Annotated in this window: 43 protein-coding genes, 3 tRNA genes and 9 pseudogenes (1 of these 55 cut by a window edge); 27 read left to right on the top strand and 28 right to left on the bottom strand. The window is 59.3% G+C overall.

Features of this window, described 5'->3' with window-relative positions; genetic code table 11:
- Window positions 1–163: 163 nt before the first annotated feature.
- The 6 genes from ACZ1HM_RS10420 to ACZ1HM_RS10395 all read left to right on the top strand — a co-directional run bounded on the left by ACZ1HM_RS10420 (window position 164) and on the right by ACZ1HM_RS10395 (window position 6,090).
- Window positions 164–1,003 (top strand): AAA family ATPase, encoded by an 840-nt coding sequence (locus tag ACZ1HM_RS10420; RefSeq protein ID WP_472742714.1) that lies wholly within the window; start codon window positions 164–166, stop codon window positions 1,001–1,003.
- A 370-nt stretch (window positions 1,004–1,373) separates the two neighbouring features.
- On the top strand, window positions 1,374–2,738 hold the full coding sequence (locus ACZ1HM_RS10415; RefSeq protein WP_472742713.1) for a DUF2927 domain-containing protein: 1,365 nt from the start codon (window positions 1,374–1,376) through the stop codon (window positions 2,736–2,738).
- Window positions 2,739–2,756: 18 nt separating this feature from the next.
- Window positions 2,757–2,936: an apolipoprotein acyltransferase gene (locus ACZ1HM_RS10410; protein WP_472742712.1), complete on the top strand. Its 180-nt coding sequence runs from the start codon at window positions 2,757–2,759 to the stop codon at window positions 2,934–2,936.
- 1 nt (window position 2,937) lies between these two features.
- Window positions 2,938–4,125, top strand: coding sequence for a vWA domain-containing protein (locus tag ACZ1HM_RS10405; protein ID WP_472742711.1), 1,188 nt, complete (start codon window positions 2,938–2,940; stop codon window positions 4,123–4,125).
- Window positions 4,126–4,192: 67 nt separating this feature from the next.
- On the top strand, window positions 4,193–5,347 hold the full coding sequence (locus ACZ1HM_RS10400) for a cytochrome P450 (protein WP_472742710.1): 1,155 nt from the start codon (window positions 4,193–4,195) through the stop codon (window positions 5,345–5,347).
- A gap of 53 nt (window positions 5,348–5,400) precedes the next feature.
- Window positions 5,401–6,090 carry a M48 family metalloprotease gene (locus tag ACZ1HM_RS10395; protein ID WP_472742709.1) on the top strand — a complete coding sequence of 230 codons (690 nt, stop codon included), beginning with the start codon at window positions 5,401–5,403 and terminating at the stop codon, window positions 6,088–6,090.
- A 57-nt stretch (window positions 6,091–6,147) separates the two neighbouring features.
- On the opposite strand, the gene ACZ1HM_RS10390 is transcribed toward ACZ1HM_RS10395, so the two are convergent.
- The 5 genes and pseudogenes from ACZ1HM_RS10390 to ACZ1HM_RS10370 form a co-directional block, all read right to left on the bottom strand.
- Entirely contained in the window at window positions 6,148–6,699 is a 552-nt protein-coding gene (locus ACZ1HM_RS10390; RefSeq protein ID WP_472742708.1) for an RSP_2648 family PIN domain-containing protein, read from the bottom strand.
- Window positions 6,696–7,905, bottom strand: a pseudogene (locus tag ACZ1HM_RS10385) (RSP_2647 family RNA methyltransferase). The gene ACZ1HM_RS10390 and the pseudogene ACZ1HM_RS10385 overlap by 4 nt, the downstream one beginning before the upstream one ends.
- Window positions 7,906–7,963: 58 nt before the next feature.
- On the bottom strand, window positions 7,964–8,620 hold the full coding sequence (locus tag ACZ1HM_RS10380; protein WP_472742707.1) for a DUF6778 family protein: 657 nt from the start codon (window positions 8,618–8,620) through the stop codon (window positions 7,964–7,966).
- A 135-nt stretch (window positions 8,621–8,755) separates the two neighbouring features.
- Window positions 8,756–9,028, bottom strand: a complete 273-nt coding sequence (locus tag ACZ1HM_RS10375) for a hypothetical protein (RefSeq protein WP_472742706.1) — start codon at window positions 9,026–9,028, stop codon at window positions 8,756–8,758.
- Window positions 9,025–11,847: a [protein-PII] uridylyltransferase family protein gene (locus ACZ1HM_RS10370; protein ID WP_472742705.1), complete on the bottom strand. Its 2,823-nt coding sequence runs from the start codon at window positions 11,845–11,847 to the stop codon at window positions 9,025–9,027. The genes ACZ1HM_RS10375 and ACZ1HM_RS10370 overlap by 4 nt, the downstream gene beginning before the upstream one ends.
- On the opposite strand from ACZ1HM_RS10370, the gene ACZ1HM_RS10365 reads away from it, so the two are divergent.
- The 4 genes from ACZ1HM_RS10365 (at window position 11,846) to ACZ1HM_RS10350 (ending at window position 14,311) form a co-directional block, all read left to right on the top strand.
- Entirely contained in the window at window positions 11,846–12,322 is a 477-nt protein-coding gene (locus ACZ1HM_RS10365; protein ID WP_472742704.1) for a YbaK/EbsC family protein, read from the top strand. The genes ACZ1HM_RS10370 and ACZ1HM_RS10365 overlap by 2 nt on opposite strands.
- 137 nt (window positions 12,323–12,459) lie before the next feature.
- Complete coding sequence (locus ACZ1HM_RS10360; RefSeq protein ID WP_472742703.1) at window positions 12,460–12,870, top strand: DUF2852 domain-containing protein; 411 nt, start codon at window positions 12,460–12,462, stop codon at window positions 12,868–12,870.
- A gap of 86 nt (window positions 12,871–12,956) precedes the next feature.
- Window positions 12,957–13,382, top strand: coding sequence for an RDD family protein (locus tag ACZ1HM_RS10355; protein WP_472742702.1), 426 nt, complete (start codon window positions 12,957–12,959; stop codon window positions 13,380–13,382).
- 107 nt (window positions 13,383–13,489) lie between these two features.
- A complete protein-coding gene (locus ACZ1HM_RS10350; RefSeq protein ID WP_472742701.1) occupies window positions 13,490–14,311 on the top strand; it encodes an arginyltransferase in 822 nt (273 codons plus the stop codon).
- A gap of 103 nt (window positions 14,312–14,414) precedes the next feature.
- Here the strand turns inward: ACZ1HM_RS10350 and ACZ1HM_RS10345 are convergent, their stop codons facing one another.
- The 3 genes from ACZ1HM_RS10345 to ACZ1HM_RS10335 all read right to left on the bottom strand — a co-directional run bounded on the left by ACZ1HM_RS10345 (window position 14,415) and on the right by ACZ1HM_RS10335 (window position 18,950).
- Entirely contained in the window at window positions 14,415–16,769 is a 2,355-nt protein-coding gene (locus ACZ1HM_RS10345) for a TRAP transporter large permease (RefSeq protein WP_472742700.1), read from the bottom strand.
- Complete coding sequence (locus ACZ1HM_RS10340; protein WP_472742699.1) at window positions 16,769–17,737, bottom strand: TRAP transporter small permease subunit; 969 nt, start codon at window positions 17,735–17,737, stop codon at window positions 16,769–16,771. The genes ACZ1HM_RS10345 and ACZ1HM_RS10340 overlap by 1 nt, the downstream gene beginning before the upstream one ends.
- A 127-nt stretch (window positions 17,738–17,864) precedes the next feature.
- Window positions 17,865–18,950 (bottom strand): TRAP transporter substrate-binding protein, encoded by a 1,086-nt coding sequence (locus tag ACZ1HM_RS10335; protein WP_472742698.1) that lies wholly within the window; start codon window positions 18,948–18,950, stop codon window positions 17,865–17,867.
- 248 nt (window positions 18,951–19,198) lie between these two features.
- Between ACZ1HM_RS10335 and ACZ1HM_RS10330 the strand changes: the two are divergent.
- The 5 genes and pseudogenes from ACZ1HM_RS10330 to ilvN all read left to right on the top strand — a co-directional run bounded on the left by ACZ1HM_RS10330 (window position 19,199) and on the right by ilvN (window position 24,539).
- A pseudogene (locus ACZ1HM_RS10330) lies at window positions 19,199–20,613 on the top strand (cache domain-containing protein).
- Window positions 20,610–21,263, top strand: coding sequence for a response regulator transcription factor (locus ACZ1HM_RS10325; RefSeq protein WP_472742697.1), 654 nt, complete (start codon window positions 20,610–20,612; stop codon window positions 21,261–21,263). The pseudogene ACZ1HM_RS10330 and the gene ACZ1HM_RS10325 overlap by 4 nt, the downstream one beginning before the upstream one ends.
- Before the next feature lie 348 nt (window positions 21,264–21,611).
- Window positions 21,612–23,366, top strand: a complete 1,755-nt coding sequence (locus ACZ1HM_RS10320) for an acetolactate synthase 3 large subunit (protein WP_472742696.1) — start codon at window positions 21,612–21,614, stop codon at window positions 23,364–23,366.
- A complete protein-coding gene (locus tag ACZ1HM_RS10315) occupies window positions 23,359–23,973 on the top strand; it encodes a hypothetical protein (RefSeq protein ID WP_472742695.1) in 615 nt (204 codons plus the stop codon). Before ACZ1HM_RS10320 ends, ACZ1HM_RS10315 begins: the two co-directional genes overlap by 8 nt.
- A 5-nt stretch (window positions 23,974–23,978) precedes the next feature.
- On the top strand, window positions 23,979–24,539 hold the full coding sequence (gene ilvN / locus ACZ1HM_RS10310) for an acetolactate synthase small subunit (RefSeq protein ID WP_472742694.1): 561 nt from the start codon (window positions 23,979–23,981) through the stop codon (window positions 24,537–24,539).
- 6 nt (window positions 24,540–24,545) lie between these two features.
- On the opposite strand, the gene ACZ1HM_RS10305 is transcribed toward ilvN, so the two are convergent.
- Window positions 24,546–24,908, bottom strand: coding sequence for a hypothetical protein (locus ACZ1HM_RS10305; RefSeq protein WP_472742693.1), 363 nt, complete (start codon window positions 24,906–24,908; stop codon window positions 24,546–24,548).
- A gap of 191 nt (window positions 24,909–25,099) precedes the next feature.
- Between ACZ1HM_RS10305 and ACZ1HM_RS10300 the strand changes: the two genes are divergently transcribed.
- From ACZ1HM_RS10300 to ACZ1HM_RS10290, 3 genes are all read left to right on the top strand, one after another.
- Complete coding sequence (locus ACZ1HM_RS10300; RefSeq protein WP_472742692.1) at window positions 25,100–25,897, top strand: helix-turn-helix domain-containing protein; 798 nt, start codon at window positions 25,100–25,102, stop codon at window positions 25,895–25,897.
- A 105-nt stretch (window positions 25,898–26,002) separates the two neighbouring features.
- On the top strand, window positions 26,003–27,163 hold the full coding sequence (locus ACZ1HM_RS10295) for an aromatic ring-hydroxylating oxygenase subunit alpha (protein ID WP_472742691.1): 1,161 nt from the start codon (window positions 26,003–26,005) through the stop codon (window positions 27,161–27,163).
- The gene (locus tag ACZ1HM_RS10290) at window positions 27,160–27,402 is read left to right on the top strand and encodes a hypothetical protein (RefSeq protein WP_472742690.1); all 243 of its coding nucleotides are present in this window, start codon (window positions 27,160–27,162) and stop codon (window positions 27,400–27,402) included. The genes ACZ1HM_RS10295 and ACZ1HM_RS10290 overlap by 4 nt, the downstream gene beginning before the upstream one ends.
- A gap of 229 nt (window positions 27,403–27,631) precedes the next feature.
- Here the strand turns inward: ACZ1HM_RS10290 and ACZ1HM_RS10285 are convergent.
- From ACZ1HM_RS10285 to ACZ1HM_RS10265, 5 genes and pseudogenes are all read right to left on the bottom strand, one after another.
- Window positions 27,632–29,004: pseudogene (locus ACZ1HM_RS10285) on the bottom strand (amidase).
- 47 nt (window positions 29,005–29,051) lie between these two features.
- Entirely contained in the window at window positions 29,052–30,176 is a 1,125-nt protein-coding gene (gene prfB / locus ACZ1HM_RS10280; RefSeq protein ID WP_472744596.1) for a peptide chain release factor 2, read from the bottom strand.
- Window positions 30,177–30,278: 102 nt separating this feature from the next.
- Window positions 30,279–32,830: pseudogene (locus tag ACZ1HM_RS10275) on the bottom strand (penicillin-binding protein 1A).
- Window positions 32,831–32,953: 123 nt separating this feature from the next.
- Window positions 32,954–34,141 carry an N-acetylmuramoyl-L-alanine amidase gene (locus ACZ1HM_RS10270; protein WP_472744595.1) on the bottom strand — a complete coding sequence of 396 codons (1,188 nt, stop codon included), beginning with the start codon at window positions 34,139–34,141 and terminating at the stop codon, window positions 32,954–32,956.
- 94 nt (window positions 34,142–34,235) lie between these two features.
- Window positions 34,236–35,377 (bottom strand): annotated as a pseudogene (locus ACZ1HM_RS10265) (pyridoxal phosphate-dependent aminotransferase).
- 82 nt (window positions 35,378–35,459) lie between these two features.
- Between ACZ1HM_RS10265 and ACZ1HM_RS10260 the strand changes: the two are divergent.
- On the top strand, window positions 35,460–36,203 hold the full coding sequence (locus tag ACZ1HM_RS10260) for a DsbA family protein (protein ID WP_472742689.1): 744 nt from the start codon (window positions 35,460–35,462) through the stop codon (window positions 36,201–36,203).
- 228 nt (window positions 36,204–36,431) lie between these two features.
- Here the strand turns inward: ACZ1HM_RS10260 and ACZ1HM_RS10255 are convergent, their stop codons facing one another.
- From ACZ1HM_RS10255 to hemA, 5 genes and pseudogenes are all read right to left on the bottom strand, one after another.
- Window positions 36,432–36,872, bottom strand: a complete 441-nt coding sequence (locus ACZ1HM_RS10255) for a GIY-YIG nuclease family protein (protein ID WP_472742688.1) — start codon at window positions 36,870–36,872, stop codon at window positions 36,432–36,434.
- A 96-nt stretch (window positions 36,873–36,968) separates the two neighbouring features.
- Entirely contained in the window at window positions 36,969–38,123 is a 1,155-nt protein-coding gene (locus ACZ1HM_RS10250; RefSeq protein ID WP_472742687.1) for a DNA cytosine methyltransferase, read from the bottom strand.
- Window positions 38,124–38,174: 51 nt separating this feature from the next.
- Window positions 38,175–39,307 (bottom strand): annotated as a pseudogene (gene ispG, locus ACZ1HM_RS10245) (flavodoxin-dependent (E)-4-hydroxy-3-methylbut-2-enyl-diphosphate synthase).
- Window positions 39,308–39,650: 343 nt separating this feature from the next.
- Window positions 39,651–40,928 (bottom strand): annotated as a pseudogene (locus ACZ1HM_RS10240) (helix-turn-helix domain-containing protein).
- A gap of 120 nt (window positions 40,929–41,048) precedes the next feature.
- Complete coding sequence (gene hemA / locus ACZ1HM_RS10235; protein ID WP_472742686.1) at window positions 41,049–42,272, bottom strand: 5-aminolevulinate synthase; 1,224 nt, start codon at window positions 42,270–42,272, stop codon at window positions 41,049–41,051.
- Window positions 42,273–42,630: 358 nt separating this feature from the next.
- On the opposite strand from hemA, the gene ACZ1HM_RS10230 reads away from it, so the two are divergent.
- The 4 genes and pseudogenes from ACZ1HM_RS10230 (at window position 42,631) to ACZ1HM_RS10215 (ending at window position 45,310) form a co-directional block, all read left to right on the top strand.
- Window positions 42,631–43,053 carry a GNAT family N-acetyltransferase gene (locus ACZ1HM_RS10230; RefSeq protein ID WP_472742685.1) on the top strand — a complete coding sequence of 141 codons (423 nt, stop codon included), beginning with the start codon at window positions 42,631–42,633 and terminating at the stop codon, window positions 43,051–43,053.
- Window positions 43,054–43,151: 98 nt separating this feature from the next.
- Window positions 43,152–44,522, top strand: a pseudogene (locus tag ACZ1HM_RS10225) (M20/M25/M40 family metallo-hydrolase).
- Between the two features lie 37 nt (window positions 44,523–44,559).
- The gene (locus ACZ1HM_RS10220; protein ID WP_472744685.1) at window positions 44,560–44,799 is read left to right on the top strand and encodes a hypothetical protein; all 240 of its coding nucleotides are present in this window, start codon (window positions 44,560–44,562) and stop codon (window positions 44,797–44,799) included.
- Window positions 44,709–45,310: pseudogene (locus tag ACZ1HM_RS10215) on the top strand (gamma-glutamylcyclotransferase). The gene ACZ1HM_RS10220 and the pseudogene ACZ1HM_RS10215 overlap by 91 nt, the downstream one beginning before the upstream one ends.
- A 212-nt stretch (window positions 45,311–45,522) precedes the next feature.
- Here ACZ1HM_RS10215 and ACZ1HM_RS10210 read toward each other — a convergent pair.
- The gene (locus ACZ1HM_RS10210; protein ID WP_472742684.1) at window positions 45,523–46,485 is read right to left on the bottom strand and encodes a DMT family transporter; all 963 of its coding nucleotides are present in this window, start codon (window positions 46,483–46,485) and stop codon (window positions 45,523–45,525) included.
- 57 nt (window positions 46,486–46,542) lie between these two features.
- On the opposite strand from ACZ1HM_RS10210, the gene ACZ1HM_RS10205 reads away from it, so the two are divergent.
- Both ACZ1HM_RS10205 and ACZ1HM_RS10200 read left to right on the top strand, forming a co-directional pair.
- Window positions 46,543–47,067, top strand: coding sequence for an alpha/beta fold hydrolase (locus ACZ1HM_RS10205; protein ID WP_472742683.1), 525 nt, complete (start codon window positions 46,543–46,545; stop codon window positions 47,065–47,067).
- A 92-nt stretch (window positions 47,068–47,159) separates the two neighbouring features.
- The gene (locus tag ACZ1HM_RS10200) at window positions 47,160–47,435 is read left to right on the top strand and encodes an alpha/beta fold hydrolase (protein WP_472742682.1); all 276 of its coding nucleotides are present in this window, start codon (window positions 47,160–47,162) and stop codon (window positions 47,433–47,435) included.
- A gap of 196 nt (window positions 47,436–47,631) precedes the next feature.
- Here ACZ1HM_RS10200 and ACZ1HM_RS10195 read toward each other — a convergent pair.
- The 3 genes from ACZ1HM_RS10195 to ACZ1HM_RS10185 all read right to left on the bottom strand — a co-directional run bounded on the left by ACZ1HM_RS10195 (window position 47,632) and on the right by ACZ1HM_RS10185 (window position 50,973).
- A tRNA-Asp gene (locus tag ACZ1HM_RS10195) sits at window positions 47,632–47,708 on the bottom strand.
- Between the two features lie 116 nt (window positions 47,709–47,824).
- Window positions 47,825–48,763 carry a pirin family protein gene (locus tag ACZ1HM_RS10190; protein ID WP_472742681.1) on the bottom strand — a complete coding sequence of 313 codons (939 nt, stop codon included), beginning with the start codon at window positions 48,761–48,763 and terminating at the stop codon, window positions 47,825–47,827.
- Window positions 48,764–48,876: 113 nt separating this feature from the next.
- Window positions 48,877–50,973, bottom strand: a complete 2,097-nt coding sequence (locus ACZ1HM_RS10185; protein ID WP_472742680.1) for a DUF4214 domain-containing protein — start codon at window positions 50,971–50,973, stop codon at window positions 48,877–48,879.
- A 424-nt stretch (window positions 50,974–51,397) separates the two neighbouring features.
- On the opposite strand from ACZ1HM_RS10185, the gene ACZ1HM_RS10180 reads away from it, so the two are divergent.
- Complete coding sequence (locus ACZ1HM_RS10180) at window positions 51,398–52,645, top strand: Hint domain-containing protein (protein ID WP_472742679.1); 1,248 nt, start codon at window positions 51,398–51,400, stop codon at window positions 52,643–52,645.
- A 175-nt stretch (window positions 52,646–52,820) separates the two neighbouring features.
- Here ACZ1HM_RS10180 and ACZ1HM_RS10175 read toward each other — a convergent pair.
- From ACZ1HM_RS10175 to ACZ1HM_RS10160, 4 genes are all read right to left on the bottom strand, one after another.
- Window positions 52,821–52,896 (bottom strand) — tRNA-Val (locus ACZ1HM_RS10175).
- A gap of 69 nt (window positions 52,897–52,965) precedes the next feature.
- Window positions 52,966–53,556, bottom strand: coding sequence for a histidine phosphatase family protein (locus ACZ1HM_RS10170; protein WP_472742678.1), 591 nt, complete (start codon window positions 53,554–53,556; stop codon window positions 52,966–52,968).
- A gap of 74 nt (window positions 53,557–53,630) precedes the next feature.
- Window positions 53,631–53,705, bottom strand: a tRNA-Val gene (locus ACZ1HM_RS10165).
- 48 nt (window positions 53,706–53,753) lie between these two features.
- Window positions 53,754–54,188, bottom strand: coding sequence for an HU family DNA-binding protein (locus ACZ1HM_RS10160; protein WP_472742677.1), 435 nt, complete (start codon window positions 54,186–54,188; stop codon window positions 53,754–53,756).
- Between the two features lie 219 nt (window positions 54,189–54,407).
- On the opposite strand from ACZ1HM_RS10160, the gene ACZ1HM_RS10155 reads away from it, so the two are divergent.
- Complete coding sequence (locus ACZ1HM_RS10155) at window positions 54,408–54,596, top strand: hypothetical protein (protein WP_472742676.1); 189 nt, start codon at window positions 54,408–54,410, stop codon at window positions 54,594–54,596.
- 287 nt (window positions 54,597–54,883) lie between these two features.
- Here the strand turns inward: ACZ1HM_RS10155 and lon are convergent, their stop codons facing one another.
- A protein-coding gene (gene lon, locus ACZ1HM_RS10150) for an endopeptidase La (RefSeq protein WP_472742675.1) crosses the window boundary here: on the bottom strand, window positions 54,884–56,976 show its 3' portion. 319 nt of this gene lie beyond the right edge of the window; 2,093 of the gene's 2,412 nt are visible here — the last part of the coding sequence; its start codon lies off the right edge, out of view; its stop codon occupies window positions 54,884–54,886.

Genomic DNA, 56,976 nt, shown 5'->3' with positions numbered 1-56,976 from the left:
ACACTGTCTATCTCTGGCATGCAACCCCCTTCCCCGAGATCGCTCTGACGCCGCGTCTACCTTAGCGTTATGGAATTGTCACTACACAATCCCTTTGATTTTTGGTTAAAGGCGGGGGAACGCATGCCGCTGAAGGCCCTTTGACACAAGGTTGAAATAGAACATGAAATTCCAAGGCACCGCTGATTATGTCGCCACAGACGACCTGACCATTGCCGTGAACGCCGCTGTGACGCTTGAACGTCCCTTGCTGGTCAAGGGCGAGCCTGGCACCGGCAAAACCGAACTTGCCAAACAGGTGTCATCAGCGCTTGGCCTGAAGATGATTGAGTGGAACATCAAATCCACCACCCGCGCCCAACAGGGCCTTTACGAATACGATGCGGTCAGCCGTTTGCGTGACAGCCAGTTGGGCGAAGAGCGCGTGCATGACGTCAAAAACTACATCCGCAAAGGCAAATTGTGGGAAGCGTTTGAGGCGGATGAAAAGGTGGTGCTGTTGATTGATGAGATCGACAAAGCCGACATCGAATTCCCCAATGACCTGCTGCAAGAGCTCGATAAGATGGAGTTCTTTGTCTATGAGACCGGCGAGACGATCAAAGCGCGCCAGCGCCCCATTGTGATCATCACCTCGAACAACGAAAAAGAACTGCCCGACGCGTTTTTGCGCCGCTGTTTCTTTCACTACATCCGCTTTCCTGAGATGGAGACGCTCAAACAGATCGTTGAGGTGCACCACCCCGGGATCAAGGAAAAGCTGCTGACAACGGCGCTGACGCAGTTCTATGAAATCCGCGAACAGCAAGGCTTGAAGAAAAAACCCTCCACCTCCGAGGTGCTGGACTGGCTGAAGCTGTTGCTGGCTGAGGATATGGACGCGGACGATTTGAAAAAGGATGGCGCCAGCGCCCTGCCCAAACTGCATGGTGCCTTGCTCAAGAACGAACAGGACGTGCATCTTTTTGAACGTCTGGCGTTCATGGCCCGCGGCCAAAGATAGGCCGAATTGCAGCTGCCCAATTGAGGCACGCAATTGCGCCCATTTGGTTAAGAAAAGGTTATGGCAGCCCCGCCATAACCGCCTCAACCAGAACTGGAAATAGTTTATTTTCAGTGACTTAACACACCGAAAACCACACTCTGAGCGTGTAGCGGTGCTTTCTGCCACAAACTGCCTTACTTGCCCCAAATTTGCCTTAATTGCTCCCTACTAAGGTCGGGATGGAAGGCGATAAGACCTGAAATCCAACGCTCAAAAAGGGCAGGCAGGCAGTGACAATTTTCCGTTTCGCACGTTCTGTGCACGAAAATGGCGTGAACGAAGAACGTCTATTCCCCAAGCATTCCAATGCCTTGGCAGGTGCTTTCTGATGCGGGGTCGTATTGTGCTGCCGCTGGTGATGCTGTTGAACGCATGCGTTCCAGCCTCACAACATGACGTAGCCACCCGTGCCGATTTCACAGAAGTACGCAGCGCCCTGCCCCCTATGAAAAGCTTTGAGGTCGCGGCCCCCTCGGCCCCGATCCGGTCCAACAATGATTTGGCCATCGATTTTATTGAGCTGTCGTTCCAGATGGAAAGCGGCACCCGCCTGCCGGTTCTGACCCGGTTTGAAACCCCGATCACAGTGCGCGTCACAGGCCGCCCCACCGCAACGCTTGGCCCAGATCTGGCCCGGTTGATCAACCGCTTGCGCACAGAGGCGCGGATCGACATCAGCCAGACCACCGCCCCTTCGGCAAACATCACCATCGAAGCGGTCAGCCGTGCAGACATCCGCAAGGTTCTGCCCCATGCCGCCTGTTTCGTCGCCCCCAACGTGACCTCGCTGAAAGAATACCGCAAGGCGCGGCGCACTGCACAGACCAACTGGACGCTTTTGCAAAAGCGCGAAAAGCTTGCGATCTTCCTGCCCAATGATGCCAGCCCGCAAGAGGTGCGCGATTGTTTGCACGAAGAACTGGCGCAGGCTTTGGGCCCGCTCAACGATCTTTACCGCCTGCCAGATTCCGTCTTTAACGACGACAACGTGCACACGGTGCTCACAGGCTTCGATATGCTGATTCTGCGCACCTATTATGATCCCGCATTGCGCTCTGGCATGTCGCGCGGTCAGGTGGCCGCCACCCTGCCGTCCATTCTGGCCCGGACCAATCCGCGCGGTCACGGCAAGCCTGGCCGCTTTGCCACCCGTACCCCACGCGCCTGGAGCAAAGCCATTCAGACCGCGCTTGGACGTTCCATTTCGGCCAAGGGCCGCATTATGGGCGCACAAGAGGCCATCCGCATCGCCACCGCGATGGGCTGGCAGGACCACCGCCGCGCATTTGCCCATTACGCCATGGGCCGGGTGCTGCAAGCCACCGATCCACAGGGCGCGCACCGCCATTATCTGGCGGCAGATAAATACTACGCCCGCACACCGGGCACCGCCCTGCACCGCGCCTATGTCGCCACACAGCTGTCGGCCTACGCCATCAGCCGCGGCCAAGGCACCGAGGCCCTGCGGCTGATCGCCCCACATATCGACCCGTCGCGCCGGCACGAAAACGCAGCGCTGCTGTCCACCTTGCTTTTGTTGCGCTCCGAAGCGCTTGAGCTGGAAAACCGCCACGCCGAAGCGCGTAGCGTCGGACTGGACAGCATCGGCTGGGCGCGGTACGGCTTTGGCCCAGACTGGGCTGTGCGGGCCAAGCTGCGCGAGATTGCATCGCTGAACCCGCTCAAAGGATAATTCGCGGAGCGGCACCTCATGATCTATACCGTTTTGGGCATCCTCGGCGCTTTGATCGGGGGCAGAACCGCCCATAAACGGGGCGGCAACCGTAAGGACATCGCACAATACGCCACAAGCTTTGGCATCGCTTTTGCGCTTGCTGGCTTCGTGCTGACCGTGCTGATCGACCGCTGGTTCGTCTCAGGGACAAGCTAAGATGTTCCTGCCCTTCTTTGATCAACTGCGCGCCCATAAGGTTCCCGTTTCCATGCGGGAATTTCTGGCCTTTCTTGATGGGATGTCTGCAGGCATTGCCACCTATGATGTTGAGGCGTTCTATTATCTGGCGCGCGTGGCCATGGTTAAAGATGAACGCAACATCGACAAGTTCGACCAGGCCTTTGCCGCAGCCTTTAAAGGGTTAGAAAACATAAGCTTCGAAGAAGTTCTTGAAGCGGTCGACATCCCCCAAGACTGGCTTGAGAAGATGGCGGAAAAGCATCTTTCAGACGAAGAAAAGGCCGAGATCGAAGCCATGGGCGGCTTTGACAAGCTGATGGAGACGCTGAAAAAGCGCCTAGAGGAGCAAGAGAAGCGCCACCAGGGCGGCAGCAAGTGGATTGGCACGGCGGGCACCTCTCCTTTTGGGGCCTACGGCTATAACCCTGAGGGCGTGCGCATTGGCCAGAAAGAATCCCGCAACCAGCGTGCGGTAAAAGTCTGGGATAAGCGCGAATTCAAGAACTTAGACGACACTGTTGAACTGGGCACCCGCAACATTAAGGTTGCTCTTAAACGCCTGCGCCGCTGGGCGCGGGACGGCGCAGATGATGAGCTGGATCTTAACGGCACCATCCGCGCCACCGCTGAAAACGGCTATCTGGACGTCAAGACCCGGCCGGAGCGGCGCAACGCGGTGAAAGTGCTGTTGTTTCTCGACATTGGCGGCTCAATGGACCCGCATGTGAAAGTGGTCGAAGAGCTGTTTTCGGCCGCGACGGCAGAGTTCAAGCACTTGGAGCATTACTATTTCCACAATTGCCTTTACGAAGGCGTGTGGAAAGACAACCGTCGCCGGTGGGACGCGCAAATCCCCACCCATGAGGTGCTGCGCACCTATGGCCCTGATTATAAATGTATTTTTGTAGGCGATGCCTCCATGTCGCCCTATGAAATCGCCTATCCCGGCGGTGCCAATGAGCATTGGAATGCTGAGGCCGGCTCTGTATGGCTGTCGCGCGCGCGCGATCAGTGGCAAAGCAATCTTTGGATCAACCCGGTGCCTGAGAAATACTGGTCCTACACCCAGTCCATCACCATGATCCAACAGATCTTTGGTCCAAACGCCATGGTGCCCATGACGCTTGAGGGGCTGTCGCGCGGGATCAAGGAACTGTCGCGCTAGACGGTTTCGCAGCCTCAACACGCGGCCCGTGGTTGGTTTTCGCGCCCTCTCCGCTTAGGCTAAGGCCATGTCCACAGCACCCATCACCTCGATCGACCCTGCCGCCTTTGCGGCTGACCCCTACCCCAGCCTTGCGCAGATGCGGTGCGACGCGCCGATCACCTATGTGCCTGAGTTGGGCGCAACCCTGCTGACCCGACGCGATGACATCCACCGCGAAGAGAAACGGATTGAGGTCTTTTCTTCGTATCAGCCCGAGGGGCTGATGACGCAGTTGATGGGCGAAAACATGATGCGCAAAGATGGTGACGCGCATCTGAAAGAGCGCCGCGCCGTTTTCCCTGCCCTTAGCCCCAAGACAGTGGCCAACCACTGGAAGCCGCAGTTCCAAGCGGCGGCTGAGGCGATATTGGCCGACCTCAAACCAAAAGGCCGCTGCGATTTGGTCACGGACTACGCCATGCCCGTGTCCGCCGCAGCCCTGATCGCGATCACCGGACTGCACGGGATGGCTCCGGCAGAGATGGACCAGGTCAGCCAGCATATGATCGACGGCTGCGCCAACTACCTTGGTGATGCTGAGGTGGCGGCACGCTGTCACCGGGCGACCGCATTGATCGACAGCCATATCGACCAGATGATCGCCGATCCGCCCGCACAAAGCGCGCTTGCGGTACAACTGGCCGCAGGCCTGCCGATGGACAGCATCCGCGCGAACATCAAGCTGATCATTTCAGGCGGACAGAATGAACCGCGCGATGCCATTGCGGGCTGCGCCTGGGCGCTGCTGCGGCATCCTTCGCAATTGGCCATGATCCGCTCTGGAGCGCGCAGCTGGCAGGATGCCTTTGCCGAATACGTCCGCTGGATCAGTCCCATTGGCATGTCACCGCGCGTTGTGGCACAGGCGGATACGGTCAACGGCATAGCGTTTGCCCCAGGCGACCGCGTTTTTCTGATGTTCTCGTCTGCGGGCCGCGATGAAGCCTATTTCGAAGCACCGGATTTGTTCGACATCACCCGCGACACCCGCGCCGCCATCCCCTTTGGTGCCGGTCCACATTTTTGCGCAGGTGCCGCTGCCGCGCGATGTGTGATCACCGAGATTGCGCTGCCGATGCTGTTTGAGGCCCTGCCGAACCTTACACTTGCGGGTGAGGTGCCTTTTCAAGGCTGGGCCTTCCGGGGCCCCACGCAGATGCCGGTTGAATGGTCGCCCTGAGTGGTAGGTCTTCAGGCGCTTGCCTCCCCGCGCCGCACCCCCATATTAGAGCAATGATCCGAGTGCTTCCCATCCTGTTGGTCGTTGTCTACGGCCTGGTCATGTACCGTTTTTCAGCCTGGCGCACCGCCAAGGAGCTGGACGCGCGATCCACTGAACTGGTCGATCCCGCCCTGAAAGAGATCAACGACCGCTTGGCAAAAGCGCTTGATCTGCCGCGCATCAAGGTCAACATCTATGAGATTGACCCGGTCAATGGCCTTGCCGCACCCGATGGCCGGATCTTTATCACCCGTGGGTTTTACAACAAATTCCGTGTGGGTGATGTCAGCGCCGAAGAGCTGGCCAGCGTAATCGCGCATGAGTTGGGCCATGTGGCCCTGGGCCATTCCCGCCGCCGCATGATCGACTTTTCAGGACAGAACGCCCTGCGCACCGCGCTGGCGATGGTGCTGGGCCGGTTCATCCCGTTCATCGGCGTGTGGATTGCCAACATGCTGACCACGCTTTTGGCCGCCCGCCTGTCGCGCGGCGATGAATATGAGGCTGACGCCTATGCCGCAGCGCTTTTGACCAAAGCGGGGATCGGGGTTGCCCCCCAGATATCGTTGTTCAAAAAGCTCGATGCATTAACGCAATCCAACGCAGGTGCGGCCCCCGCTTGGCTGTTAAGCCACCCCAAAACGGATGAGCGCATTAAAGCGTTGCAAAAGCTGCAAAAGCGCTGGCAGTCAGAGATCTGACCCGCCGGTCACCTCAACACTGAAGGGCGCGCGGCGACGCAGCTGGCCCGTTCGGCCCTACGCAGAGAGCGCTTTGGCAAGACGGGGCAAGCGCGCTTTTTTCAGCAAGGGGCGCATCTCCCATGGATGGTTCGACAGCGCGCGGGCTTGGGCCAAGATCCGCTCGGCCACGGGTTCAATCCGCTCAGGTGCCTCGTGCCAAAGTGTCATCAGATAGCTGTCAGGATCCACGCGGCCAAGGCCCTCTTCTGCCAAGGTGCCGCGTGGAAAATCCTTTGCGTTCAACGTCATCACCATGTCAGCGCTGGCATCAACGGCCACGGCCAGCACGTGAATATCGTTTTCATCCGGCAACCACAGCCGTGCGGCAACCTGAGGGGCCGCAGGGCGCTCCGCCCCAGGCCAGTGCGCGCGCAACAGCGCGATCTCCGCGCGCGCCTGCGCCTCACCCTCTGGCCCCAGCTTGATGGCCGCGCGCGCCCATTCCTCCAAGATCCGCTCAGACCACAAAGGCTCAAACAGGCCCGCATCCGCAGCACCCAGCACCATCTCACGCATCACGGTGGGATAGAGCACGCAGGCGTCAATGAGAATGCGCGGCCCGCTCACAACCGAAAGAACAGCGACTTTAGATATCCGCTTTCGGCCAATTGCGGCAGCTGCGGATGATCCGGCCCGGCAAAGCCCGTGTGCAGCAATATCCCGCGCCGCCCCGCACGCCCGATGCCCCGTACAGAAGCCCCCGGAACCCAGAGATATCAGCAGCATGGGAACAGGAGCACAGCCCCAGTATGCCGTTTTCGGCAACCAGGGGTGCGGCAAGACGGGCAATACGTTCATAGGCGCGCAACCCGGCTTCAAGCGCTGATTTGGATGGCGCAAAGGCCGGGGGATCACAGATCACCAGATCAAACTGCGCGCCCTCTTCTTGCAACTGGGCCAACACTTCAAAGGCATCGCCCTGACGGATGGCAAAACGCGCGTCCATTTTCATGGCCGCCGCCCCCTCTTGTGCCAGCGTCAGCGCCGGGGCAGAGCCATCCACTGCCAGAGCGCTATCCGCCCCCCTGCAAGCGCAGCCAAGGAAAAGCCGCCGACGTGGCTAAAAACATCCAGCACCCGCGCGCCTTTGGCAAACTGGGCGGCGAAGGCGTGATTGGGACGTTGATCATAAAAAAGGCCGGTCTTCTGCCCGCCTGTGAGGTCCGCCATATAGGTGGCCCCGTTCATCGGCACCGGCACAGGGCCATCAGGACCCGCGCCTGCCAACACGGCCGCGGCATCATCCAACCCTTCCAGCGCCCGCGTGCGGCCACTGGCGTTTTTCAAAACGCACCCCACGCCTGTCACCGCAATCAGTGCCGCACAGAGCGGCTCAAGCAGTGCGTCTGCCCAAGCCGCATTGGGCTGGATCACGCTGGTGTCGCCAAAGCGGTCAATCACCACGCCAGGCAGGCCATCGGCTTCGGCATGGATCAACCGGTAATAGGGCGCGTCATAGATCTGTGCGCGCAGCACCTGTGCCCGCGCGATACGCGTCTCAAACCAATCTTGGTCCACTTGCGCTTTGGGGTCTGCATCCAGCATCCGCGCAATGATCTTGGAGGTCGGGTTGACCGCCACCAGCCCCAGAGGCCTGCGATCAGCGTCTTGCAGCTCGGCCAGCGTGCCGGGGGCCAATTTCTTGGTGCGGCGGTCGGTGACCAGTTCATTGGCATAGACCCAGGGGGCCCCATGGCGGATGGCCCGCGCATTGGCTTTGGGCATCAATCGCACGGTGGGGCGTTCAGCGGGGGAGGCAAGAGGCGCAGTCATGCCGCCTCCTGTAGTCGTTTCACGCGGCTGGGAAAAGCGCCGATTGGCCCCTGCCCGCTTAGCCGCTGATAAAGCGTGCCAGTTCTTCGCGGATGACCTGCTGCAAATAGGCGGTCACGCGGACCTTCTGGGTTTCCCCGCGCCCGTCTGCCGCCATCGCCGCTTTGCCGCCCAATGCGGGCAGATCGGCCTTAACTCGCCAAGTCGGTGCTAGCGGCTCTCCGTCGGAGGCTTTGCGGACGGTCAGATCAAAGACCATGTTGTGTACGCCGCCGATCGTGTAGCGCGCTTTTTCTGTCAGTGAATGGAAGCGCACGACCTTCACATCGACAATCACTGGCGTCGGCCCGGCCATTCCGGCTGTGCCTGTGGTGAAGGCGTTTTGCATCAAGGTCTCAATCTGAGCATGACGGTCCCCGATCAGATCGCCGCGCCAGACGATGTCTGCGCGCGGGTAATAGCTGTTGGCCTCAGAGACCGAGAGCGACCGCGGCACCGTAACCCGCACATCAGACACGCTGAGCGCGGCATCAGGGACGGCGCGGATGGGTGCCTCAGGCAGGTTTGCGATGCTGGCCCGTTCAACCGTCCCAGCGGGAAGATCTTCGGGCAAAACCTCAAACGGGGCACCGGCGTTGCGTGTGCCATGGGTGCTGCCACAGGCCGACACGCTTGCCGCCAGCAACAGCGCCCCGATCATTTTCAATGGGGTCATTCTACCTCTCTTCGGGCTCTGTTTTACCGGCCCTTAACTTTGCTCGTGCGCTACCGCTGCCGCGTAAATACGGCAGCTTTAAGACAACGCGCCCAGAAAATGCGATTGCAAAGAGATGTGGCCCCAAAGACCCGGTCAGTTGCGCGCCCGCGACCGCCATCCGCCCCGGCGTCGGGGGGCGGCCATGGACACCAAACCTTCGTTCAGCACCTCGGTCATCGGATGAGAGGGGTGGCTTGCCTGATAGCTTTCCAAGAGCGCTCTGATCGTGGCACCGGTTTCTTGCTCAATCGGCAGGCTCAGCGCCCAATCAAGAAAGATGGATCTACATTCCGCTTTGCTGATTCCGTCAATACGATAGCTTTCGAATATCAGACCTTTGGGGTCTTCTGGACTGCCCTTAATCATGCTGACCCCTCCTTGGATACCGCAGCCTCTATCGCAGCGTTTGCGCGTTGGTAAATCAAGTCCATTTCCGTCTTCGCAGCCTCCAAGGTGTCGGTTCCGAGCATCCGCGCGATGAACTGCCCACCCACCTGCCCCAAGGCGTCGGTCTGCAGCGGCTGTGCGGACAGCAAGCGTGAGGCGCATTGCAACGTCCAGCAGGCGTCATAGGCTTGGGACAAAACTGCGACGTCAGCGGCGCGCAACACCTGCATATCTTCTGCTGCGGCCAGGCCATCTGGGATGTGATGCGCAGACCGGCCCGCAATCAGTGCCCCGGCCTGGGCCAAAAGCTCAATATCCTGCAACCGCCCGGGCCCCGTTTTGGCGTCCCATATCCCACTTGGTGCCTTGGCCGCCGCGATGCGGCCGCGCATGTCGGTGACATCCCGCATCACCTGGGCGGGATCACTTGGCAGGGCCAGCACCTCTGTCACAAGCGCTGTTACTTCATCCGACAAGGCGCGCGGGCCGGCAACAACTTGCGCACGCGTCAGTGCCAGATGTTCCCACACCCAGGCCTCGGTTCGTTGATAGCTGTCAAAGCTGGCAAGGCTCGTGGCCACGGGCCCCTGGTTGCCTGAAGGCCGCAAGCGCATGTCGATTTCATAGAGCTTCCCCTGCGCCATCGGGGCTGTCATCGCCGTGATCATCGCTTGGGTCAGGCGCGCATAATAGGCCCGCGTGGCCAAAGGCCGGGGGCCATCGGAGCTATCTGCATCTTGGGGATCATAAATCACCAACAGATCCAGATCAGAGGTCGCCGTCAGCCGCCCCGCCCCAAGTGAGCCCATGCCCAACAACACCGCACCGCGCCCCGGCGGTGGCCCATGGCGCGTGGCAAACTGGTCAATCACCACAGGCCAAAGCGCCCCCAGAACCGCGCGGGCCAGATCGGCATATTGCCGGCCTGCCACCTCCGCGTCGCTGAGGCCGCGCAGCAGGTGTACGCCCACGCGAAAGTGCCACTCCCGCGCCCAGCAACGGGTGCCATCAAGCTGTGCCTCATAATTTGGCTCAGCTGCCAATTGCGCGGCCAAAGCCGCCCGGAGCGCCTCAGCCCCCGGCCAGTCAGAGAAGAAATCGCCGCCGATCACCGCATCAAAAACGCCCGCATTGCGCGACAGATGCGCGGCCAGCGCGGGTGAGGTGCTGACGATATCAATCAGCAGATCGGCAAGTTGCGGGTTCGCACTGAGCAGCGAAAAGAGCTGCACGCCTGCAGGCAACCCTGCCAGAAACCCGTCAAAGGCCAAAAGCGCTTCTTCTGGTTTTGCCGCCTGCGCCAAACGCGCCAAAAGCTCAGGTTTGAGCCGTTCAAAGACCTCCGCCCCCCGCTGCGATCTAAGCGCGGGATAGCTGTGCCACCGCTCAATCACCTTGGCATCAAAAGGTTGCGGCACCTCCTGCGGCTTGCCCGCTTGCGTTGGTGCGGCAAAGAAACCTTCGGTGATCTCATGCACCTCAGACAGGCGGTTGTGCAACTCAGTCTCCAAGGTCGCCACGTCCTGGTCCATCATCGCGGCCAGGCGACCAAAGCCCTCAGCCGATTGCGGCAAGCCATGGGTTTGGGCATCTCGGACCATCTGCAAACGGTGCTCAACGGTGCGGTGGGCCACATAGTGGTCGGTCAAAGTTTCTGCCGAGGCCGCTGGCACCCAGTCTTTGGCCGCCAAAACCTCCAACCCCTCGCAGGTGCCCCTGACCCGCAGTGCCGGATCCCGCCCACCTGCAATCAGCTGGCGGGTCTGTGTGAAAAACTCAATCTCACGGATGCCGCCGCGCCCCAGCTTCATGTTGTGCCCCGGCAAGGTGATCGGGCCGCCCAGGCCTTTGTGTTCACGGATGGCCAGACGCATGTCATGGGCATCCTGGATCGCCGCAAAATCCAGATGTTTGCGCCAAACAAAGGGCCGCAAGGTTTTGATGAACCGGGCCCCTGCGTCCAGATCGCCCGCACAGGGCCGCGCCTTGATATAGGCCGCACGTTCCCATGTGCGGCCCAGGCTTTCGTAATACCGCTCTGCTGTTTCCATTGCGATGCAAACCGGGGTCACGGCGGGATCGGGACGCAACCGCAGATCGGTGCGAAACACATAGCCTTCGCCGGTCAAATCGCTCAGCAAACTGCTCATGCTGCGGGTGGCTTTGACAAAGGCGGTACGCGCCTCAAAATAGTCATCGGGGTCAAACCGGGTTTCATCAAAAAGGCAAATCAGGTCGATGTCAGAGGAATAGTTAAGCTCATAGGCGCCCATCTTGCCCATGGCCAAAACCGTCATCCCTGCCGCCTGGGGCAGGTCATCCACCGTCATGCCCGGCACCTTGCCACGCGCCAAGAGCGGCGAAAGCCCGGCCCGCAGTGCCGCCCCACAGGCCGCATCGGCAAAACGGGTCAGCGCGCCTGTGACCTGCATCAGCGGCCAGGCCCCGCCCAGATCAGCCATGGCGGTCATCAGGGCAACGCGGCGCTTTGATTGTCGCAAGACCGTCCGCAGATCTGGCCCTGCCGCGACATGGGTATCGGCAATGATACGCTCCACCGCGGCTGCAGGATCGGCAAGCGCGTCCAGAAACCAGCCCACCTCTTTTTCCAAAAGCGACATCAGATAAGGCGCGGCAGATGCGGCCCCGGCGACAACCTCGCGCACCTCAGGTGGCGCGCTTGCCAATAGGGTTTCGGCATCCTGCGCGCGGGTTTCATCAAAGACCCGTGGGCTGCGTTGAAGGAGAGAGGCAAGGCTGGTTGTCATGGCCGCAGCTTTGCGCCAGTGTCCGGTCATGAGCAAGAGCCTTAAACGTGTCCGCGCCGTGCTGGAAGCCGCTGATCTGCCCTGCGAGATCCGCGAAACCACCCTTGCCCGCACAGCCGAGGATGCGGCAAATGCCTTGGGTGTGGCCGTGGACCAGATCGCAAAATCCATTGTTCTGCGCGGGTTGGAAAGCGGTGAAGCGGTGCTTTTTGTCACCGCAGGCGGCCAACAGGTGGATCTGGCCCAAGCCGCGGCGCTGGCGGGCGAAGACTTGGGCAAGGCCGATGCCGCTCTTATCCGGGCACAAACCGGGTTTGCGATTGGCGGTGTTTCTCCTGTCGGGCATGTCACGCCGTGTCGGGTCTGGTTTGACAAAACCCTGCTGCAATTCGATGAAATATGGGCTGCTGCGGGCACGCCGCATCATGTTTTTGGGATGAAACCGGCCGATATGCTGCAGATTTCTGGCGCGGAACCATCTGATTTCATTCAGAAAACAAAATAAATGTAAAAACCTTTCACATTTTATCTTGCAACCCGCCGGACAATCCCCATTTTGAATAATGTAAAAGGCATTCACATAAGACCTTTTGGAACAGAGAGGCCGACGTCAGGCCTACATTGCAGAAAGGCTCGACTTACATGTCCACACTGACTTCTGAGCAAGTGTACTCCCCCCGCCCCAACTGGTTCGTCCGTGCCGAAAACTGGCTGGATGAGAAAGGCAAAGGTGCCTGGATTGCGGCAATGGTTGTGGGATTTATCTTCCTCTGGCCCGTCGGCCTGGCCATTCTGGCTTATATGATTTGGAGCAAACGTATGTTTACAGGCAAATCCTGCGCCCACCGCAGTACCCGCAGCATGATGACCACACGGTCCACCGGCAACAGCGCCTTTGATGCCTATAAGGCCGATACACTGCGCCGCCTGGAAGAAGAGCAGAACAACTTTGAAGCCTTCCTTGAGCGTCTGCGCGACGCCAAAGACAAAGCGGAGTTCGACCAGTTCATGGACGAACGTGCCAAGCGCAACGACGCTGACGCCGAAGCATAACCGTCCGCCCCCGGCCTCTTGGTCGGGGGCGACCACTTTCCTTCCAACCACCCACCTAGACTTTGAGAATTTGAGCACCTCCCGACATGACACCTGATCCCGCCGCCCAACCCCAGTTCTATCAAGGCATCGCGACAAAGCGCCTTTTGGCGTGGGTCGTTGATATGGTCGCGATTTTGCTACTCTGTGTGATCATCGTGCCCTTCACGGCCTTTAGCGGGATTTTCTTCTTTCCCCTCCTCGTGCTGGTCGTCGGGTTTGTCTATCGCTGGGCAACGCTGGCGGCAGGCTCGGCCACCTGGGGCATGCGCTTGATGGCGATGGAGATCCGGCGCGGCGATGACCAACCTTTGGACGGCGGCACCGCCTTTTTGCACACGCTGGGATATTCCATATCCTTTGGTATGCCGATCTTGCAGGTGATCTCAGTGGTGCTCATGGCCTCCTCTGTGCGGGGTCAGGGCCTGACGGATATGGTCCTTGGCACCTCAGCCATGAACCGCCGCTGGTAGAGGGCAGCACCGGCGGCACAACGCCAGATCATTACGATTTTCTTAAAACATCCCTTGGCGCACCCCGCTCAGAGCGCTAGTCTTTCGCTAAGCCAGCCAGGGATGACATGCGCCACTCACTTCCGCTTACCCCGCAGTTCTATGTAACTGCCCCACAGCCCTGCCCCTATCTTGAGGGGCGGTTGGAGCGGAAGTTGTTCACCGCCTTGCAGGGTGAGAATGCAGCACAGCTGAACGATAGTCTGTCTGCACAGGGGTTTCGCCGATCTCAAAACGTGCTTTACCGACCGTCCTGCGCGGAATGCGCATCCTGTCTGTCGGCACGGATTGACGTGAGCGCCTTCAAACCCAGCCGCAGCCAAAGACGCATCCTGAACCGCAACAAGGGCGTGGAACGCCGGGCGACATCGCCCTGGGCCACCGAAGAGCAATACGAACTTTTCCGCAGCTACCTCGACTCGCGCCATGCAGATGGCGGGATGGCGGACATGGATGTGTTCGAATTCGCCGCCATGATCGAAGAAACCCCGATCCGCAGCCGCGTGATTGAATATTCAGATGAACAGACCCGTGAGCTTGTGGGCGTCTGCCTCACGGATGTGCTGAGCGATGGGGTCAGCATGGTCTATTCGTTTTATGCACCCGACCGTCCCCGGGATGGGCTGGGCAATTACATGATCCTCGATCACATCGACATCGCCCGTCAGGCGGGCCTGCCTTATGTGTACCTGGGCTATTGGGTGCCTGGCAGCCAGAAGATGGGTTATAAGGCCAAGTTCTCTGGGCTGGAGGTTTATCTGGGCGGCAAATGGCAAAAGCTGAAAGATCCAGAAAGCTTTGAGCCGGAACAACACCCTCTCAGCAATGATCCCATCGCTGAGCAAGTGGCCAACATCGCCCTGCCCGACGTGGCCCGCAGCCGCACGTAACCACGCGTAGGGTGCGCATTCACTGCGCACCAAAACCGCCGCATCCCCCAAACGAAAAAGGCCGCCTCACCGGGCGGCCTTCCTGTCTCTTTTGTCGCTCAGATCAGTTTGGGATCAGATCCGGCACAATCGTCACAATCCCCGGGAAGAACCACAGAATGGCCAGCCCCAACACCTGGATCAACACGAACGGAATGATACCCCGGTAGATGTGCTGTGTCGTCACGCTCGACGGGGCCACCCCGCGCAAATAGAACAGCGCAAAGCCAAAGGGCGGCGTCAGGAACGAGGTCTGCAGGTTCACCGCGATCATGATGGTCACCCATTTGGGGTCAAACGACCCGCCATAGATCACCGGGCCCACAATCGGCACCACGATGTAGATGATCTCCAGGAAGTCGAGAACGAAGCCCAGGATAAAGAGCACCAGCATCACGATCAGGAAGACCGTCAACTCATTGTCGAAAGATTTCAGGAACTGCTGGATGTAGTGTTCACCGCCAAAGCTGATCACCACAAGGTTCAGCATCTGCGAACCGATGAGGATGGTAAAGACCATCGACGTCACCTTGGCCGTCTCGCGCACCACTGGCGTCAACACGCCGGAGGTATAAAGCACCCAGCAAGAGAACAAGAGGCCAAAGACCGCGTAGAGATAGGCGGCATAGCCAACGGTAAAGGCGAACCAGCTTTCTGCACTGACCTCTTCTTGGTTGATGCGCAGGTCAAAGTTCACGCCCACCAGGATACAGACGATAATGGCCAGCGTGGACCAGATGATCACCTTGGGGCTGCGATCTTGGTCTTTCAGCTTGCGGTAAGCCGCCAGCATGATCGCGCCACCCGCACCAAGGGCCGCGGCCGGTGTCGGGTTGGTGATGCCGCCCAGAATGGAGCCCAACACCGCAACAATCAGCATCAGTGGCGGGAAGACCACGCGGATCAGCTCATTGCTGGCGCAGACTTTGGTGGCATGGGTCACCCCATAAAGCGCCAGGGCAAAGGGGATCGCCAACAGCGCAACCGTGCCCAAGGACGAGGTGGTCGGGCCGATCAGCAGGATATCGACCAAGACCGCCAGGACCACGCCGATGCCCCCGATGATCAGCGGCTGCGGGTTTGTTGACGGCGAAATGCCGCGCGCCGTGGTCAGGAACAAGGACAGCAGCACCAGCAAGATCGCAACACCCGTCCCGATGGGTGCAGCAGAGGCAATCTTTTCGGCCTGCTTTTCGGCAAAGGCTTCATCGCTTAGCTTTTCGGACTGGGCCAGACCACCGGCGTCATCAATCACCTTCTGCTCTTCAATGGCGCGGTCCCAGGCGTCTTGGCCGTGCAGTTCAATCATGGACGCTTTACATTCGTCGCCCACATTGGTCCGCAGGCTGGCCGCCTGCCCGATGTCAGAAAAGCTGGAGACGGTGGTGGACTGGCTGCCCACGACACCCATGTTACCCAGGAAAATCGTGCCAACCACAATCAGCACAGGGGCGCCCAGGAACCAGGTGAAGGCCTCAGACCGGGTTACAGGTTCCGCGTTGGTGGATCCCATTTCAACCGCGGGGGCCTTGTCCGGGTTCACCAGCGCATAGCCAAAGGCGTAAAGCGCATAAAGCAGCGCCAACATGATGCCCGGCAACAGGGCCGCTTGGAACAGCGTGCCGACGGAGACAACCGCAGGTTCCCCCAGCAGTGTCAGCGCGTCGGTACAGCCCGCAAGCTGCGCGCGGTTCTCTTGTGCGGCGGAATAAAGATCGCCCGCCAAAGTGCCCAACAGAACAATCACGATTGAGGGCGGAATGATCTGCCCCAAGGTGCCAGAGGCCGCGATGACCCCGGTGGCAATCTCAGGCGAATAATTGTTGCGCAGCATCGTAGGCAGCGCGAGCAAACCCATGGTCACCACAGTCGCGCCCACAATCCCGGTGGAGGCCGCCAGAAACGCGCCCACAACCACGATGGATACGGCCAGGCCGCCAGGCAGCGGGCCAAAGACGCGCGCCATGGTGGTCAACAGATCATTCGCGATCTTGGAGCGTTCCAGCGTGATGCCCATCAGAACAAACATCAGCACGGCAAGCAGCGTCTCAATCGACTGGCCCGCCAGAACCCGCTCATTCATGCGGTTCACGATGAAGGACACGTTGCGGTCCAGCGCCACTTCCCAACCCGATGGGAACACCGGCTCCCCGATGCGCGGCAGATCGGGGTATCGGAACACAGACACCGTGTCTTCGCGAATGCCCGAATTGATCAGCGCGCGATAGGCGTCAGAGGAGGTATCAATCGCCTGGTGGATCAACAAACCGGCACTGTCCAAGGCCGCGATGATCCCGAAAGAAATGATGCCCGCCCCGCCAATGGCAAAGGCCACTGGGAAACCCGACAGAATGCCACCGAAGAGGCAGATGAATACGATAATCAGGCCAATCTCGACCCCATCAAGACCGAACAACATTAGTGTGTCCCCTCATAGGCTTCTTCGCCTTCGCCAAGGGTATCCTTGTCGAGGTATTTTCCTTCGGACGCTTCGCCCTCTTTCAGCTCGCACCAGCTGCGATAGAACACAGCAATCGCTTGCAGGATCACGAGCACGCAGAACAGGCACAGCAGCACTTTGAACAGGAAGTATCCATTGAACCCATTGGGCGAAAAGCCAATGGTTTCCACGTTCCACTTCAGCACCCGCGCCTTGCGCAGCAGCAACTCCAGCTTGTCTGAGGCGGATGGGTTTGGCGTCACCAGATGGCGCCACAAGAAATACCAACCATAAAGCCAGGTAACCACCGCAAAGGGGATCATGAAGAAGAGCGCGCCGAACATATCGATGATCTTTTTGGTGCGGAACTTCACACCCGCGTAGAACAGATCAACCCGCACATGGCCGCCCTGAATGAACGTGTAGCTGACGCACAGACAGACCACCAAAGCGTTGAAAAGCTTCAATTCTTCGGCAAACCATGAGATGTCGAATTGCAACGGGATACCAAAGCCGATGGAGATGTCAGGCCGGGTAAAGATCCGCTGCATGAAAACGATGATGATCTGCTGGATCACCATGATCAGACCCGCCCAAGCGAAAAGCCGGCCCATGCCATTGCCAAACCACTCCAACCCGCGCACCACAGCCCACATCACATTGCGCCGCGCCATGCCGACAGCCGTCAGGATGATCAGGCCAACAAAGCAGACAAAGAAGAACTCAACCGATCCGCCGTAGTAGATAAAGCGCATCAGCGCCTGTGGATCTGACCAGTTCAGCCACAACATCGGCTGAAAGAGCGCCGCGAAGAAGTTGTAGAATGCCTCCAGGATGTTGCCTGAAATGAACTGCAGCATTCCGCTGTCTTGGAACTTATCGAGGCAGCTGAGCTTTGCACCCTCAGCTGCACGGAAAAATCCCGCACATACTACATCGTCTGCCATTGTGGTCCCCTCCGGTCGCACGCGTATCTTTACGCTTTGTGCTTTCTAGCTGGATGGTGTCATCCGTCTTTGATGTGCATCAAGGGCCGCAGAATTTGCGGCCCTTATGCATATTTTTTTCAAATGCTTACAGGCTGGCGCGGACGCGCTCACGCTGCTGCACATAGAAGGCGTCGGACTTGGACAGCCACTCAGCAGAAGCAGTCAGTGACGCTTCAAAGCTTTCGCGTGTCTGAGCGAAGAGGTCGTCGCCCATGTTTTCGTCCATCACCTTGGCAGAGGCTGCACCGAAGGCATCCCATACGTCATCGGAGAACTGCATGGTTTTCACGCCCTGCTGCTGCAGACGTGCCAGTGCCGCACCGTTGTTGGACAGGGTCTGTGCCAACTGGGTGTGTGTTGTCGCCATGCAGGAATATTCGATGATCTTCTGATGCGCTGGGGACAGGTCATTGAACACATCCAGGTTCACAGCCGCCGCCAGAGCAGAGCCTGGCTCGTGGAAGCCCGCTGTGTAGTAGATCTTGGCAACTTCCTGGAAGCCCGCACGCTCATCCGCAAATGGGCCAACCCACTCCAGACCGTCCAGAGCACCGGAAGACAGCGCCTGATAAAGTTCACCACCTGGGATGTTCTGAACGGATGCGCCCAGTTCACCCAGAACCTTGCCGCCAAGGCCAGGCATACGGAACTTCAGACCGTTAAAGTCTGCGGCTGAGTTGATCTCTTTACGGAACCAGCCACCGGACTGGGAACCAGAGTTACCCGCGATGAAGGATTTCAGGTTAAAGATCTGGCCCAGCTCGTTGTGCAGCTCGTGGCCGCCGCCGTGGTGGTACCAGTTGGTCACTTCCTGCGCTGTGCCGCCAAAGGGCACGGCTGTGTAGTACGCGTAGGCTGGGTGCTGACCGATGAAATAGTAATCGGCAGAGTGGTACATGTCGGCCTGACCGGAAGATACCGCGTCAAACACTTCGAAGGCACCAACCAGTTCGCCTGGCGCTTTCTTGTCGATGGTCAGCGTGCCATCGGACATTTCGTTGACCATGTTGTTAAGGAACGTGGCCGCATCGTCCAGCACGGCGAAACCGCGCGGCCAGGATGTGACCATTGTCAGGGTCCGCTTGCCTTGAGCGTAGGCTGGCGCGGCCAGAGTTGTTGCAGCGGCTGTCCCGCCGAGAGCAGATGTCTTCAGAAATGAACGACGATCCATAGGGGTACTCCTCCCGAGTATAGGCCCCGCGACCATGCGTTGGCGCAGGGTTGTTGCAAGTGGGCGTAAACTAGCGGGCGATTTGAAAGAAGAAATACCTACAACTACGTAGGAAGCCGCAGATCTGGTGCAGCGCGTTGATTATCTTAACAATTTCGAAAGGAATCATTTGCGGCATCCGGGATGTTAGCGCCCACATCCCGCAGCGCCCTTTGATTCATGTGCGATTCGTCGTATCGAGATCTGTCATGCCGCAATGGTTAAGACACCTCATGCCCAACTACGGCCAGAAGCTCACGCTTTTGGCGGCCGTCCCTTTGATCCTTGCTGTCGCCGCGATTGCCGTTCTTGTGGCGCTTGAGGCGCGGGCGTTGGCGGACCGTGAAATTACCACGCTCGAAGAGCAGTTGATTGAGGCCAAAAAGGCCGAACTGCGCAACTACGTCACGCAGGCCCGCAACGGTTTTTACTTCATCTACGGCAACGCAGCCCCGGATGATGATGAGGCGAAAGAACGGGTCGGGCAAATTTTGGCGGCGATGATCTACGGCGAGGAAGGCCAGTTCTTTGTCTATGACTATGACGGCAACCAATTGGTCAGCCCCCGGCAGACCGAACGCATCAATCAAAACTGGTCAGGGCAAACCGACAGCCAGGGCACACCCATCGTGGATGAGTTGATCCGCATCGCGCGGGATGGCGCGGGATATCACAGCTACCTCTGGCCGAAACCTTCAACCGGGCAAGAGGCGCGGATGATCACCTATGTCACCTCCTTCCCGTCTTGGCGATGGGCTGTGGGAACTGGCGTCTATATTGACGACATTCTGGCCTCAGTGGCGTCGGCCCGTGCGGATGTGGAGGAATCCATTCAGCGGACGTTCATGTATATCGGTGCCGTCACCCTGCTGGCGCTTTTGCTGGTGTTTGGCACGGGCATGCTGATCAACATGCGCGAACGCCGTCTGGCCGATGCAAAGCTGAAAAAGCTCACGCAACGCGTGTTCGACGCCCAGGAAGAGGAACGCGGCCGCGTCGCGCGGGAACTTCACGATGGGATCAGCCAAATCCTGGTGGGGGTGCGCTACGCGCTCGACAGCACACGCCGACGGCTTGAAAATGGCGATCCCCGCGCCGCTGAGCCCTTGGGCAAAGGCATCGCGTCACTTGGGCAAGCCATCACCGAAGTGCGCCGCATCAGCCGCGATCTGCGGCCCGGCGTGTTGGATGACTTGGGCCTGGGCCCGGCCATCAAGACACTGACCGAAGAATTTCAGACCCGCACCGGCATCACCTGTGATTTTGAAACCGTGGTCTTTCGCAACCGTCTGGATGACGAAGCCAAGATCGCCCTCTACCGCATCGCACAAGAAGCGCTGACCAATATCGAACGTCACGCCGCCGCCACCCATGTGAACGTCAACATCAAGGGCCACCGCCGGGGGCCACCCTGCGCATCAGCGACAATGGCCGCGGCCTGCGGGAGGGGCATTCGGCCACCGCCACCGGTTTGGGGCTGCGCAACATGCAGGAACGTATGGAGCAATTGGACGGCAGCCTGTCGATCCGGGCCCGCAAGGGCGTCGGCACAACGATTGAAGCGACCGTCCCGCTCAGCCATATGCTGCACCCTGAAAACACACAAAAGCTGGCCGCCGAATGAACGATCCTTTGAAACAAACCCGCGTTGTCATTGTGGATGACCATCCCATGGTGGCAGAAGGCATTCAGTCCATCCTGGAAAGCTATGACGATATCGCCGTCACCGGCACCTTGACCAACGGGCGCGAGGCGATTGAACAGCTCGATGCGCTGGATCCAGATGTGGTGCTGATGGATCTGAACATGCCAGACATCGGCGGGCTGACCGCCACCGAGATGTTGCTGGAACAGCGCCCCGCCACGCGCATCGTGATCCTGTCGATGCATGACAATCCCGAATACATCTCCTCTGCGCTCAGCCATGGGGCGATGGGCTATCTTCTCAAAGATGTGCCGACGGATGAGATCAAACTGGCCATCGACGTGGTGATGCAGGGGGAGCAGTATTTGTGCACAGGTGCCAAAGGCTCCATCGCGCCCAAGGAAAGTGGCGCGCGCGAGGCGCTCACAGACAGAGAGCAAACCATCCTGCTGCAACTGGCCTCAGGCAAGTCGAACAAGGAAGTGGCCAACGCGCTGGAGATCTCTGTGCGCACGGTTGAGACGCACCGCAAGAACATCAAACGCAAGCTGGGCATCTCCAGCACCGCGGGCCTGACACGCTATGCGCTGGAGCACGGCGTGCTGCAGGGCACGGGCGCGCGGCTTTAGTCATCCTTGCGCCCCGTCATGAAAGCCCGGCTGATGGGCCGGTTTTCATCAAAATTGCCCGCTGAAATTCCACTTCTGTCGCGCTTTCGCCAGATCGCGCAATAAAATTTCAAAATTTTTGCCCCCAGCAACACATTATCCGCCACTTTAGCTGTTGACGACCCCTGCACCCACCCATAATGTCGCCCCCACGTACGAAGGAGCCTCACGGCATGACAGAACTAGTCGTCATTGTAGGAAACACGCGCATGGGCCGGTGACGGTAGACCATAATCCCACCCATGCGCCCCCGACAGCCTCGGGGGCTTTTTTATGCGCAACACAAAAACGGCCCATACGGAGAGACCGATGACACGCCAGATGACCGGAGCCAAAATGATCGTCCAAGCCTTGATTGACCAAGGTGTGGATACCGTATTCGGATACCCTGGTGGTGCCGTGCTACCAATTTATGATGAGGTGTTTCAGCAGAACTCCATCAAGCACATCCTGGTGCGCCACGAACAAGGTGCTGTGCACGCCGCCGAAGGCTATGCCCGTTCCACAGGTAAACCCGGCGTTGTGCTGGTAACCTCTGGCCCAGGTGCCACCAATGCGGTGACCGGCCTGACCGATGCCTTGATGGATTCCATCCCGCTGGTCGTGCTGACCGGCCAGGTGCCCACCTTCATGATCGGCTCTGACGCCTTTCAGGAAGCCGACACCGTTGGCATCACCCGCCCCTGCACCAAACACAACTGGCTGGTGAAAGAGACCGATAAGCTTGCAGGTGTCATCCATGAGGCGTTCCACGTCGCAACCTCCGGCCGTCCGGGTCCGGTGCTGGTGGACATCCCTAAGGACGTCCAATTCGCAACCGGCGACTACAAGCCAAAGACGCCATCGACGTCACACTACCAACCGCAGGTAAAAGGCGATCTGGAAGAGATCACCGAATTGGTGGCGGCCATCGAAAAGGCCAAGCGCCCGATTTTCTATACCGGCGGTGGCGTGATCAACTCTGGCCCCGGTGCCAGCCAGCTGTTGCGCGAATTGGTGGAGGCCACGGGCTTTCCGATCACCTCCACGCTCATGGGGCTGGGCAGCTATCCTGCCTCGGGCGACAAATGGGTTGGGATGCTGGGCATGCACGGCCTTTATGAGGCGAACATGGCGATGCACGACTGTGATCTGATGATCAACATCGGCGCACGCTTTGACGACCGGATCACCGGACGCATCGACGCCTTCAGCCCCAAGTCAAAGAAAGCGCATATCGACATTGACCCTTCCTCCATCAACAAGGTGGTGCGCGTGGACATCCCGATCATGGGTGACGTGGGCCATGTCCTGGAAGACCTGCTGAAGATCTGGAAATCACGGGGCCGCAAGACCAACGCTGAGGCTGTGGCCAAGTGGTGGGAACAGATCAACGCATGGCGCGCTGTGGATTGTTTGAAGTTCAACCAAACCGGCAAAACCATCAAACCCCAGCACGCACTTGCCCGCCTTGAGGCGCTGACCAAGGACCGAAAGGACCGCTTTATCTGCACCGAAGTGGGCCAGCACCAGATGTGGGCGGCGCAATATATGGGCTTTGAAGACCCCAACCACTGGATGACTTCGGGCGGTCTGGGCACGATGGGCTACGGCTTTCCGGCCTCCATCGGCGTGCAACTGGCCCACCCTGAGGCCTTGGTCATCAACGTCGCGGGCGAAGCCTCTTGGCTGATGAACATGCAAGAGATGGGCACCGCGGTGCAGTATAACCTGCCGGTGAAACAGTTTATCCTGAACAACGAACGTCTGGGCATGGTCCGCCAGTGGCAAGAATTGCTGCATGGTGAGCGCTATTCGCAATCCTGGTCCGAAGCCCTGCCCGATTTCGTCAAACTGGCCGATGCCTTTGGTGCCAAGGGCATCCTGTGCCAGGATCCCGCTGATCTGGACGACGCCATCATGGAGATGCTGAACCACGACGGCCCGGTCATCTTTGACTGCCTGGTGGAAAAGCACGAAAACTGCTTCCCGATGATCCCGTCAGGCAAGGCGCATAATGAAATGCTGCTGGGCGAGGCTGAAACTCAAGGCGTGATTGACGCGAAAGGGTCTGTCCTTGTTTGACCGCGCTTTGATTGCTGCCACGTTGATCGCGGTCTTCGGGCCGGGATCTGCGTGGGCGCAACCAACGGCGGCTTTGGAAAGCACCGTGCAGGTCATAGAACCGCGCACCCTGACGGCCAATCAGGCCACAGCGTTCGACGAATTTGTGACCGACGGGCGCTACCATGGGGCATTCTATGTCTCGCAGAATGGCGGCTATTCCTGGCGCTCCAACCTCAACTCACTAGAGGCGGCCAAAGTGCTTGGCCTGCAACGGTGCAATCAGACGGGGCGGAACTGCCGGCTCTATGCCACACTCGCGCCAAAGAAACCGCGTTTGGGCCAGGTGATCGAAGGGCTGTCGCAAACCGCTGCACAGGCTGCAGAGGCGTGGGCGCGCGACAATGCTGTTGAGGGACGCCGCGTTGCCATTGCCGCCAGCCGATATGCTGGTTGGGCGGGCTGGCGTGGAAAGCAAGCCCAGGACCGCATCAAAACCTCGGCTCTCAACCACTGTGGCGACTTGCTGCGCCCACGGATCCAGAAACTTGAAACACCGCAGAAAGACGCGCTTGAGCGTGACGGCCTGCTGAACTGCCACATCGTACTTACACAACCCGCTAGGTGACCCAAATGTCCGCACTGAAAATCAAAAAGGGCGCAACATCCCACTCCGCCTACAACCTACGTCCGAATTTCTCTGATGTAGAAGAACGCCATACCCTGGCGGTTCTGGTCGAAAACGAACCGGGTGTCCTGGCCCGTGTGATTGGGCTTTTCTCAGGACGGGGCTACAACATCGACAGCCTCACCGTGGCCGAAGTTGATCATACCGGCCACCTCAGCCGCATCACTATCGTGACCTCAGGCACACCGCAGGTGATCGAACAGATCAAGGCGCAACTGGGCCGTATCGTATCTGTGCATGACGTGCATGACCTGACCGTCGAAGGGGCCAGCGTTGAACGTGAGCTGGCCATGTTCAAGGTCGCAGGCAAAGGCGAGCACCGGGTAGAAGCGCTGCGTTTGGCAGACATCTTCCGCGCCAACGTGGTCGACAGTACGTTGGAAAGCTTTGTCTTTGAAATCACCGGCGCGCCTGAAAAAATCGATGCATTCGCCGATTTGATGCGCCCCTTGGGCCTGGTCGAAGTGGCCCGGACGGGCGTCGCCGCGCTTTCACGCGGCGACTAACCCTCCTTAGCCAAGCCGTGTGCGGCGGCTTGCAAGACTTATCACACTCTGTGCCGGGTCGCTCAACACAGCGGCCCCGCCGCTGCCGGCCGGCACACTATTACCCCTTACGGCGTTGCCCTTTGCGGCCGTAAGCAGGCTGTCCTGAATGCTGCGGCACACCTTTGACCGCAGCAGCCGCGCGCTGTGCGCCCGGCGGATCGACTGATCCACGCTGACCTCAAAATCAACCATGTCACCGGCAGCCAAGGTGGCTTCCTCGCACAGCTGTTCTTCCGCACCATCATAATACGCAAGATCACCATGATCTTCGCACCAGAATACTGCCTTTTTTTCCTCTGAATCGCTCCAAAGTACCAAACCAATCATGCCCCACCCCTTATTGCTTTCTACCGCCTGGCTTTCCTCAGTTAATATGAGGTGAATGGGGCCTAATGACACGGGGGATTTTGTGTCGGCGGCTTAGCAGCGTGACACTATATCGCGTCGATCTTGTTGCTGAATAGCGTCAAGCATGGTAAACGCGTGTCGCGAACAGTTGACAGATTTACCCGATAAAGATGAGTAGACTTCCATTCACGCCAGCCGAATTGCGTTCGGTTTTTGGGGACAACCTCAAGAAGTTAGCGAATGAATATTCGTCTATCACTGATCTTTCGCGAAAATTGGGCATCAATCGAACACAACTTAACCGGTACCTGTCCGGTGACAGCTTTCCACGGCCAGATGTGTTAGCGCAAATTTGCAGTTTCTTCGAGGTTGACGCCCGAATCCTGCTCGAACCGGTCCACAACCTCAAAAGTTCCGACGATCCCATCAACAACGACTATCTGCGCGAGTTTGTGGCCTCCGGCGCCTCCGACGTGCCAGAGACCTATTTCCCCAGTGGCTTTTACCGCTTTTCTCGCCGCAGCTTCATGCGCCAGGACAGCTTTGTCTTGGGCGTAATCCACATCCACCGGCGCGGCAAAAATACCTTCATCCGCGGCTTTGAAAGCAGAAACGCCATGCAGGTGCAGGGCCTGCCAGCAGACGCCGCCGCGCGCGAATTCCGCGGCATCGTCATGCAGCAAGAAGACGGGCTGGTGATTATCGCCTCCCGGCGCAACGCCATGACCTCGTCTTTCAACTACCTCAGCCGGGTGGCGTCTTTTGAAAACAACTACTGGGTCGGCTACATCACCCGCACTGTGCCAGAGGCGGTGGATGGCCATCGTGTGACCCGCATGGTGTTCGAACATCTGGGCAAAAAGCCTGCCGATGCCCTGCCCACCGCACGCGCCACCGGGTTCTACACCGCAGACGCGCTGCCCCCCTTCCACCGCCGTCTCTTGATGCCCGACACGCCTTTTTCCTGACCTTTGCCGCGCGGCAAAAGTGTCGCCCGTGACAAACACCAGTCGCTGGCAGAGATGAGCGCGCGCCCCCTGCCCCTATACTCAGCGCATCTGATGGAGGATGCGATGACACAGAACCCAACCGATCTCAGCCAGGTCCGCCGCAGCATTGAACACGCCCACGGGCTGCCCAATGCCCATTACATTGATGCAGCCATCTTTGAGGAAGAACGCCAGGCCGTTCTCTTTGATCAATGGGCGGGCCTTGGTGTCACTGCCGATGTGCCAGAGATTGGCGATGCGGTGCCGCTGACGTTTCTGGGCATGCCCCTCTTGATGGTGCGCGACAAAACCGGTGAGGTCCGCGTCTTCCAAAACACCTGCCGCCACCGCGGCATGATCCTGGTCTCAGAGCCGCGCAAAATCGAAGGCGCGATCCGCTGTCCCTATCACAGTTGGTGCTATTCTACCGATGGCCGCCTGGTAAGCACCCCGCATGTGGGCGGCCCTGGTCAAAACACCCACGCAGGCATTGACCGCGCGCTCTTGGGCCTCATTGAGATCCGCAGCCATATCTGGATGGATGTGGTCTTTATCAATATCTCCGGGCAGGCCCCCGCCTTTGAAGAGGCGAACGCAGATCTCATCGCCCGCTGGGCTGAATTTGACGCCCCCCTCTATCACGGCGGCGATGACAGCCGCTTCACGCTAGAGGTCGCCTGCAACTGGAAACTGGCGGTTGAGAATTACTGCGAAAGCTATCATTTGCCCTGGGTGCACCCGGGTCTCAACAGCTACTCCCGGCTGGAAGATCATTACCACATTGAACTAAAAGAAAAATACGCGGGCCAAGGCACCCTGGTCTACCGCCAACTTCAAGGCGATGACGGCAGCGTCTTTGCCGATTTCCCCAACCTTTCAGACAAATGGGACACCGCCGCAGAATACATCACCGTCTTTCCCAACGTGCTGTTGGGCGTGCACCGCGATCACACCTTCGCCATCGTGCTGGTGCCCCAAGGCCCCGAACATACGGTGGAAAACATCCACCTTTACTACGCCACCGATACCACAACGCCGCAAATGCGCCGCAAGAACACCACCCTGTGGAAAGAGGTCTTCGCCGAAGACGTCTTTGTCGTGGAAGGCATGCAAAAGGGCCGTCACGGGCCGCAGTTTGACGGCGGGCGCTTTTCCCCCGCAATGGACGGCCCCACACATCTCTTTCACGATTGGGTCGCCGCGCAAATGGAACGCCACCGCGCCACGCCCCAAGCCGCAGAATGAGCGATCTTGACGCCGCACTGCTGGCCGCCCATGCGGCAGGCGACAGGGCGGCGCTGATCGACCTCTATCACCAGGCGGCAACCGCGGCAGAGGCGTCTGAACAGGCCGCCTTCTACCTTACCCACGCCTATGTCTTCGCGCTTGAGGCCGCAGACCCCCGCGCCGAAATCTTGCACCAAGACCTGATCGCAGCAGGCCGCGACGCGCCCCTGCCGCCGCCCCTGCCCCCCAAACGCTAACGTATCCACCGAAACACCGCCTCAGTCTCCTTCCCCCGATCCCTTCTGGACCGGAGCCGCCGTCGCTTGAGCCTGACAGGTCGACCGGGCGGGCTTTGGGCCAGAAAAATTGCCGAGGGCCCCCCTTGGGGGAGACGGCCATTTTACTTGCCCACAGACCGCGCGGGCGGCATGCCGGGATCAAGTGAGGGCGGCTTTGGTCCTTTCTGGATAGGAGAGCTGGAAGCCCTCACACCTCCGGCGGCCGGGCACCAGGCCAGTTGGTGGCCTCGTGCCAACCTTGGGCGAAATCCAACAGCATCTCATCGCGCTGCCAGGGTCCGATCACCTGCAGCCCTGCGGGCAGGCCCTGCGCATCAAAACCGATGGGGATGTTGACCGCAGGCAGGCCCAACAGGCTGGCAGGAACAACAACTTGCATCCAGCGGTGATAGGTGTCCATGGCCACGCCATTGATCTCTTTGGCAAAATCCAACGCAGCCTCAAACGGCCAACATTGCGCTGACGGCAGGACCAAGACGTCATACTGCGCAAAAAGCTGCTCTGCGGTTTGCGCCCAGGCCGTCCGCGTTGCACTTGCGGCATAGACCTCCGCCAAGCTCATCGCCAATCCCCGCGCAATCTCCCAAACCGCCGTGTCCTTCAATTGCGCGCGCATCCCTGGATCGTGGTAGAGCGCGGCACTGCCAGAGGCGATGGAGAACGACCGTAGGGTAATCCAACTCTCCCAGATTGCCTCGGCATCAAACGGGGCCTGTACGGGTTCGATGTCATGCCCAAGACCCGCCATCTGATCCAGTGCGGCCTCAGAAGCCTCCATGATCCCGGGTTCCATGGGCAAAGCCCCGCCCCAATCACCCAACCAGCCCACGCGCAGGCCAGTGGCGGCGCGGGGGCTGGGCCCGCCGCCTCTCCGGCCATGGTGCGCAGCATCGCAGCAAGATCACCGGGCGTGCGCGCCATCGGCCCTGATGTCGCCAAATGCTGCTGGAAATCATCCCCGCTTGCCTCGCCCCGGATACGCCCCCAGGTGGGCCGCAGCCCGTAGACATTGTTCCATCCCGCCGGATTGCGCAGCGATCCCATCATGTCAGAGCCATCAGCCACGCTCAGCATCCGCGCCGCCAGGGCCGCTGCCGCCCCGCCTGAAGATCCGCCTGCGGACCGGGACGTGTCATAGGGGTTGCGCGTCACCCCATGCACCGGGTTGAACGTGTGACTGCCCAGACCAAACTCTGGCGTATTGGTTTTGCCGATGATGATGGCTCCCGCCGCGCGCAGCCGCGCCACAAAGGCGTCATCCTTGGCCGAGACTTGCTGGGCAAAAATCGGCGAGCCGAGGGTGTTCAGTATCCCCTCTGCATTGGCCAAATCCTTGATCGCAATCGGAATGCCGTGCAGCCAGCCGGTGCGGGGTGCCTCATCCGCACGCCGCGCGTCAGCAAGAAGTGCGTCCGCCGCGCGCAGGGACACCACGGCGTTCACCGCACCGTTGACGGCGTCAATCCGTGCCAATGTGGCCTGCATCAGCTCCACCGCTGACAGCTCTTTACGCTCAAGTGCCTCAGATAAGGCCAGCGCGGAGTGTTCCAGAATATCCATGCCCAGACCGGAACAAGTTAACGCGCAAAAATCAAGGGCGAAGCGGCCTATTCGCCTTGGGCTTCGGCCCGGCTTTTGCCGCTGACCGCCAGGGCCAGTGTGGCCCCCATCAGCCCGTCCAGATCCCCGTCCAACACACCTTTGGTGTCTGAGGTCTCAAAATTGGTGCGCAGGTCTTTGACCATTTGATAGGGCTGCAACACATAAGACCGGATCTGATTGCCCCAGCCCGCGTCGCCTGCGCTTTCATGCGCTTCGTTCACCAGGGCTGAGCGTTTGTCCAACTCCAGCTGATAGAGCCGCGATTTCAACGCCTTCATCGCAATGTCGCGGTTCTGGTGCTGCGATTTCTCTGAGGATGTCACCACGATGCCTGTGGGATGGTGTGTGATCCGCACCGCCGAATCCGTCGTGTTCACGTGCTGGCCACCCGCACCGGAGGAGCGGTAGGTATCAATGCGAATATCAGCCGGATTGACCTCAATCTCGATGTTGTCATCGACAACCGGATAGACCTTCACAGAGGTAAAAGACGTGTGCCGCTTGGCCGCAGAATCAAAAGGAGAGATGCGCACCAACCGGTGCACGCCGCTTTCCGATTTCAGCCAGCCATAGGCATTGTGGCCTGCGATCTTATAGGTCGCCGATTTGATCCCCGCCTCATCACCTGCGCTTTCGGCCTGCAGCTCAACCTTGTAGCCCTTGCTTTCAGCCCACCGCACATACATCCGCGCCAGCATGCTGGCCCAATCACAGCTTTCTGTGCCCCCGGCCCCTGCGTTGATCTCAAGAAAGCTGTCGTTGCTGTCGGCTTCGCCGTCCAGCAGCGCCTCCAGCTCTTTCTGCGCGGCCTTTTCAGCCAGCGCTTTCAGCGCCGCTTCGGCCTCATCCACAACCTCTTGGTCTTCTTCCATCTCGCCCAGCTCGATCAACTCGATGTTGTCGTTCAGCTCTTGCTTGATACCCTCATAGGTGTCGATGGCATCGACCAGGTTCTGACGGTCGCGCATCAGCTTCTGGGCGGCCTCCGCGTCGTCCCACAGATTGGGGTCCTCAACACGCGCGTTGAATTCTTCCAGCCGGTGCGGGGCGGTTTCCACATCCAGACGCTGCGCGAGCAATTCCAAGGACTTGGTGATCAGGTCTGCTGTGTTTTGTGCCTCTGCGCGCATCTCTTTGCCCTTGTTTGCTGCCGACAAGGACATAGACCAGCCCCGCCCCATCAGCAAGGTGTCCGCGCGGCTTTCAGGCCGCGCGCCTTGGGATCCCGATTGTTAGTAAAGCCCGCCCGAGGAAAGCGAGCCGAAAGACGCCTTTGGCCCCACAACCGCCTTTTTGCCGGTGGATGTGGTGACTTGCTTGGCCACGCGGTCCGCCTCTTCGAATAGCGGCAGGTCCGCCCCCATGGCAAAGCCACCGTCAAAGGTGATGCCAAAGATCGGCTCTTCTCCGTAGCGGAAGCATTCAGAGACGACGTTTTTGCCAGAGGCCTCGCCGCTCAGCCGGGCACCGGTGAAACGGTCAATGTTGATGAACTCACATTCCTCAGGCACCTTGAACGCCCCGCCGCCGTATTTTTGCACCGCTTCGCTCATGAACCGCTGGAAAACCGGGCCGCACATGCCGCCGCCCGACGCGCCCCGACCCATGGGACGGGGTTGGTCAAACCCGATGTAGCAGCCCGCCACGATGTTTGAGGTAAAGCCAACAAACCAGACGTCTTTGGCATCGTTTGTTGTGCCCGTCTTGCCCGCTGTGGGCACCGGCAGGTTAATTGCTTTGGCCGCTGTCCCGCGATCCACCACGCCTTTCATCATCGACGTCAGCTGATAAGCCGTGACCGGGTCCATCACCCGCTCCCGGTTGGACACCACCTTGGGTGCCACACCGGGCGACAGGCTTGCCAATTGGCAATCAGGGCACAGCCGGTCGTCGTGTTTGTAGACGGTGCGCCCATAGCGGTCCTGCACGCGGTCCACCAAGGTGGGCTGCACCCGTTCGCCGCCGTTTGCGAACATCGCATAGGCGCTTACCATTTGATAAAGCGTCGTTTCCTGCGACCCCAGCGCATTGGCAAGCACGGGCGACAGCGCGTTATAGACGCCAAAGCGTTCGGCATAATCGCCCACAATTTCCATCCCCACCTCTTGCGCGAGGCGGATGGTCATCAAGTTACGTGATTGTTCGATCCCGGTGCGCAGCGGCGTGGGGCCGTAAAACTTGTTTGACGCGTTCTTGGGCCGCCAAACGCCTTGAGGCGTGTTGATCTCAATCGGGGCGTCCACCACGATGGTTGCAGGCGAATAGCCACTGTCCAGGGCCGAGGCATAGACAAAGGGCTTAAAGCTGGAACCCGGCTGGCGCTGCGCCTGAGTGGCGCGGTTAAAGACCGATGCCTGATAGGAAAAGCCGCCCTGCATGGCGATCACACGTCCTGTGTTGGCGTCCATCGCTACAAAAGCGCCCTGCACCTGCGGCACCTGCCGCAGCGTCCAGCGGATGAAACTGCCGTCCGCATCTGCGGTCATCCGGCGCACCAGCACCACGTCGCCCACCTCAAGCAAATCGCCCGCAACACGAGCCTTGGGCCCGAGTGAGCCATCCTCACGCAGTTTGCGCGCCCATTGGGCGTCTTTGGCGGGGATGAAATGCCCATCGGCATCGTCTTCGACCCCCTCAATCCCGATGCGCGCATCGTTCTGCCCGACCTCCAGCACAACCGCCGGATACCAGGGTTTTCCAGATCAATGTCACGCGGCACCGTCAGCTCAGCCAAGGCTGCACGCCAGGCCTCTTCACTGCCCAACTGATCTGTCGCGATCTTCTGGCCCGTACCGCGCCAAATGCCGCGGCCCCGGTCGTATTGTTCCAACTGGCGGCGCAAGGCATTTGCCGCAATCGGCTGCATTTCGTTGTCGATCGTGGCGCGGACTGTCAAACCACCAGTAAAGAACTCGCCCTCGCCAAAGTCACGGCTCAGCTGGCGGCGGATTTCATCGGTAAAGTAGTCCCGGGGCGGCAGTTCCGCCTTAAAGCTTTCAAAATCGCCATTCTGAACGGACCGCAACGGCTGCGCACGCTCAACCTCATACCGGTCTGCGTTGATATAGCCGTTCTCGTACATCTCTTTGAGCACGAAATTGCGCCGCGACATCAGCCGGTCTTTGCGGCGCACCGGATGGTAGTCAGAGGGCGCTTTGGGCAAAGAGGCCAGGAAAGCGGCTTCATGCGGCGCAAGTTCGCTCAGGGTTTTGTTGAAATAGGTCTGGGACGCCGCCGCCACACCATAGGAGTTCTGGCCCAGGAAGATCTCATTCAGGTACAGCTCAAGGATCTGTTCCTTTTCCAACGTCTCTTCCAACCGGGCGGCCAGAATGATCTCTTTGATCTTACGCTCTGCCCGGCGGTCGCCTGACAGCAAAAAGTTCTTCATCACCTGCTGCGTGATGGTCGAGGCCCCGCGCACGTCCCGCCCGCGTGAGCGCACCGCATCCACCGCCGCCGCTGCGATACCGCGCAAGTCGTAGCCGTCGTGGTCATAGAAATTCTTGTCCTCGGCGGAAATAAACGCCTGTTTCACCAGCGGCGGGATCGTATCGGCAGGCGCAAAAAGCCGCCGTTCCTTGGCAAATTCGTCAATCAGACGCCCCTGGCCGGAATAAATCCGGCTGATGGTTGGGGGCGTATATTGTGCCAGACTTTCATGGCTTGGCAGGTCACGGCCATACATCCAAAAAATCGCACCGATGGTCAGCGCGACCATCGCCACGCCCATCGTTACGGTCGTAAAGATACCGCCCAGAAAAGAAAGGATAAATCTGAACACCTGTGTCTGCCCTTTAGTCGGCTTCGTTAAATTCAATCATATGCGGAATCGCCGCGATGGTCAAAACATCCACCCAATTGTGATCGGCCAAACCCCGCCCAATCACGGGGAAAATTTCGGCCCTTATTGCCGCACCAACGGTTGCCGCGTGGCATCCAGATCGCGCCAGGCCAAAATCGCATTCGCCATGGCCTCAACCATCACAGAGCGCCAGATCGGATCGCGCAGGTTTTTGAAGTCTCTGTCGGAACTTAGAAAGCCAACTTCAACCAGTATCGAAGGAATGTCAGCGGACTTGAGCACCGAAAACCCTGCCTGCCGCAGGGGGCGTCGGTTCATCGGGCCGCCCGCATCGGCCATGCCTGCCACCATCACCTGCGCCAGATCTTGCGACCGTGGCTCTGTTTCCTGGCGCGCCAAATCCAGCAAGACCCCCGCCACCTCATCGTCAGAGCCGGTCAAATCAGTGCCTGCGATGATGTCTGATCTGTTGTGACGTGCCGCCAGATGCGCGCTTGCGGCATCGCTGGCCTCCTCAGACAAGGTATAGACCGTCGCCCCCCGCGCGCCCCCCTGGCTGAGGTTGTCCGCATGCAGCGACACAAAGACATCCGCCTGCGCTTGATGGGCAATGGCCACGCGCGCCTCAAGCGCGACAAACACATCCTCAGAACGTGTCATGACCACATCGACCCCTTCGCGCAAAAGCGCCTCTCGCAAGGCCCTCGCATAGTTCAGCATCAGCTCTTTTTCTTTCACGCCCTCCCGCTCGGCCCCCGGATCAATCCCGCCATGCCCCGGATCAAGCGTGACGACAAACCGGTCCTCCGCCGCAGGGGCCGCCACGACAGGTTGGGTCAAGGCAACCGCCCAAGCTGGATCAGGCGGGGTGCCCAGGGCTGCGGCAAAAGTTCCCTCATCCGCTGTGGTTAGGGTGATGTGCAGCTCAGCCGTGCCGCTGGCGGCATCAATCGGCAACCCGATCTCTTTTGGCACCATCGGCTCAGACAGATCCGCGACAAGCCGGGACCAACCGGGGCGAAACGCCCCAAAGCGCACTGCGGCCACGCGCCCCGCCTCAGGCAATATCGCCTCAGGCGTCACGCCAGCCCAATCCGCCTCTTTGAAATCCACCACCAGCCGTGCAGGCGCATCCAGCAGAAACACCCGGAACGGCACCCCCTGACTAAGCCCGATCTGCAGTTTCGTGGTGCCAAACCAGCCATCCGTTATGCTGCTGCGTGCAGGATCCACACGTGCAAGCGCGCTCAGCTCCTGCGCCGCAAGGTGCACTGACCCCAAAAACAGCATCGCCACTGCCAGCAAAAATGCCCGTATCATTGTACCGCTTTTTTGTTTTTTCGTGGCGGCAAGTCTAGCAGTTCTACCCCGTGCAATCCAGCGTTCAGCGCGTCTGCAGGAACGCTTTGAGCCGTTTGAGACCCTCTTCAATATCGCGGGTGCTGCGCGCATAGGAAAAGCGCAGCGTTCGCCCCCGCGTATAGGGTCAAAGTCCAGGCCAGGTGTGACCGCCACACCGGCCTTTTCGAGAATTTCAGACGCAAAGCTTAGACTGTCATCGGTCAGGTCTGAGACATCGGCATAGACATAAAACGCACCATCGGGGGGCGCATAGCTCGTAAAGCCTGCATCCGCCAAACCGTCCAGCATCAGCTGCCGATTGGCTCGGTAGACATCCATGTTGGCCTCTAACTCTTCCCCGCAATCCATCGCGGCCAAGGCGGCCACCTGACTGGCATGAGGGGCGCAGATGAACATGTTTTGGGCAATCCGCTCCACCACGCGCACATGGTCTTGGGGCACCACCATCCAGCCCACACGCCAACCCGTCATGGAGAAATACTTGGAAAATGAATTGATCACATAGCAATCATCCGTCAACTCCAGCGCCGTCACCGCTTTTTTCTCGTATTCGATGCCGTGATAGATTTCATCTGAGATGAAAGACGTCCCCGCCGCCGCACAAGCCTCTACCAGCGCGCCGAGTTCGGATTTGCCCAGCATCGTGCCAGTGGGATTGGCCGGTGAGGCTACCATCAGACCGGCCAGGTTTTGGCCCGCCAGATCTGCCGCCACCGGTTGAAACCGGTTTTCAGCCGCAGTTTGGATGTCCACCGGCGTGAGCGCCAGCGCCTTAAGGATCTGGCGGTAGCTGGGATAGCCCGGTGCCCCAATGCCAACCCGGTCGCCGGTATCAAAAAGCGCCGTGAAGGCCAGAATAAAGCCGCCAGAAGACCCCGGTGTGATGACAACGCGGTCGGGGTTTAAATCTACGCCGTACCATTCCCCATACATCTGCGCGATCCGCGCCCGCAACGCGGGCAGCCCCAGCGCCACCGTGTAGCCCAGTGCACCTGCGTCCATGGCTTGGCTTAAGGATTGCCGCGCCCCCAACGGTGCGCCGGTGCCAGGCTGGCCTACTTCCATATGGACAATGTCGCGCCCCGCTGCCTCAGCGGCGGCGGCCGCTTGCATCACATCCATCACAATAAAGGGATCGACTTGGGACCGGGTTGAATTCCGCATGCGCTTGCTCCTATCAATGGCCCGTGTTTCACTGTCTTTCGCCGGTGTCGTCAACCCGGTGCAGCCCAACAAGGATTTTCCCATGCGCAAGCTTTTGATGGCCCCGCTTTTGGCCGCCGCCCTGGCCCTGCCCGCCGCCGCGATGGACCTCAAGGCCCTGACAGACGAAGAACGCGCCCTGTTCCGGGCCGAAGTCCGCGCCTATCTGATGGACAATCCCGAAGTGATTATGGAAGCGGTGGAGCTGTTGCAAACCCGTGAGGCAGAGCAACAGGCACGCGCCGATTTGACGCTGGTCTCTGACAATGCCGCGGCAATTTTCGACGATGGTTATTCCTGGGTTGGCGGCAACCCTGATGGGGACATCACACTGGTAGAGTTTCTGGATTACCGCTGTGGCTATTGCAAGCGCGCCCATGATGAGGTGAGCAAGCTGCTGACATCAGACGGAAATATCCGGCTGATCGTAAAGGAATTCCCTATTCTAGGAGAGCAATCCGTGCTCGCCTCACGATTTGCGGTGGCCACAAAGCAGATTGCGGGCGATGACAGCTATAAGGCGCTGCATGATGCGTTGATGGAATTCAACGGTCAGGTCAGCCTGCCTGCCCTACAACGCCTTGCCGCAACATTCGGTCTGGATGCAGACGCCATCACCACGCATATGGACAGCGATGCCGTGACGCAGGAAATCGCCACCACCCGCGCCTTGGCGCAGCAATTGCAGATCTCTGGCACGCCGACCTTTGTGGTGGAGGATGAGCTGCTGCGGGGCTTTTTGCCCTATGATCAGATGAAAGCGCTGATTGCGGAAAAGCGCGGGTAGTCTGAGCGTTTTTGACAGGAGACGGGCTCCGCGCGAATTCGAAGCCTTCAAAGGCTTCGTTTCGTTTCCTTCAAAGGAAACGAAACACCCCACCAACCAAACGGCAAACCGAAGCCTTCAAAGGCTTCGCCCCGTTTCCTTCAAAGGAAACGTCACACCCCACCAACAAAACGCCAAACCCGAAGCCTTCAAAGGCTTCGCCCCGTTTCCTTCAAAGGAAACGTCCCACTACAAAAACGTCCCGTGATAACTCACCAACCGCTGGAAATGCGCCTCCAGCGAGCGTTTCAAATGCGCCGCGTCCTTGACCGTTAAAATATAATCCACCAGCAAATTGTACTGTTGAATCTGCCGCGGCAACCGCTGCGCAGGATCCAAACGCAGTTGACGGTCGGCCTCTTCGATCACCTGTATCTCTTGCCGTTGGGGCCAGACCACCTCCAGCATGCCCGCCGCGAGGCTCTTGCCGTTCATCAGCGGCTGCTGTGCGTCATAATGGGCAAACACCGCCTCTTCCAGCGGTTGAACCTCCTCCACCGTCTGCACCGGCCAGGCCCAGACAAAAGCGATCTCCCAGACATCAATCTGCCGGTTCGCAATCACGTCAGAACGGGCCGATGTCAGATGCCGCCGCACCCGGTTGCGAATGCCGTCCACGGACTGGCCCACATAAATTGGCTGTCCGTCTAGATCACACAGCGCATAGACGCCGATCTCATTGGTCAGCGCCGCCAGCGCACTGGGATCGATGCTCCTGCGCGCGGCTCACGCCACCTCGCGGCGCAGGTCCGCCTGCAAGATCTTTTGAAACACTTCTTTGTCCAAATACCGCACAATGGGCACTGCGACCCCGTCCCCTGCGACGTGATAGGCCTGATTATACCGCGCAGGCATCTGGTAGCGCTCAGGCAGGCCCATCAGACGGGCCACCTCTTTGCTGGAGAGAAGCCGCGCGCGGGTTTCATTGCCCTTCACAAACATGATCGTCTGGCGGGATGAGCCGCCCGCCGGGGTCCGCAAACACCCCGCCAGCCCGTCAAACCGGATCTCTGCGCGCTGCCGGTTTTGGCCATCGGCCCCTGGTCGCCCACGTTTGTAAAGCATGCCAATCTCAGACGCTCCGCTTTCGCGGGCCTGCGCCACTCTGGCCTGGCTGGGGGCGGACATCAGCGATAACAGCCGTGTCACCTCACCTTCCTCAAGCCAGGCTGTGTTTGGGCTCTCATCCACGATGTGATGCAACGCCTTGCGCCGCGCAGGCGGCGGGCTGTGGTGCCACCAGACCCAATGCTGGCGCAGCGCTGCGGGCAACCTTTGTACAAAGCTTTGGATTTTGCTGGTATGGAAAACCCCATCTGGACCCGCAGTCGTCAACCCGTCCAAGGACACGCCCTGCTGCACGCCCACAACAAACAGCCGCGGGCGGCTTTGCGGCAGGAACCGTGCCGCATCAATCTCCATCGCGCCCACGCGGTACCCTAAGTCCGCCAGGGTGCGCAGAACTTCCGCAAAATCACGCCCCGCATTGCGGGTCAGCAGCCCCACGACGTTCTCAAATGCGATGATGCGCGGTGCCGTCCCCTGGGCCACAGCGGCGCGGATCAAACGCACCCATTCCACAAAGACACCGCTGCGCGCACCCGACAGCCCCTGCCCCTTGCCTGCCAATGAAAAATCCTGGCACGGGCTGGAGGCCCAATAAAGATCAAGATCACCCGGAACCGCGTCTGAGCTGAGCAGTGCCACATCCGCCTCTACCAGACCCTGCTTGCCCCAGTTTTCAGCGTAAACCGCACATTTCATGGGGTCGATGTCATTGGCAAAGGCACAGGTCCAGCCGCGCGCCAGCCCGGCACGTACCATGCCGCCGCCACAGAAAAACTCGGCAAACCTTGGGGGCTTATCCAGCTTAGACACCATATCTATGTCTAGTCACCGACAGACCCGCTGTCGATGCAAAAACGCGTCGGTTTACTCAGCCGCTTGCGCTGTCTGCGCTGCCTGTGCGTCCAACTCAGCAGCCTTCTTTTCAACTTGCTCCACAATGTGCTCAATCATCGTGTCGTTGTCTTGTTTGTGGCTTGTTTTGCCCGCCAGATAGACCATGCCAGAGCCTGCGCCACCGCCGGTAAAGCCGACGTCCGTCATCAACGCCTCACCGGGGCCGTTGACCACGCAACCGATGATGCTGAGGCTCATGGGCGTCTTGATATGCTCCAGCCGTTTTTCCAAAACCTCAACCGTTTTGATCACGTCAAACCCCTGCCGCGCGCAAGAAGGGCATGAGATGATGTTCACCCCCGGTGCCGCAAACCCAAAGACTTCAGGATCTCATAGCCGACCTTAACCTCTTCCACCGGATCAGCAGAGAGCGACACACGGATTGTATCGCCGATCCCCATCCACAGCAGGTTGCCCAGGCCAATGGCCGATTTGATCGTCCCGCTGACCAACCCACCCGCTTCGGTGATGCCAAGGTGAATGGGGGCATCCGTGGCCTCAGCCAGTTGCTGATAGGCGGCTGCGGCCATGAACACATCAGAGGCTTTGCAGCTGATCTTGAACTCGTGAAAATCGTTGTCTTGCAGGATCTTAATGTGATCGAGACCGGATTCCACCATAGCATCTGGACAGGGCTCACCGTATTTCTCAAGCAGATGCTTTTCCAAAGACCCGGCATTCACCCCAATACGGATGGAGCAGTTGTGATCCCGCGCCGCCTTGATGACTTCTTTGACGCGCTTTTCATCACCAATGTTGCCTGGGTTGATGCGCAAACAAGCCGCTCCTGCCTCAGCCGCTTCGATGCCCCGGCGATAGTGAAAATGAATGTCCGCCACGATGGGCACGGAAACCTCGGGCACAATCTCTTTCAGCGCCTTTGAGGATGCCTCATCCGGAACGGAAACCCGCACAATGTCAGCGCCCGCCTCAGCTGCGGCCTGCACCTGTTCAATGGTGGCCTTCACATCCGTGGTTAACGTGTTCGTCATGGTCTGCACCGTGATCGGCGCATCGCCCCCCACCGGTACGTTTCCGACCATGATCTGCCGGGATTTCCGGCGATAAATGTTACGCCAAGGACGGATATGGTTCAGCGACATGAGCCTGACCTTTTTGGTGGGTTTCACACTACGTACCTAGTCAAAGGGCACATCTAGCGCAATCCTGTCAAGCAAAGTTGACACAAGGGCAAGGGACAGCGCAAGGCCACAGCCTCAGAATTCATGGTGTTTCAAGAGCTTGGGCAGATGCAGGCACCTGCAGCAAAATCCAAGGTGCAACCCGTTGAAATCACTGATTTCGGGCAAGGTCCTGCGCTGCGGGGCGCATGCATTTCTACGCCGCAGTGGTGTTCGAAAAACCGGCATCAGCCAAAGCGCGTCAAAACCACGGCGCATCTTGCACCATGTGATACGCAGTGTCGCATGTGGAACGGTGGTTGGTTTAGTTGATCTGACAGGGCATCGCGGAAAGGATCGCCGGATCAATATCCGTCTCACGCAGATCCGCAAACATCCGGTTCAGGGATTGATCCACCGTGGGATCAACGGGCTCATACAGTTCGGCCAAAGCCTGCTGGTTCAACGGCAGGTTCGAGGTGATCGTGCCGCGATCGCCCACCGGCCCAAAGCACCCGGTCGACATGGCAAAATACAACGCACCAGATTCGCCTGTGCGCAGTGTGGCAGGCTCTTCCGTCGCGGGAACGTCGTAAACCTCGCCCTTGTCCATGACCTTTTCAAAGATCACGGTGCCATCCGCTGCACGCACCCGCACCCAAGAGGGGAATGCCGCAACCATGCGCACCCCTTCCTGAGGCGCCTCAACAACCAATGGCACACCGGGTGAGGACGCCAAGGCTTCGTTCACGGCCAGATCGGTGTTGAATGTGCTGCCTCCCAAGCTGGCGGTCAGGCCGGCTTGCTGGTCTGCGGGATTGACAAAGTTGCCAACGGAGCGCGGGTCAATCGTTGCGATGGGCGCATCACGCGCCACCAAAACTGGCACGTCCAGCGCTTGTGGCCGGTAGAGACGATCCAGCGCATCACTGCGCGGTGCCTCAATCGCACGGGGTGCGCCTGCCGTAATGTCTTCCTGAGCGGTCTGCGCTAACGCACCATCCAGCGGATCAAGGTTAGACAGGACCACCGGCGTCTGATCGACCGGGGCCACCTGCACGCGCTGCACTTCTTGCAGTACGGTGTATCCCCCAAACCCAAGCGCACCGATCAAGCCGATCAGCACCATCATGGAGCCGACCGCCCCAGGTTCCACCCGGCTGAACAGGCTCTCGCCTGCGGGGGTGAAAGGCATGTTGGGTTTTGCAAAAGATCCGCTTCCTGCGGGCGCTTCTTGCGCTCTTCAAAGGTGGGCTTTTTGATCACTGAGGCTTCGGCAGACATGCCATGCGCCACCTGGAAACCAGATTCGTCACAGAACGCACTGGAACGCCTGATCAGGGTCCATATTCAGATAACGTGCATAGGACCGCACATAACCTGCGATAAAGCCCGGCGTATCAAAGGCTTCGGGATCGGCATTTTCAATGGCCGCGATATAGGCTGCTTTGATACGCAATTCGCGCTGTACGTCGAGCAAGGATTTGCCCATCGTGGCGCGTTCACCACGCATGACATCCCCAAGTCTCAGCTCAAAAGCATCAAACCCTTTTGGCTCAGCATGCTCTTCTTCTGTGATCTTAGAGGACCAGCGCCCGATCATCCCATCGCCCCGTGTTAACGTACCTGTAAACTTTTCTTCGAAGCGAGCGGCCGATTCGAATTAAGCCTTTTGTTTCGTTTACGTTAGCACAGTGCAACGGAAAATACGAATTTTACCTATTTAACCCGCAAGCTCGGCACGATTCAGCGCACAATGCGACCACAAGTTGTCCATTGCCTTGACCAAAGCATCCAACTCTTTGAACTCGTGCACCGGCGACGGTGTAAAGCGCAGACGCTCCGTGCCCCTTGGTACTGTGGGGAAATTGATCGGCTGCACATAAATGCCGTGATCCTCAAGAAGCATGTCCGACAGCATCTTTGTATGCACCGGATTGCCCACCATCACCGGCACAATATGCGAGCCGTGATCGATGATCGGCAGCCCCATGCCTTTCAACCGCAGCTTGAGGATGCTCGCCTGCTGCTGGTGCTTGTCCCGCAACTCTTGCGCGGTCTTGAGGTGTTTGACCGATGCCGCAGCCCCCGCCGCTACGGCAGGTGGCAAGGACGTGGTAAAGATAAAGCCCGGCGCATAGGACCGGATCGCATCACACATCTTATCGCTGGCCGCGATATAGCCGCCCATCACACCATAAGCCTTCGCCAAGGTGCCGTTGATGATGTCGAGCCGGTGCATCAGACCATCACGCTCAGCCACACCGCCACCGCGGGGGCCGTACATGCCAACCGCGTGAACCTCATCAATATAGGTCAGCGCGCCAAATTCATCCGCCAGATCGCAAATCTCTTCGATGGGGCCGAAATCACCGTCCATGGAATAGATCGATTCAAACGCGATCAGCTTCGGCGCCTCTGGATCATCGGCCTCCAGCAACTCGCGCAGATGTGCCACGTCGTTGTGACGGAAGATCCGCTTGGCCCCGCCATTGCGGCGCACACCCTCAATCATGGAGGCGTGGTTCAGCGCATCCGAATAAATGATCAGGCCCGGAAAGAGCTTGGGCAGGGTCGACAGCGTCGCGTCATTGGCAATGTAGGCTGATGTAAACAGCAGCGCCGCTTCCTTGCCATGCAGATCCGCCAGCTCCGCCTCCAACCGCTTGTGATAGACGGTGGTGCCAGAGATGTTGCGCGTCCCGCCTGACCCGGCACCGGTGGATTTTAACGCCTCTTCCATCGCGGCCAGAACCACAGGATGCTGGCCCATGCCAAGATAGTCGTTGCCACACCAAACGGTGATCTCTTGTTCAGATCCATCCGGACGGGTCCAGATGGCGTGGGGAAAGTTGCCCTTGCGCCGTTCAATATCAATAAAAGTCCGGTAGCGACCTTCATCATGCAGGCGCGCAATCGCCTCATCCAATTTCGCATCAAAGTTCATGCGGTACTCCGTCTGGCATGATCCGGCTGTGCCCGGACCCGCTGGTTTTAGAACCAATATAGAAACGTATTCTCAGCTTCAATGCGTTATAGCTGAACGTGTTGTCGCAGCTTTGATCTGGGTCAATGCCCACAGGGATCAAAGTTTCCGATCTGCGGCGCGTCGCACATCCTTTGCCACCAAAGCGAACGGATGCACCGCCCTGACGTTGCCCGCATCCGCCAATCCCCGTAAAATCAACGCCATAGATGATCGCAAGCGCAGGCAAGATGGCTCCCTCCTCAAGTCCCCCAAACTCCCCCTCAGCCCCATGATCAGGTGGGCTGAGCCCGGCGATGTTGCGGCGCTCACCCCGCTGATGCTCCAACTTTATGCACATTCCCAAACGGATCCTGGGGGTGCCGCTTCCCCAGCCGATGCCGCCGCGCATGTGCAAACCCTGCTGGAGCCGCACACACCGCACAGGCTGGCTGTCGCCTTTGCCCCAGACGGTAGCGCCATTGGCCTCGCTGCCGCAGCCCTTTTCGTCTCTGTCAACGAAGCCCGGCCAGACCATCGAACCCAGATGGAGCTTAAAGAACTTTTTGTGGCCCCCACCCTGCGCAGCCAAAAGATCGGAGAGGCGCTGATGGCACGGCTTGAGGATTATGGCCGCGCCGCAGGTGTCAGCAGATTTGACTGGCATGTGCACGCAGGCAACACCCGCGGGATCGCTTTTTACGAACGACAAGGCGCGCATCTGGTCCCTGACCGCCACAGCATGCGCAAGCTGCTCAAGTAGGTACAGCGTCCCACCCGCATCCAACTCCGTCAGATCCCCTAGACACCGCCTCGCCGCCTGATACGGTCGCGCAAAACCAACACCGACCGGAGTGCCCCATGTCGCTTGACGCCGTCCTCGCCCGTATTGACGCAGACCTGCCCGCCGCAACAGAGCGTTTGCTCGACCTGCTGCGCATCCCCTCCATCTCAACCGATCCGGCCTACAAAGACGATTGCGACCGCGCCGCCGATTGGCTGGTCGCAGACCTGCAAGGCATGGGGATTGAGGCCAGCAAACGCCCCACTCCGGGCCATCCAATGGTCGTCGGCCATCTGGGCGACAGCGGCCCACACCTTTTGTTCTACGGCCACTATGATGTGCAGCCCGTCGACCCGCTTGAGCTGTGGGACAATGATCCTTTTGATCCCCAGATCGAAGACACCCCCAAAGGCCAGGTCATCCGGGGGCGGGGATCTTCCGATGACAAGGGTCAGCTTATGACCTTTGTTGAGGCTCTGCGCGCGTGGAAAGAGGTCAAAGGCAGCTGGCCCTGCCGCATCACCTTCTTTTTTGAGGGCGAAGAGGAATCAGGTTCCCCCTCCCTCGTGCCCTTCATGCAAGAAAACGCCGAAGAGCTGAAAACCGACATCGCCCTGATTTGCGACACCGGGCTATTCGAGATCCAAAACCCCTGCCATCGTCACCATGCTGCGCGGCCTTCTGGGCGAAGAGCTGACCATCACCGCCCCCGACAAGGATCTGCATTCCGGCATGTACGGCGGCATCGCGATGAACCCTGCCCGCGTGCTGGCGCGCATCATCGCCTCCCTGCATGACGACAGCGGCCGCATCACCGTGCCCGGCTTTTACGACGGCGTGCCCGAACTCTCAGATGAGCTGGAGGCGCAATGGCAGGGCCTGGCCTTCAACCACCAGGCCTTCCTGGGCGACGTGGGCCTCTCCCATCCCGCCGGCGAAGCCGACCGCACCCGCTTGAGATGATCTGGTCGCGCCCCACCTGCGAAGTCAACGGCATCTGGGGCGGCTACACCGGCGACGGCTTTAAAACCGTGCTCCCCTCCCAAGCCCACGCCAAGATCAGCTTCCGCCTCGTAGGCACCCAAGACCCCCACACCATCCGCGCCAGTTTCCGCCAGATGGTGCAAGACATGCTGCCCCCCGACGTTGAGGTTAGCTTTAACGGCCACGGTGCCAGCCAGGCTTCAGGGGCCAATACATCTGACCCGATGTTTGAAAAGGCGCGCCAGGCGCTGTCCGACGAATGGCAGATCCCCGCAGCCTATGTCGGCTGCGGCGGCTCCATCCCCATCGCAGGCCACTTCCAGGCGATCCTGGGCACCGAACCGATGCTGGTGGGTTTTGGCAAGGACGACGACCAATTGCATTCACCCAACGAAAAATACGACATGGAAAGCTTTCACAAAGGCATCCGCTCCTGGGCGCGCATCCTTGATGCACTGACCTAGGCACGCCCGCGCCCTCCTATTCCCAGACGGACCCGCCATGCCCTTCGCCCCCCACGTCTTTCGCCACACCCCGGCCCTGCAAGGGCGCATCACCCCGCCCGATGCCTCCGACGTGCGCTTTGGCCGCGACCGCTTTGATGAGCTGGACATCCAGGCCGCGGAAGAAGGCTGGGCCCAGGCTGGCGCATGGACCACGACGCGCGGGAGGCAAATCGGCTTGAAACCCTCAAAGGCAGGTTTGAGCAGGATCTTTGGGTCTTCGCCTATGGCTCGCTGATCTGGGATCCCGGCGTGGAGGTCGCAGAATACCGCTACGCCACCCTGCCCGGCTGGCAACGGCGCTTTGCATGCAACTTGAAGGCGGCCGCGGCAGCGAGGACTGCCACGGCCTGATGGCCGCACTCGACAAGGGGGGTCATTGCGCCGGCGTGGTCTTCCGCATTGAGGCCGCCCTCGTTGATCAGGAAACCCGCTTCATGTGGAACCGAGAGATGTTCTCAGGCTCCTATGTGCCGGTCTTTGAAACCTTGCAGACCCCCCAAGGCCCGGTGGAGGCGCTGCTCTTTGTCATGGACCCCAGCAACCACCGCTATGTCCCACATCTGACCCAGGATGAGGCCGCCGCCATGATCGCCAAGGCCGAAGGCAACTTGGGCACCAATTTCGCCTATCTCGACAGCTTGATCCGGCACCTTGATGAGCTGGGCCTGGACGATGCCGACATGCGCGCGCTGCACCGCCGGGCCCAAACCCAGCGCGACGCCCATTTGGCTGCCCATCCAGACTGACGCGCGCGCCCAGCAGCAGCCACAAACAAACGGCTCGCACCGCAGGTCCCCAACACACGCCAAACCCCGTCAAACCCGCACCACCAGTTCCCCCACTGGCCATGGCGCGCGCCCTTGCGCTTCATCTTTCCTCTTATAACTCAAAAGCCCGCTCACCCCCCATCACACCACCAGCGATAAAGCGCGAAATACTCGCCCCGCAGGCGCCAAACCTACCCCTGCGTGTCACCCTGCGCTTTCAGCTTGCCCTCGCGCAGGAAAACGAAAACACCTGAGGCGATCACAATCGCCGCCCCCGCAAAGACCACAGGTTGCGGCCATTCATCAAAAACCGTCCACCCCCAGAAAAGCGCAAAGATCAGCAGAATATACTCAAACGGTGCCACCACGGAGGCCCGGCTCAGCCGGTAGGCCTGGCTCATCAAATAGCCCACCGCCCCGGCAATCGCCCCCAGCCCCAGGATCGGCCACCAATCGCCCGGCTCAGGCCAGACCCAAGCGCGCAACAGAAACCGAAGGCTGTCATTGGTGCTGTCATCCACAAACCGCCCATCGCCCACCGCAAAATACATCGCAGCACTGATGATGATGAAGGAAAACTGAATATGCGTGGCCAGGGCTGAGGCGCGGCTGGTAGCCCCCAGTTTGCGGGTCAGCACCGACATGCTGGCATATCCAGCCGCCGCCAGCACCGGCAAGATAACGACCCAGCCCAGGCTGTCCTGACCGCCGCCAAATTGCGGCACCATCATCAGCAACACGCCGCCAAATCCCACGCCAATGGCAATGAAACGCCTCAGGCCCACATGCTCTCCCAATACCGGTATGGACAGAAGCGTCACAAACAAGGGGGCTACAAAATAGATCGCGTTGGCCGTTGCCAAGGGCATCGCGACAATCGCGGCATAGATCGCGCTATTGGCAAAAACAATCAGCACCGCACGCAACAGATGCAGCCCCCAGCGTCCGGTGTTCAACAGCCGCCAGCCGCCTTCCCAATGCAGCAGGACCAGCGAAAAAAAGATTGCGATAAAACTCCGCAGGAACACCAGCTGATGCAGGGGATAGGCGCCGGACATGCTTTTGATCAGCATGTCATTGATCGAAATCAGAAACATGCCCGCAATCATGCAGGCAATGCCCCAGCGACCAGAGTTGACAGATGCGGTGTTCATACGTCCTCCTATACCCGCAGGGTCAGGCTGGCCATGCCTGATGTGACGTGGAGGCTTATGACACTCTTTGCAGGATTTGAACGGGCGACGGCCCAGGTGAACGGCCAAGAAATCGCTTTTGTCAAAGGCGGCGATGGCCCGCCGGTTTTGCTGCTGCACGGGTTTCCGCAAACCCATGCGATGTGGCACGCGGTGGCCCCGGTTCTGGCAGACCGCTACACGGTGATCGCATCTGATCTGCGCGGCTACGGCGCCAGCAGCAAACCTGAAGGCACCGCGCCCTATTCCTTCCGCCCGATGGCCGCAGACCAACAGGCGCTGATGGCACATCTGGGGTTTGAGCAGTTCCACCTCATTGGGCATGACCGGGGCGGGCGCACAGCGCACCGCTTGGCGCTGGATCACCCTGAGGCGGTGATGAGCCTGACGGTGATGGATATCGTACCCACGCACCTGCTGTTGGCTGACTTAACCCAAGAGGTCGCGCGGGCCTATTACCATTGGTTTTTCCTGCCCCAGCCCTACCCCTTCCCAGAAACGATGATCGGCCACGACCCTGACAGTTTTTCTCGTCCTGCCTGACCGGATGGGGTGCGGCAAGCCTGTCTGACTTCGCGCCGCAAGCGCTTGAGGCCTACCGCGCCGCCTGGCGGCAAAAGGAAACGATCCGGGGCATGTGTGCAGATTACCGCGCGGCACTGGATCACGACTTTGATCTCGACGCCGCCGATCTTGCGCGGCGTCTTACGTGCCCTGCCCTGGTGATGTACGGCGCGGATGGCGCGATGGCGCGGGCCTATGACGTGCCCGCAACCTGGGCGGATCGGTTTTCAAACCTTCAAAGCGCAGCGGTGCCAGGCGGGCATTTCTTTGTGGACCAACATCCCCAGGAAACCGCCCAAGCGCTTTTGGCCTTTCTGGATGGGCAAGGCTTTGAAATCCCTACTTAAGTGTTAATCCGCCCATAAGTGGCTGATCTGCATAGACCTTTGGCTTCTGTCCCCGCGGGGACACCCGGCGGGGGCGCGTCTTGGCACGGGCTGAGCGCTTGGGGGAGAGGTAAAAGTCTGTGCGCCCGCACAAACCCACCGTCACGCAATCACAAAACGAAAAAGGGTCCCCGGAGGGACCCAATTCAGGCAGCGGTGGCGCGGTTGACGGGGCTCGAACCCGCGACCCCCGGCGTGACAGGCCGGTACTCTAACCAACTGAGCTACAACCGCCCGCTGCATGTTTTGGGTCAGCCCCAAAACGTTTGGTCGTAATATGAGCGGTTGCCAGGGGCGTCAAGACGCAAAGAGGGTCTGAGACAGAAAATTTGCACGAATTTTCTGTCGCCTCATCGGGCGGGTGCGGGAATGAATTCCTGATCGTCACCGGGGGGCAGTTGGAAACGCCCATGTGCCCAGTCTCCGGCACGCCAGGCTTCTTTCGCAGCATCGATGCGGTCCTTCGAAGAGGCCACGAAATTCCACCAAATATGACGCGGCCCATCCATGGTGGCACCCCCCAACAGCATGATCCGCGCGCCTTGCTCTGCGGCTTTGGCAGAAATCCGGTCACCGGGGCGAAAAACCAGCATTTGCCCCGCCTCAAACCGCTGGCCTGCCACCTCAACCGCACCGGAGACAACATAAAGCCCGCGGTCTTCGTGATTGTCGGGCATGGGGATGCTGGCCCCAGCCTCAAGCAGCGCATCGGCATAAAAGGTCTCTGAGAACACTTTCACCGGCGCACGTTCCCCCCAAGCGTCGCCCAGGATCAAGCGCACCTCTTTCCCCTCACCTTCCAGCAGGGGCAGTGTGTCTTTGGGCGCGTGCTGAAAATCAGCCGGTTCGTCTTCGTATTTCTGCGGCAATGCCACCCAGGTTTGCAGACCAAAAAGACTGTGGGGCTGTTTGACGTAATCGCCATCGGCGCGTTCTGAATGGGTGATGCCGTGCCCAGCCACCATCCAGTTCACGGCCCCAGGTTCAATCCATTGATCTGTGCCCAGGCTGTCGCGGTGGTGGATTTTGCCCTTGTAGAGATACGTGACCGTCGCCAGCCCGATATGCGGATGCGGGCGGACGTCGATGCCTTTGCCGGTCAGAAACTCAGCAGGGCCCATCTGGTCAAAAAAGATGAACGGCCCCACCATCTGCCGTTTTGGGGCGGGCAAGGCGCGGCGAACCTCAAAGCCACCCAGATCGCGTGCACGCGGCACAATCACGGTTTCAATGGCGTCTACCGCGTCCCCAACGGGACAATCGGGATCAAGTGCGGGGTTCCAACTCATCTCATGGCCTCCTTGAAAGATCTGTTGATCTCAAAGTAAGCAAAACTGGCCCTGTATCAATGCGCACATATACCCACCTTTGGCGCATATATCGTGCGCAGATGCACAGCGCGTCAGAGGAACGCCCAGTCCCCCGGATCCGATTGGTAAAGGCCCATCAACACCTCTTCAGATTCGCGCGCGTTCTCTGGGCTGACGGCGATATCTGCCAGCGCCAGTGCACGGGTGATGGTGCCATCGTTGAGCAGATCCAAATAGAACTGCCGCCCCGCCGCGTCAGAGGCCCGGTCGAGCACGTTGAGATAGATCTGCTCAAGGAAGGCTGAATTCGACAGCGTATCCACATCCCCAAAGCTTGCCGTGAACTCAGGGCTGTTCATCAGATCCGCCGCTAGGAATTCATCCGAAAGGTTGTCCCGCTCTGTCACAGAGATGTAGAAATTCAGGCCCGGCAGGTCGATATTGCCATCGCGGTTCAACGCCGCTTCATAAAGCAGGGCCACACGCTCAGCGATCAGGAAGTCTTCTGGTGCGCCTGCCCCATCCAGCGCTGAGCCGTCCTCAAGCGCCAATGTGGCGTCATCAAAGATGATCGTGTCCACGCCAAAGAGCTTGTCACGGGTTCCGCCGGGGCCTGTGACCACAGCGTAGGTCGATCCGCCCAGAACCGTGTAGGCATCCGCGTTATCGAAATAGAGGGCCGTGGCCCCGGCGGTGCCGTCGGTAAAGCTGCTGCCCGCCATAAGGACGTTGTCGCCCGCATCGCCGCGCAGCACATCGCGCCCGCCGTTGCCACGTATCACGTCGTTGCCGTCGCCCCCTGCAAGGCTGTCGTTTGCGGCGGTGCCTGCGATGTCTTCGCTGCTGGTGTCGCCCACAGTCAGGGTGCCCGCGTCTTCGCCCCCATCGTCGAGCCTGCCAATTTCGATGTTCGCCTCTGTCAGCGTGTCGCCGGTGTCATTGGTAAAGACAAAGGCGCTGGCCCCGCCGGGCAGCACGACCTCAACCACATTGCTGCTGGGCTGAGTGACCAGATCCAGCACCTGGGCCGCCGTGGTCAGGCCAAAGAACGGATCGATATAGAGCTTTTCGTTGACGAAATCGAAATCGTTCAGCCGCCCGCGTCCGTCCCCGACCATGAAGTAAAACGAATCCACACCGTCGTTGCCAAAGACAACATTGGTGCCAGCCCCAACCAGGATCGCATCATCGTCTTCACGTCCCGAAAGGGTGTCATCCCCATCGCCGCCGATCAGCGTGTCGTTGCCCGTGGCGCCCGACAGGCTGTCGCCGCCTGCTCCGCCCACCAGATAATCATCGCCCTCATTTCCAAACAGCGCGTCATCGCCCAAGCCGCCCAATATGGTGTCATCGCCCAGGCGGCCGGAAATGCGGTCTTCGCCGCCCAAACCGTCGATGGTTTCACCCAGTGCCGTGCCAATGATCCGCTCGCCTTCTTCGGTGGCAAGCTCAAAGGATGTGCCTTGTTTATCAAAGCCCTCAATTTCATACCCAATGTCCGCCAGGATCGCCTTTTCGAAATCACCCGGCAGGTCGCGCGTGCCGGGGGCAGTGTCTTTTTCAAGCGCATGGGGGCCTGTGGCCAGACCGTCGTTGATGTGGGCAAGGTCTTCTTCCAGCGGGATGCCAGCGCCACCGGTGACGGCCATTGCATTGGGGCCGGTAAAGGTTTCGCCTTCGACAAAGGCCTGAAAGGTTGCGGACCCACCGATGCCCAGGATGTGCCCCAACTCATGGATAGCGATGGAGATCATGTCGAACTTGCCGTCCTCAGGACCATCCAGCGCAAAGCTGTAGTCAAAGGTTGGATTGACCGCAAAGGTGCCCGCGAAGGGTTCAAAATCCGTTGTGGCCCCTTCTTCGCGGAACTCGCTGGTAAAGCGTAGGCGGTTGATGTCGCCGGTGATGTCAAAGCCCGTCGCCCCCGCTTGCGCCAGGGATCCTGAAAGGTTGGTTGACGTATGGGCAAAGACAAGAATGCCTTCGAGGTCTTCTGTCAGGGTAACGGGTTCGCGTTCGCCCGTCTCAAGGTTGGCGACGGTAAAGGGCTGGCCTGCCTGCAAAACCGGAAAGTCATCCTCAATCAGGTCCTCCCAGATATCCGCGGCAGCTTCGAGAGCGGCGCGCACCTCTGCGGTGAAAAACCCTTGGGTATCTAGGCGGTAATCAAACTGGATGGAAAAAGGCATAAGCAAAAACGTCCCAAAGTTGGAATGGAAAACGGGTAAATGTGGTTTTGAACTGTTGTGGTGTCTGGCAGATTAGCAGGATTTCTGACCATAGGATGGGTAATTAAGCCCTTCATTGTCCAGAACTTTTTTCTGTGTAGCCGTCTTTTCGAGACGCTTCTCAAAGGACTGTTCGCTGCGCGCCATGGGCGGTTGATGCATTGTAAAACCGTTGCAGGGATCGCGGGCGGCTAAGCTTGGTTTTGCGCGATCTCAGGCACCCTGATTTACGCGCAAAAGCCATATTTTTATGGGGCAAAGGGTCTGTTTCTGACGCATCCCAGACAGCGCCCAAAAGTGTAAATCCCCTGATTTGCCACAATTGCCCCGAAAATTGGGCAGGCCCGCCAATTATCCCCCTTTTTGACACACAGGAGACTGGGCGATGGCGCGCGGAGAAGTTGGAACACTCACACGGGGCGGATTTGGCGCGGATGAAGAGGTCCGCGTTGAATTTACCGAAGAGATTCAGAATGCGGTTGTGATGCTGACCGCCACCAACAACGGTGGCGATGAATTTTCATTGGTTGTGACATCGGTGGATGCCACCGGGTTCACGTTCAAGCTGTCCGAATGGGAAGATCAGGACGGTCCTCACCCCGCGACGGAAACGATCAATTGGATCGCGGTAAAGCCCGGCGTGCATGAGTTGCCGGACGGGCGCATCATCGAAGCAGGCACAACGACAACCGGCACCACCGCGTCTGCGGTCACGCTCAACGGAGATTTCAGCGATCCGCCCGTCGTTCTAACCAACCGGATGAGCGAGAATGATCCGCATGTCGCCGACAGCGACCCGTTTAACATCACCGCCGATGGCTTTGACGTGGCCTTGCAAGAAGGATCGCGTGCGGATGGCGTGAACACAGGCGAAACCGTCGGCTATATCGCGATTTCGCAAGGTGGCGATGCAGACAACGGGACGGCTGTTGTCTCAGATAATTTGACCACCGGGGTGCAGTATTTCGATCTGGGGGCAAGTTTTAACAACGGGATCACTCTGGCTGAAACCCAATCCCTCAACGACGCGGACGCGGGCAACGTGCAGTTGCGCAACGACAACCGCGATGATGAGGCGCGTCTGTTCTTTGATGAAGAATCCGGGGATGGAGAAACCGCGCATGTGCCTGAAAGCGTGGGCATCATCACCTTCGAACAAGGCCTGATCCCCTGCTATACCGCCGGCACGCTGATCACCACGGCGCGTGGCCAGGTAGATGTCTCTTTGCTGGTTGCGGGAGATTTGATTTTGACCCGTGATGGCGGTTTCAAAGAGCTGCGGTGGCTGCAGGCCACCAAGGTCGATGCCGCGCGCATGGCGCATGAGCCGCATTTGGCGCCTGTGATCATTCGAAAAGGGGCGTTGGGGCCCAACCTGCCCTTTGCCGACATGGCCGTATCGCCACAACACCGGATGCTGATGGGGGGCTGGCGCACGGAGCTTTTGGTCGGTCAATCCGAAGTGCTGGTGCCCGCCAAGGCCCTTGCCAATGGCCGCGACATCGTGCAGCCCACATCAACGGGGTGCACGTATTACCACCTGCTGCTGGACCAGCATGAGGTAATCTTTGCCAACGGCACCGCATCAGAAAGCCTACATGCGGCGCATCTGGATAAGGGGGATCACCCCTGAGGCACGGCATGAACTGCTGACACTCTTTCCGGATGTGGAGTTAGGATATGGCGCGCCTGCCCGCACCTGCCTAACCGTCGGGCAAGGCAAAGCCTTTGCGGCCTGACGGTTCCAACCCATGAGGGATCACGCCGCGTCTGTTCGAGGTGATTTGGTTACGGCAGAGAGGGGGGCATGGTGGGTCGTGAGAGGCTCGAACTCCCGACATCTTCGGTGTAAACGAAGCGCTCTACCAACTGAGCTAACGACCCGCCGTTTGGACCTCTTAGCGCAAGCGGGGATGGGCTTCAAGCCCCATTTTGCACTGATGTGCAGATGCGTTAGCTGTGCTCTGCCTCGGCGCGCAAAACGATCTCCTGACCGTCCTCAAGCAGATAGATGCAGCCTTGATTGTTGGACAGATGCCCTGCCTCAGCCAGCGGCAAGCCGCGCACCTGGGCGCGCAGAACCTGGCCCAAAAGCCCGTGGGCCACAATCACCGTGGGACCGGTCAAATCGTTCAGAAAACTGCAGATCCGGGCGTGAAAGGCGGTGAGGCCCTCTCCGCCTTCGGCGGCCTCGTAAATCTCAAGCGCTGTGGGCTGGGTCGCGGCCCACTCGGGATGTTGTGCCATGATCTCATCACGGGTGCGGCCCTGCCAGTGGCCGGCGTGAATTTCCATCAACCGGTCATCGGTTTGAAAAGGCGCGCCGTGCAGGGCGATCTGCGCGGTCTGAAGGGTGCGTCCCAAGGGTGAGACGAAAATCGCAGGGTTTTCGGCCAGAATGAGCGGCATCAGCTGCGCCTGCTGCTGGGCATCGGCCAAGCCCTGATCGGTCAGGGGTGAATCAAGCTGGCCTTGCAGGCGGAACGCGCGATTCCATTCGGTTTGGCCGTGACGCAGAAACCAGATTTTTGGGATGTTGGACATTGGGGCCGTCTTTGGTCTTTCCCCCGCAGACACACGATCTGGCTGTGTCAGTCGTGGCTGGGACAAAGGGGAAATGGTGGGTGATAAGAGATTTGAACTCCTGACATCTTCGATGTGAACGAAGCGCTCTACCACTGAGCTAATCACCCATGAGGCGGGGATTTAGCCGGTTCGGATAGCGCGTGCAAGAGGCGGTTCTACTCAGACGGGGCGTCTTTTTTCGGCTTGGGTTGGCGGATCTTGGTAACCAGCACACGCCCGTTCGGCATTTCCTTGGCCTTGCGCACCTTAAGCTTGCCGAAGGGCGGCAGATTAAGCTCGCGGTCTTCGACCAGGGCGGTGCCCAGGATTTCCAACATACTTTCAACAATCGGCTTTACGTCGCGCTTTTTCTTGCCGGAGTGTTCAACAACCGCATCGACCAGTTCTTTCTTGCGCATCACAGGGCCCAGAACGACAGACTTTGGTGCCTCGACCACACGTGGAGGGGCCGAGGCGGCGGGCGCTGGGGCGTTGCCGGTGACGGCCGTTGTGGGGGCCGCGCCAAGTGCGTCTTTCGCTGAGCTTTCGGACTTGGCCCGCGATTTGCTCGCGGTTCGGCTTTTGGGTGATTTCTTTGCAATGGTGCTCACGGTGCTCTCGCCTGTATGATTTTATTTTTGATGCGCAGGCAGCCCAATGGGGTGCCCTCTTCCTACGGGGGGCGGGCCACTGGAATATGTGTGCAACCCCCTGCCCTACGCAAGATGATGTGCATGAGCGTAACGGATTTTGCGCCTCAGCACCAGCATTGCTTGCGGTTTGATGCAGATTGGCTAGGCTTATCCTTGCGTGAAACTTGGGGGTTTATGATGAAACGCAAGATGTATCTGGCGGCTGTTATCGCCGCAACGCTGGCTGGCACCGGGGTGCAGGCCGGGTCCTTGGCGGATCCGGTGGTGGATGCGCCGGTGATTGTGGCGGATGCCACAAGCAGCAGTTCGGGGACGGCAACCGTGCTGCTTTTGGCGGTGCTGATGTCGGTGCCCGTGCTGGACTGATCCTTTGGCCTGCCAAGGGTGAGGCACGACGGTGCCTGCACCAACGGTGTGCTCAGTAGAACGCCCCGTGGGTTTGAATGGGGCGTTACGGTGGGTTTTGCTGTGGCTGAACGCCTGTGATGGCGGGTTCGGATGGCAGAACGCGGGTTAAGGCCCGGACGCCAGAGGGGGCGGACGTGCTGGATGTCCCTACTCACATCGCACCGCCAAACGCAAAAACGCCCCGCAGAGCACGGGGCGTTTTCTATTTCATTACCAAGCGCTTGCGCGCCCTAGCTGATGTCAGATCAATGCGCTGTGGCAGCGTCCCCGCCTGTGGCCTTAGCCGCCAGGGCCGCAGCGGCAGCGGCGTCTTCTGCCTCCTGATCCCATTCGATCGCTTCAGGCTTGCTGACCAGCGCGTGTTCCAGCACCTCAGACACGTGGGAGACAGGGATGATGGTCAGCCCTTCTTTCACGTTGTCGGGGATATCCGGCAGATCCTTTTCGTTCTCTTCGGGGATGAGAACGGTTGTGATCCCGCCCCTAAGTGCGGCCAAAAGCTTTTCTTTTAACCCACCGATCGGCATCGCATTGCCGCGCAAAGATACCTCGCCGGTCATGGCGATGTCTTTGCGCACGGGGATTTTGGTCAGCACGGACACGATGGAAGTCACCATGGCCAGACCCGCTGAGGGGCCATCCTTGGGCGTGGCCCCATCGGGAACGTGCACGTGGATGTCCAGCGTGTCAAAGGTGGGCGGTTTGATCCCGATCTGCGGCGAGATAGAGCGCACATAAGAGCTGGCCGCGTCGATGGATTCCTTCATCACATCGCCCAGCTTGCCTGTGGTCTTCATCCGGCCCTTGCCCGGCAGACGCAGCGCTTCGATATGAAGCAGCTCTCCGCCCACGGAGGTATAGGCCAGCCCCGTCACAACACCGATCTGGTTTTCCTTTTCGGCCAAGCCGTAGCGGTGTTTGCGCACGCCCAAGAAGTCATCGAGGTTGTCGGGCGATACCACGACAGTCTCTGCTTCCTTTTTGACGATCTTTGTCAAAGACTTACGCGCCACTTTTGCGATCTCACGCTCCAAGTTCCGCACGCCCGCTTCGCGGGTGTAGTAGCGGATCACATCCGTGATTGCACCATCCTCAATCGCGAACTCCTTGGCCTTCAGGCCGTGGTTCTTGACCTGTTTGGTCACCAGATGCTGTTTGGCGATCTCCAGCTTTTCATCCTCGGTGTAGCCAGACAGCGGAATGATCTCCATCCGGTCAAGCAACGGCCCGGGCATGTTGTAGCTGTTGGACGTGGTCAGGAACATGACGTTCGACAGGTCATATTCCACTTCCATGTAGTGGTCCACGAAGGTCGAGTTCTGTTCAGGGTCCAACACCTCAAGCATGGCAGACGCAGGGTCACCACGGAAATCCTGGCCCATCTTGTCGATTTCATCGAGCAGGATCAGCGGGTTCGTGGTTTTCGCTTTTTTCAGCGCCTGAATGATCTTGCCAGGCATGGAGCCGATATAGGTCCGGCGGTGGCCACGGATCTCAGATTCGTCGCGCACACCACCCAGCGAGATGCGAATAAACTCGCGTCCCGTTGCCTTGGCCACTGATTTACCAAGCGAGGTTTTGCCCACACCGGGAGGGCCCACCAGGCACATGATCGGGCCTTTGAGCTTAGACGAGCGTTGTTGCACCGCGAGGTATTCGACGATCCGCTCTTTGACCTTTTCCAGCCCGTAGTGATCGTTATCCAGGATCTCTTGCGCCTTGCCGAGGTCCTTTTTAACGCGGCTTTTCTTGCCCCACGGGATCGACAGCATCCAGTCGAGGTAGTTGCGGACCACGGTGGCCTCAGCCGACATCGGGCTCATGTTCTTGAGCTTTTTCAGCTCCGCTTCGGCCTTTTCCTTGGCCTCTTTGCTAAGCTTGGTTTCCGCGATTTTCTCTTCGAGTTCAGCGACTTCATTCTTGCCGTCCTCACCATCGCCCAGCTCTTGCTGAATGGCTTTCATCTGCTCATTCAGGTAGTACTCGCGCTGGGTCCGCTCCATCTGAGATTTGACGCGGGTTTTGATCTTTTTCTCAACCTGCAGCACAGACAGCTCGCCCTGCATGAGGCCGTAAACCTTTTCCAACCGCTCGCTGACGCTGAGGGTTTCCAGAAGGTCCTGCTTCTGCTCCACCTCAATGCCCAGGTGACCGGCCACAAGATCAGCCAAACGCGCCGCCTCAGAGGTTTCACCAACGGCTGTAAGGGCCTCATCTGGCACGTTTTTCTTGACCTTGGCGTAACGCTCAAACTCATCCGCGACAGAGCGCAACAGCGCCTGCGTGGTGGCCGCATCGCCTGGCATCTCTGTCAGATACTCGGCGCGGGCCTCAAAGA

The organism is Sulfitobacter sp. GN1-4 (assembly GCF_055693825.1).
The sequence above is the reverse complement of the archived record's forward strand: the minus strand, read 5'-3'. Positions and strand labels throughout refer to the sequence as shown.

What these genes read in the sequence shown, in the direction of transcription:
- ACZ1HM_RS10345 (WP_472742700.1), bottom strand. Translation starts at nt 16,769, where the DNA reads ATGTTGTTCGGTCTTGATGGGGTCGAGATTGGCCTGATTATCGTATTC.
- ACZ1HM_RS10395 (WP_472742709.1), top strand. Translation starts at nt 5,401, where the DNA reads ATGATCCGAGTGCTTCCCATCCTGTTGGTCGTTGTCTACGGCCTGGTC.
- ilvN (WP_472742694.1), top strand. Translation starts at nt 23,979, where the DNA reads ATGTCCGCACTGAAAATCAAAAAGGGCGCAACATCCCACTCCGCCTAC.
- ACZ1HM_RS10305 (WP_472742693.1), bottom strand. Translation starts at nt 24,908, where the DNA reads ATGATTGGTTTGGTACTTTGGAGCGATTCAGAGGAAAAAAAGGCAGTA.
- ACZ1HM_RS10170 (WP_472742678.1), bottom strand. Translation starts at nt 53,556, where the DNA reads ATGTCCAACATCCCAAAAATCTGGTTTCTGCGTCACGGCCAAACCGAA.
- ACZ1HM_RS10220 (WP_472744685.1), top strand. Translation starts at nt 44,560, where the DNA reads ATGCCCTTCGCCCCCCACGTCTTTCGCCACACCCCGGCCCTGCAAGGG.
- hemA (WP_472742686.1), bottom strand. Translation starts at nt 42,272, where the DNA reads ATGAACTTTGATGCGAAATTGGATGAGGCGATTGCGCGCCTGCATGAT.
- ACZ1HM_RS10415 (WP_472742713.1), top strand. Translation starts at nt 1,374, where the DNA reads ATGCGGGGTCGTATTGTGCTGCCGCTGGTGATGCTGTTGAACGCATGC.
- ACZ1HM_RS10370 (WP_472742705.1), bottom strand. Translation starts at nt 11,847, where the DNA reads ATGACCGGACACTGGCGCAAAGCTGCGGCCATGACAACCAGCCTTGCC.
- ACZ1HM_RS10185 (WP_472742680.1), bottom strand. Translation starts at nt 50,973, where the DNA reads ATGCCTTTTTCCATCCAGTTTGATTACCGCCTAGATACCCAAGGGTTT.
- ACZ1HM_RS10405 (WP_472742711.1), top strand. Translation starts at nt 2,938, where the DNA reads ATGTTCCTGCCCTTCTTTGATCAACTGCGCGCCCATAAGGTTCCCGTT.
- ACZ1HM_RS10340 (WP_472742699.1), bottom strand. Translation starts at nt 17,737, where the DNA reads ATGGCAGACGATGTAGTATGTGCGGGATTTTTCCGTGCAGCTGAGGGT.
- ACZ1HM_RS10300 (WP_472742692.1), top strand. Translation starts at nt 25,100, where the DNA reads ATGAGTAGACTTCCATTCACGCCAGCCGAATTGCGTTCGGTTTTTGGG.
- ACZ1HM_RS10320 (WP_472742696.1), top strand. Translation starts at nt 21,612, where the DNA reads ATGACACGCCAGATGACCGGAGCCAAAATGATCGTCCAAGCCTTGATT.
- ACZ1HM_RS10180 (WP_472742679.1), top strand. Translation starts at nt 51,398, where the DNA reads ATGGCGCGCGGAGAAGTTGGAACACTCACACGGGGCGGATTTGGCGCG.
- ACZ1HM_RS10380 (WP_472742707.1), bottom strand. Translation starts at nt 8,620, where the DNA reads ATGACCCCATTGAAAATGATCGGGGCGCTGTTGCTGGCGGCAAGCGTG.
- ACZ1HM_RS10205 (WP_472742683.1), top strand. Translation starts at nt 46,543, where the DNA reads ATGACACTCTTTGCAGGATTTGAACGGGCGACGGCCCAGGTGAACGGC.
- ACZ1HM_RS10270 (WP_472744595.1), bottom strand. Translation starts at nt 34,141, where the DNA reads ATGCTGTTTTTGGGGTCAGTGCACCTTGCGGCGCAGGAGCTGAGCGCG.
- ACZ1HM_RS10250 (WP_472742687.1), bottom strand. Translation starts at nt 38,123, where the DNA reads ATGGTGTCTAAGCTGGATAAGCCCCCAAGGTTTGCCGAGTTTTTCTGT.
- ACZ1HM_RS10230 (WP_472742685.1), top strand. Translation starts at nt 42,631, where the DNA reads ATGCTCCAACTTTATGCACATTCCCAAACGGATCCTGGGGGTGCCGCT.
- ACZ1HM_RS10190 (WP_472742681.1), bottom strand. Translation starts at nt 48,763, where the DNA reads ATGAGTTGGAACCCCGCACTTGATCCCGATTGTCCCGTTGGGGACGCG.
- ACZ1HM_RS10350 (WP_472742701.1), top strand. Translation starts at nt 13,490, where the DNA reads ATGCGCCACTCACTTCCGCTTACCCCGCAGTTCTATGTAACTGCCCCA.
- ACZ1HM_RS10420 (WP_472742714.1), top strand. Translation starts at nt 164, where the DNA reads ATGAAATTCCAAGGCACCGCTGATTATGTCGCCACAGACGACCTGACC.
- ACZ1HM_RS10290 (WP_472742690.1), top strand. Translation starts at nt 27,160, where the DNA reads ATGAGCGATCTTGACGCCGCACTGCTGGCCGCCCATGCGGCAGGCGAC.
- prfB (WP_472744596.1), bottom strand. Translation starts at nt 30,176, where the DNA reads ATGCGCGCAGAGGCACAAAACACAGCAGACCTGATCACCAAGTCCTTG.
- ACZ1HM_RS10260 (WP_472742689.1), top strand. Translation starts at nt 35,460, where the DNA reads ATGCGCAAGCTTTTGATGGCCCCGCTTTTGGCCGCCGCCCTGGCCCTG.
- ACZ1HM_RS10155 (WP_472742676.1), top strand. Translation starts at nt 54,408, where the DNA reads ATGAAACGCAAGATGTATCTGGCGGCTGTTATCGCCGCAACGCTGGCT.
- ACZ1HM_RS10200 (WP_472742682.1), top strand. Translation starts at nt 47,160, where the DNA reads ATGTGTGCAGATTACCGCGCGGCACTGGATCACGACTTTGATCTCGAC.
- ACZ1HM_RS10335 (WP_472742698.1), bottom strand. Translation starts at nt 18,950, where the DNA reads ATGGATCGTCGTTCATTTCTGAAGACATCTGCTCTCGGCGGGACAGCC.
- ACZ1HM_RS10325 (WP_472742697.1), top strand. Translation starts at nt 20,610, where the DNA reads ATGAACGATCCTTTGAAACAAACCCGCGTTGTCATTGTGGATGACCAT.
- ACZ1HM_RS10360 (WP_472742703.1), top strand. Translation starts at nt 12,460, where the DNA reads ATGTCCACACTGACTTCTGAGCAAGTGTACTCCCCCCGCCCCAACTGG.
- ACZ1HM_RS10400 (WP_472742710.1), top strand. Translation starts at nt 4,193, where the DNA reads ATGTCCACAGCACCCATCACCTCGATCGACCCTGCCGCCTTTGCGGCT.
- ACZ1HM_RS10375 (WP_472742706.1), bottom strand. Translation starts at nt 9,028, where the DNA reads ATGATTAAGGGCAGTCCAGAAGACCCCAAAGGTCTGATATTCGAAAGC.
- ACZ1HM_RS10355 (WP_472742702.1), top strand. Translation starts at nt 12,957, where the DNA reads ATGACACCTGATCCCGCCGCCCAACCCCAGTTCTATCAAGGCATCGCG.
- ACZ1HM_RS10410 (WP_472742712.1), top strand. Translation starts at nt 2,757, where the DNA reads ATGATCTATACCGTTTTGGGCATCCTCGGCGCTTTGATCGGGGGCAGA.
- ACZ1HM_RS10295 (WP_472742691.1), top strand. Translation starts at nt 26,003, where the DNA reads ATGACACAGAACCCAACCGATCTCAGCCAGGTCCGCCGCAGCATTGAA.
- ACZ1HM_RS10365 (WP_472742704.1), top strand. Translation starts at nt 11,846, where the DNA reads ATGAGCAAGAGCCTTAAACGTGTCCGCGCCGTGCTGGAAGCCGCTGAT.
- ACZ1HM_RS10210 (WP_472742684.1), bottom strand. Translation starts at nt 46,485, where the DNA reads ATGAACACCGCATCTGTCAACTCTGGTCGCTGGGGCATTGCCTGCATG.